The organism is Psychrobacter sp. FME5 (genome assembly GCF_014861375.1).
GTDB lineage: Bacteria > Pseudomonadota > Gammaproteobacteria > Pseudomonadales > Moraxellaceae > Psychrobacter.
In genome coordinates, this window is the sequence record NZ_RRYX01000001.1 from 57,672 (window position 1) to 101,381 (window position 43,710).

A 43,710-nucleotide genomic window follows, 5' to 3' on the forward strand; every position below is an offset into this window, starting at 1 on the left:
TTCGCCTTGTCTATACTGACAAGCCTTTACTCATCGTGTGCCGTGGAGCCATTTGATGCCTGATATTTCTCATTTAGCAATTGACAGTTTGCCCTTAGCATTTGGCATCATCATGGCCATTATTGGCTTGGTCTTTTATACCCAAGGTTTGCCAGGTAAGTTCTGGCGACGTTTTTATGCGGTATTGCCTGGTATCGTGCTGTGTTGTTTTATACCAGCAACGCTGAATAGCTTGGGTGTCTTTGCCGATGGTATTGGCGCACAGATTTATGGCTTTACTGCGACCTATCTATTGCCGGCAAGTTTGCTGCTGATGACCTTATCGATGGATGTCCCTAAAATATTGGGGTTGGGCTGGAAAGCTATTGCCATGTTCTTCGCGGCTAGTGTCGCTATTGTCATCAGTGGCCCTATGAGCTTAGGTATCGCTAAATGGGTATCGCCCGAGATGTTTACCGACGATACTTTATGGCGTGGATTTTCGGCGGTAGCGGGTAGCTGGATTGGCGGCGCGGCCAACCAAGCGGCGATGAAAGAGCTGTTTGGTGTTAGTGATGACTTGTTTGGCATGATGATATTGGTTGACACCACCAACGCTTCATTATGGCTACTGGCTATCTTGGTCATGGCAAAACACAGCGCTAAGATAGATCGCTTCTTAAGAGCAGATAGCAGTAGTATTGATAAAGTAATTAAAGCAGTGGAGAGCTATGAGCGTGATCATGCGCGCCCAGCGACGCTCAATGACTTGATGGTGATGTTCGGCTTATGTTTTGCCATGGTCGGAGTGGCGCATTTTATTGGTGGGCAGATTGCAGGATTCTTTGCACCCTATAGCTGGGCGGTACAATACAGCTTTGCTAGCTCGTTTTTTTGGATGGTGGTGATTATCACATTAATAGGCGTTATCTTTTCTTTTACTAAGATACGCCGTCTTGATCATGTAGGTGCTTCCAAAATTGGTACGGTGTTTATCTTTGTATTGATTGCGGCTATCGGTATGCAAATAAATCTAGCTGGCATTGTCTCACAGTGGCGCTTACTGCTGATTGGTCTGTTATGGATGAGCATCCATGTCGTGATTGTCTTTGCTGTCGCTAGGATGATTCGTGCGCCGTTCTTCTTTTTGGCAGTCGGCTCAAACGCTAATACCGGCGGCGCATCATCAGCACCGATTGTCGCAACGGCTTTTCATCCATCACTTGCGCCAGTCGGAGTATTTTTAGGGATATTGGGTTATGCGGCAGGGACGTTTGGCGGTTATATCAGTACGCAGATGATGCGGCTGGTAGTGGGCTAATCTTAGGGTGTGTCCTCAATCTGAGCATTAAAATTTAAATGGGCTATTGATAATTCATAAAAGAATAGAGGGCTTGATTAACAATTCCTCTGTTCTTTTATCTACAATTTTATTCGTCATATTCGGTTAAAGCGACATCACCACAACCAAACCTTCATCCGGACCAATCTTGCCATCACATATGTCTTGGTAAACGTCTTTTAGGCTATTGAGACCATCCAGCTCTTTAATCTTAAGCCAAGGGGTGGTTTTTGCCGCGCTTTTCATTATATAGCTCAGAGAGCGTTTGTTAAATTCATCATAGCCCCATTCCTTCATACGTTGCTGCATATGGCTGGGTGCAAAAAACTGATGACTACGTTCTTGAATAATACCATCGGCACCTCGAGCTTCATCCCAGTGGGTTAAACCGACATTACTGGTGTAGCGCATGTTATCACCTAGATGCTTATGCAGTCGACTGAGCAGATCCGCATTGGCTGACATGTCAACGATGACAGTTGGCTTACTTGCATCAATCTGCTCAAGGTTGTCGTAGCTTAAAACGCTATCATAGGCATCAATTGAGTTGACAAAGTCTAGATGCTGATCTGATGTAAGGCCGATAATATGTGGTGCGTCTTTATCCTCAGTTAAGCCATAGGCCAATCCCGTACTGGTCTTGCTAGAAGCACTGATAATAATGACTTGTTCAGCGCCAAACCAGTCATTACTTTTTAGCAAGTCATATAAACAAAAGGACGCCATATGCAATGGAAATAACAGCATCCGTTGATTGTCATTAGCCTTATCATAACCCGGTTCATGGTTTACCCGCTGATACATATTATAGGTAGGGGGTAGCTGTACACGTTGCTCACTGCCATCGGTTAATCCCTTGGGCGTAATTTTCGTCGGTTTTAGCACTAAATTATCGGCTGGCGGGAAGTAACCAAAGAGCCGTTCGCCAACTGGCAACTCAGTATTGTTTGATTCGATCACATCAGCAAAACCCCATACGGGGATAATGCCCCATTGTTTAGCATCTTCACCATGTGGCGGGAAGAATTGCCAATACTGTAATTGATCGCCCATTGCCGCATAGGTAATGTTGTTGGCGGTAAAGGCAAAGCGGTCGACTTCGACTAAAACTTCATTATCGCCAACTGTGTTGATCGGTGCTGGTATTAAGCGACTTTGGGTTATGTCTTTTTTGTTGGTTTGAAATTCTTGCACAGCGCGCTCCTTTTCCTTAATATCTGACGACCAAAAAGATAAATTAGCAAAGTTAATGATAGCGCTGTGTAATATGATGTTATGGTTCAGTGATATTAAAAGGAAATAAAATGTTCAGCATAATAAAAGATTGGCGCGAGCAGCGTATTTTGGATAACAGTGAATTTACCAATAGCGACTGGATGCAAGCTGCCAAGCGTATTGTGATATTGGATAGATTAAACGAGGATGAGTTAACACGTTTGTTTGAGTTAGCGACCTTGTTTTTGCATGATAAGTCGATTACCGGTGCGCAAGGCTTTGAGATTACCAATGCGGTCAGACAGTCTATTGCCTTACAAGCTTGTTTGCCTATCCTAAATCTTAGTCTTGAATGGTACGATGGCTGGACATCAATCATCATTTATCCTGGTTCTTATAAAAGCGAAACCACCAGCGTAGATGAGTTCGGCATTGTCCATGAAGGTCACCAACATCGTAGTGGTGAGGCGTGGCAACGTGGTCCTGTTATCTTGTCATGGAAGGACGCCAAGCATGCAGGCGAGCGTGATGGTCATAATGTCGTCATTCATGAGTTTGTACATAAGCTTGATATGCTAAATGGACGTGCCAACGGCTTTCCGCCACTGCAACCTGATATGGATCCTAATAGATGGACAGACACAATGACGCGCGACTTTGAAGACTTTCAAATCCATCGAAAATCAGGACTGGATCGTTATGGTGCCACCAATCCAGCGGAGTTTTTTGCCGTACTCAGTGAAGTGTTTTTTGAGACGCCGCAAAAACTAGTAGACGCTTATCCTGATATTTACGATATTATGGTTAAGTTCTTTCTTCAAGCGCCACTTGAGCCAAAATCGTAAGCGCGGCTGATTCATAAAGGAAGAGTAAAGTAATAGAACAGCGCATATGTGAGGAAAAACAATGGAAGTGAATAATCTCATGAATGATGAAACGGCAAAAGTAGAGATATACGAAAGCGCTGATGGTCAAACTCAGATTGAGATTCGACTAGAACGCGATACCTTATGGCTTTCACAAGCTCAATTGGCAACACTATTTGAGAAAGACTCCGACACCATAGGTTTGCATCTAAAAAATATCTATAAAGAGGGTGAATTAGACCCAGAAGCAACTACCGAGCAATCCTCGGTAGTTCGTCAAGAAGGAAAACGGCAAGTTCGGCGTAATCTTCGTTTTTACAATCTAGATGCTATTATTTCTGTGGGGTATCGTGTTAACTCCAAAAAAGGCACTCAGTTCCGTATATGGGCAACCCAACGTCTACGTGAATACTTGGTACAAGGCTATACACTCAACCAACAACGCTTCGATAAAAATTCTGCTGAATTACAACAGGCGTTAAACTTAATCAAAAAAACGGCGCAAAGTCCTGAGCTCAAGACCGATGAAGGGCGCGGCTTGGTTGAGATTATTAGCCGCTATACACAGACATTTTTATGGCTACAACGCTATGATGAAGGGTTACTCGACGATCCAGCAGGGCAAGAGGGGGGTATATTGCCCAGTCCGACTGAAGCAATGGCAGCGCTTAACAACCTAAAAGCGCAGCTGATAGATAGGGGTGAGGCGACTGAGTTATTTGCCAAGCCTCGCGGTGATGGTTTAGATAGTGTGCTTGGTAATTTACAACAAACCGTATTTGGAGAGCCTGCATACCCAACAATCGAGAGCAAAGCGGCGCATTTACTGTATTTTATGGTGAAAAACCATCCGTTTACCGATGGTAATAAGCGTAGCGGTGCTTTTTTGTTCGTAGATTTTTTACATCGTAATAACCGACTGTTAAACGACCAAGGCGAGATGGTGATTAATAACACGGGTCTTGCAGCGTTAACACTACTGGTCGCTGAATCCGACCCCAATCAAAAAGAAACCTTGATTAAACTGATTATGAACATGCTGTCGTTAGAGGCTTAATAAGCTGATTAGCAATTAACACTAATGACGGTAAAAAAGGCTGGCACGAGTAGCGCATAATAAATAATAATGAGTTTTTCAGTTGAGCTAGGGCATGTCATCAATTAGTACATTTAATCATTTAGTGGTCTTAAAATGGCTAAATTTTGCCAAACATCGTCAAATAACTGGTTAATATCTCGATATTATCTGCGCTATTTTCCTTGTTTGACTGCAATTTTGCTCATTTTAAGCCTCACAATCTAAATGATGACACGGCCTAGCATCATGAAGTTTAGGTATTTATGGCAATATTTGAATATATATAATGTGTACGAACAAAAAGGGCAGTGTATTATTCAATTAATACGCCGCCTTTTATTCATATCTTTCTATAACCATATGTTTTTACTATAAAAAACTAAACCGTCCATTGGTCGTTGATAATAGCGATTAAATAACGTTTGCCTTGATAGTCGTCGAATACCAAGCGCATGGCGCGCCAATCGATTCCTTCATATTCATCCGTACCTTTATAGTAAAAATCAACCACATCTGATGTTGGATAGATGTCTTTGACGTTATTGATCATATTACCTCTAGATTCAGGGTTATTGATTGTGATGCGCGCTTCGTTAAATTTTTTGGCATCCACCCAAGTCTCTAGGTATTCTGGGAGCGGAATCACTAAAGGCTCACCAGAACCATCACGTTCACCCCAAGTAAAGCGAATCCGAGGTTTTTGCAGATATTGAGCGAATTGATCACGACTAAAGACTTTATCGGTCTCAGGGTTCACGTAGGCATACATTGAGACACGAACGCCACGAGTTGGATGGATCTCATTGGTGATTCTTGCAAAGTCATTATTGGCGAGTGCGCGCTGAATACGCAGTGCTTGCTGTCTAAGTGTTTGCTGGCTGTTATCAGAGATGACCGATGCTGAGGTATCATTATTTTGCTGATTGAGTATCTTAACATTGGGTTCAGCAGAAGAGGAACAGCCAGTAGCGATTAATATTGAAACAACGCACGCAGCAGTCGTTAACTTATAAAGATAAGGCGGTAAAATATTAAAACGAGGTGATGGCATCATAAGAATCTCCTTATCGCAGTGGTTATTGTCATAAATAGCATCAAGAAACACCTAAACCTGAATGATACGATAATACAGCAGAGTGACAATATGGTTATGATGTAATGGCTTATAACCCTTATATGATGAGATGTTGTAGAGAGAGCTATGCCAATACCTAAATTACTGACACTACTAGCAATGGGATTTATGACTATCAACGCTGCCACAGCGGATGTAACAAAGCCGTCTCAGACACATCGTGCCATGAAAATTACGACCATTACTAAGATGTACGAGCAAGATGTTAGTAATGAAGGCATGGATTATCCTGTGGTGCTAGAGCAATATAGCAATCAAGATCTACAAACCGCTATGAAACTTGAGCGAGATTATTTTGATAGAGAACAGATGAGCTGTCATATAGGCTATGACGTGCTGTGGAATTCACAAGACCCTGATTACGAACAAGACAAGCAGTTTTCAATGACTGAGCAAGGTTTGGTAAAAGTCAGCTTGGCGCATGACAGCAATGTTTACTATGATGTGGCCTGTGATGGCAATCGCGAAAGTGCTGAATGTAAAGTGGCAGACGTAATATTAGATGAAGATGGCGCGTCTTTAAAAAACTATTTACTAGAAACTTGTCGTTAGCCATTAGGTCAAACAATTATTGTTATGAATGCCATGACAATAATTTGAATAGTAATAAATCTTAGATGAAAATCTCACAGGCATAAAACTATAGATAGATATTATTGATTGGTAGCAGTAATAATATATTGGGCAGGTAATTATTCAGAAGCTAGTTTCTAAGACCGTTGGTTTGTTTTCGCATAATGTATATTATGTTAAACTAAGGGTACCATACAATAAGTTCATATAATTATACTTTTATGGAATTAGGTTTACGGTGTTAAATCACCATTGAAGCTGTACAGCCTCACTTCATAGGTCAAAAACTCCTGCGTGTTATTACTTATATAGCACGCAGGGCTGAGCCTTCAACAGTTATATGATTAATAAAACCCTTGGCTCAAATCAAAAATCCATCGTTGCTGAAAGCATAAATGTACGCGGATCACCTAAGGCAAGATCGTTGTAAGATGCCGTTGTCCAGTATGCCTTATTCATCACGTTATCAACACGTGCTCGAATGGTAAGAGGGGTTTGATTAACAGAAGTTAGATAACGTGCTCCAATATCGTATGTGGTGTGACCTGGTAACGACTGTATATTATCATTTTCAAGATATTGTTTAGATACAGCATTTGCATTCGCTGTTAGCGTTAAATTTTCTATAAAAGGTAAATCCCACTCTGCCCCAATTTTAGATTGCCACTTTGGAACACCTGCAGCTTGATTGCCTTCATTAACACCATTATTTGTTTTAGTTAACTTCGCATCAATATAGGTAATACCACCCATCAAGCGTACACTCTCAGCAGGCGAGCCAAAGAACCCCCACTCTACACCTCGATTACGCTGTTCACCAGCATAAGAGAAAACATTGGTATCTGTATCGGTATAACTATTGGGTTTTTCAATTTCGTAGAGACTAAGGGTATGAGTAAACTCGCCACGATCCATTTTTATTCCTATTTCCTTTTGTTTCGTTTTATAAGGAGCAAATATTTCACCTGAGTTTTCTGCACTTGTTGGTGCTGTAGCGCCTTTGCTTAGTCCTTCTATATAGTTCGCATACAAAGAAGTTTGATCTGTCATTTTTGTAAGAAACGCCACTGACGGCGTTATAGCGCTTTCATCATACTTAGTACCTGAGGATAAGATACCTCCCGTTTGTTCTGTTTCTAGCTGCTGATACCGAGCACCTAAGGTGAGTTGGTATTTATCCTGATCAAACGATAAGGTATCTGCAATTCCGTAGCTAGTTAAACTTGTGTCAGTCGTCAATACCAGCGGTACGTCAAAATTTAGGCTAGGAGTTTCCCATACTGGATTATAAATATTAGTGTCATATGTATAAGTGGCGTCAAAGAACTTAGCATTTAAATTGTGCTCTTCATTGTAACGAGTAACATTCGCCGCAATCTGATGGTCAATCATTCCTGTCGAAAAATTGCTGTTCAGCCCTACTTCCATAGAGACTCTTTCATTATCATCAGCAACGTATCCAATCGTCGTAGTCATATCTCCATCAGAATTATACACCTGCGCTTTTGCTGCACTGAGTCCTTTAAACTCCATTTTATTAGCACCTAGGGCGGCATAGACAGTCGTTTGATCAGTCACATCGAACTCACCGCGTGTGATTGCGCCTTTTGTTTTAGTATCATAAAAAGCCCAGCTTGGGTTCAATAACGTATCTGGATCTGGTGCACTAGGAATATCAACTCCTGATGCTACCGTGATGCCTCGAGTCGGACCATCGACATGTTCTGTCGTAGCATAAAGGTCAGCTGAAATTCGCGTACGTTCGCCTTTCCAGTCTAAGGCAAGAGAGCCTACTTTAGCCTCTTTATCTTGGTCATTAATCGCACTTTCACCATCTCTATAAGCACCGTTTACACGCACACCAAACTGTTTGTCTTCACCGAATCGGCGACCAACATCTACACTCCCACCAAGCTGCGAGTCTGATATATACTTAGTCGTCAATCGAGTGAGTGGCTCATCACCTGCTCGCTTAGTGACTAGATTCACAGAGCCACCTACAGAGCCGTTAGGTGACATACCATTGAGCATTGCTGACGGACCTTTGAGTACCTCAACACGCTCAAACATTTCAGGTGAACTGCGGTAATAAGGCGCCATACCAGACAATCCATTTACTGTCACATCATTACTATTCGAAGCAAAACCACGGATAGAATAACTTTCAAGATTTTCTCCACTTCCTCCACTGGTATAAACAGAAGGATCCGTTGCAGCAATAATCTCACTAATATCTGTGGCTTGCTGATCCTCAATAAATTTATCAGTATAACTAATGGCACTAAATGGTGTTTCTAAAAAGTCTTTGTTTCCCAAAAATCCAACATGATTGGTATAGGTTACTTGCCCTCCAGAATAGGTTTGATTATCGTTGCCTTCAGCCACTACTGTTATCGCTGGTAGTGTGGTAGTTGGTATCTCTTGATTGGCTCCTAAATCTATATTTTGGTTTTGCTGTTCGGTATCCAATTCATTAACTTGCTGACTGCTGGTTAGGTCGCTATCTTCCTGTGCATAAGCTGATGGCACACATATAAATACAGTCCCAGCCGCTATACCTAAAGCCATCGCAAGCTTTGCCGATACAATATAATTAAGGGCGAAAGACGGTTTGGTCTGTGTCGTCCATCGTTTAACATTACTTTTATGATTTAGCTGCTGAAGTTGATACATAAAAACATCCTCTTATTTTTGTAAAAATATAAATACGAATAAAAACACAAATAATAATCATTAATAATTTTAGATAAAAAACTTTCTGCTTCTCATTTAATTATTTACTGGCTCTACGTTCAAAACCTCTTTCGTCTTAGAATATATCTATGAAATTGACGGATAACCTTTGAGGACATCGTCCATGATGATGTTTAATGAGGTTGGACTAGCTGCTGCTATATACCACGCGTCGGCATCAACAAACACAACGTTACCGTTTTTCCACGCTTTGGTTTGACGCAGTAAAGGATTGCTTACATCATTAGAACTGATAGTCGCGCGATGTTCCATAACTGCAGTACGGTCAACGATATAAATAATGTCAGGATCTGCCTGCTGTATAAACTCACTAGAAATCGGCTGACCATGCAGACTGGTATCTTCAAGTGTGCTTGCAGGCTTGACACCTAAGTCATTAAAGATAAAACCATAGCGAGAATGTACGCCAAAATTACTAAAAGCCCCATTATTATGCAGTACTACCAGCGCTTTTTCTGGGCGATTCTTTGTTACTGCTTGTACGTCTTGTACCCTTGCTTCTAGCTGCGCGACCTGCTCTTTTGCCAATGCTTCTTTATCAAAAATCCTACCCAAAGCTAATAAGTGATTTTCGACATTTTCGACATGTCGCGCCTGACTGTCTTTAAAACTCACATCGAAATGTAGCGTTGGTGCAATCTCGGACAACTCTTCATAGTTTGCCGCATGTAGTGGGGTCATCAAAATAAGATCAGGGTGTAGCGCATATATGCGTTCCATATTGGGCTGAACAATTGCACCTAAATCCTCTATGTCAGCATTTTTTTTGTATTGAGCCAAAAAATGCGGCACATAGTCTTTGACCATACCTGCAATCGGTACACCAAGCTGGTCTAGAAAGTCAGCTTCGTTCATATCAAGTACGGCAACCCGCTGCGGACGATGATCGAGCACGGTCGTACCAAGCTCATGCTCGATGGTTATGGGAGTTTTTAGCGCCTGTGACGCTGCAGGCTCATGAGATTTTTGTTCACAGCCTTGTAGAGGAATAGATGCCATGATGGCAAGCATCCATACCCAACCTTGTTTTTTTACATTCATATACTCACTCCTGATAAATTGAAGTAGTTGCATAAACAACCACGTTCACTACGAATAATCTCAAACTCAAGATCATACAATTCACTTAAGTTACTTTCTGTCACCACCTGCTCAGATGAGCCACTAAAACTTAGTGTCCCATTTTTCAATGCTACAATATGATCTGAATAATTGGCCGCAAAATTGATATCGTGAATTACCAAAATCACCGTCCGACCCTGTTCATCACATAACCGCCGTAGCGCTTGCATGATGTGTACTGCATGCTTCATATCCAAATTATTCAAAGGCTCATCCAGTAATAACACATCCGTTTGCTGAGCGATGGTCATTGCCAAAAAAGCCATCTGCCGTTGGCCACCACTCAATTCATCTAAATAAGCGTGACGCAAGGGCGCTAACGCCAAAAACTCAATAGCTTCATCAATGATATGGCGATCTTCTGCCGTCAACGCACCACGGCTATACGGAAAGCGCCCAAAAGAAATCAGCTCCTCCACCGTTAAACGCAGATTAAACCCAGGTGACTGACGTAGGGTGGCGACGTGATGAGCGTACTCAGAAGTACGAATGTCACTGATATCACGACCTTCCAATAAAACCTTACCGCCACTTGGTTCTAGTAGTCTGGCCATTATCATCAATAGCGTAGATTTTCCAGCCCCATTAGGGCCAATTAATGACGTCACCCCGCCTTTAGGAAAAGCCAAACTGATCTGGGACAGAACACTTTTGTTGCCATAGCTTTTATATACATTGTTAATCGTAATCATGTAAACCCTCTGGTACGAACCGTCAGCGCTAGAAAATAGATACCACCCACAAGGTTGACAAGAATACTGACGCTGGTTTTGTAATTAAAGACATGCTCAACAAAAATCTGAGCCACTAAAAAGATAGTAAGCGTAATGGCGCAGGCCATCGGCAAAGTGACCTTATGGCGGTTACTGCCTGCAAGCACATACGCAATATTGGCAACAAATACCCCCATGAACACCGTAGGGCCAATCAAGCTTGTGGACACTGCTACCAAAATAGCAATAAATGCCAAATACCTTTTGACATACTTGGTATGATTCACCCCAAGGGATTGTGCCTGCTCACGACCCAAAGCTAACACATCTAATATAGGCAAGGTTTTGCGGCCAACCCATAGTGCGGTTGCAACCGCAAGTACCCCATAAAACAACGTCTCAGGCTGAGATCGATTAAATGAGGTATAACTCAAACCCTGAAAAACAGAAAACTCGCCAGGGCTGATACGCAATTGAATAAACTGAGTCACCGTGCCAACCACCATGGTCAGTACCAAACCAAATAATAGTAAGGTGTAAACATCGTTTTTACAGCGTGGAAACAGCCCGTGGTGCAGTGCCCATGAATACGCCAGCATCAACGCGATAGAGACTATAAAGTTGCCACTCACTCCCAAAAACAGTAACCCTTGTGTGCCCATCAAAAAGAGCAATAGCACTTGCCATAGCAAATAGACCGCTTCGTAACCCATGATCGAAGGCGCTAAAATCCGATTGCCCACAATCGTCTGAAAAATGATGGCTGAAAAAGCCAAGCAAACACTACCCAAAATAATAGTGGCCAAGCGAATCAAGCGCTTAGGAATCAAATAATCAAAATCCAAACCTGAACCGATGAATAAAAAAATAAGCGCCAAGACGATAATCAATACAAACATCGTCCGAAACTTTATAGTTACCGTCATCTGACACCCCTCATAATCAGCATGAGGAAGACCACGCCACCAAGCCCGCCTGCCGTAAGACCAATGGGCACCTCAAAGGGATAAATGACCAATCTGCCAAACACATCACACAGCAGCAGCAGACAGGCGCCGCCGAGCGCCACAATGGGCAGCGTGCGCGATAGGTTCTCTCCATACTTTAATGCCACCAAATTGGGTACGACCAACCCCACAAAAGGTATCGCACCGATGGTGATGACTGACGCGGCGACGGTCACTGACACCAGTATGAGACCCAAAGCGGCAGTGGTGACATAACTCAGCCCCAAACTGGCCGCCATCTCCTCACCCATACCGACCACCGTAAAGCGATGCGCGTAGACATAAGCGAGAACAATAATGGGCAAGATAATATAAATCAGCTCATAGTGACCTTGAACCACCCGCGAAAAATCCCCCAACAACCAGCCTTGCATGCTTTGCAAAATATTGTGTTGGTAGGCATAAAACTCAGCGATGGCGCTAAGCACACTGCCATACATCAAGCCAAGCACAGGAATCAGCACAGAACGCTTAAGCTGAATGCGGCTGATGATATAAATAAAAATCAGACTCGCAGCAAAACAAAAGACCAGCGCAAACATCATCTTACTGCCCGTACTCGCATTAGGAATCATCGTCAGTGACACTAAAATGCCAAGTTTGGCGGCATCCATTCCCCCTGACGTTGCAGGCTCAACAAATTTGTTACGCACGATATGCTGCAAAATAACGCCACTGACTGACAGCCCTACCCCTGTCAGTATCAGCGCAATCAGCCGTGGTATACGACTGGCCGTGAGCGTCAGCCATGCGTCCGTAGAAAAAGAAAATAATTCCGACCACATTATCTGTTTGGTGCCAATCATAAGAGAGGCCAGACATAACGTGGCAAATAAAACCGATAACCTAAATATCATGAAAAATCTGCTGCGCTTGAGAATAGAGTTTCACTCATAAGCGTCAGTGGTAACAAAGCAGTGTTAGTGATGCGCCAAACGACAGCTATTGTCATCAACGACAAAAATATCGCTGTAAATATAGCCATACTTAGCAGATGTTTGGCACCGTCTAACAAAATTCAGCTGTTTTAACACATCTTATCGGCATCATCAGACCGATACAGACATACCCCACTATACTTATAATAAAAAACAGAAAAAAAACTGTGCTTATCGTCAGTAAGACAGCACCCCCATTGATTCACCACCAAACACATAAGTGGTTTACTTCTTTATCTTGATCAACATACCCTAAGCGTCATCACCGATCTAAGAGCGCATCTTCAGGAATACCATACGTTTGAAAAGCCGTGCCGCTCGCAATGCGATACGCCTCGCGACCCAATAACTGATTGATAATCACTGCATTGCGATTGGCACCAATACCCAAATCTGGAGAACCGACCCCTTGTTGGAATATTTCTGAATTTTGTATAAATATTCGTCCCAAACCTGCATCACACCTAAGTGCCGTAAAGTCTTCTTGCACTATAAAATCCTCATTACTATCCGTTGCCAGTACCGACCCTTTTAATTGCGTCAGCCATTGTGGCCAGTCATGCACATAACCGACAGCAGCAATCACGGCGTCTGTCTCTAGGGCAAAGCGCTGCGCTAGTTGCGTGTGCAAACACTTGATCTCAAGCGCCCCTGATTGGACATTTTTTGCAATAGCTTCTACTTCGCAGTTGGGATGTAGTGATAAACCCGTAGGCTTGCCACCGATGGAACGCTCGTACAGCAGATCATATATATCGGCGATGGTTGAGTAGCTGATTCCTTTATATAACAGCCCTTGATTCCCTGAGATGTCACGGCGTTTTTCTCGAGACAGGCTTTGGAAGTACTGCATATAAGCGGGTGTAAAGCACTCTTGACCAAGCTTTGAGGATTCCATAGGATGAAAGCCTGCTGAGCGGCTGATCCAGCGAACGCCCGCCCCTGCGGCAACTTTCGTAGGCGTCAATGATCTTAGCAGTGCCAGTACACATTCAGCCGCACTTTGTCCTGAACCAACGACGGTCACTTTTTGGCATTGCGCTAAGGCTTGTTGTAAGGAGGCAAACTCTGCCGCATGCTTGACCAAGGGATGATTACTTTCGGACAGCCATTTGGGTATATTTGGTCTTGTACCAATACCAATGGCCAGATTGGTGCTGCGATACTGTTTTTTCTCTCCTTGTGTTTTTCCTCCTGATGCTGATGTACTGTCGACGACAAAGTGATCTTGCTTGGCATCATAAGTGACATTGTCAACATGCTCACCAAAATGGCAGCTGGGTAACTGCGTGGCGGCCCAGCGGCAATAGTGATTGTATTCAACGCGCGGGATTAAAAAGTGCTCATAGTAATAAAACTGGTATAAGCGGTCATGCTGATGCAAATAGTTTAAATAGCTCAGCCTATGACATGGATCTGCCATCGTGACAAGATCGGCAAAAAAAGGAACTTGCAGCGTCGCACCAGACAAAAGCAGTCCTTTATGCCACTGAAACTCGTGCTTACGCTCTAAAAACTTCGCCTGAATAGTACGATGCTCTAAGAGCAATGCCGCCAAGCCCAAATTAAAGGGTCCAATACCAATACCAATAATGTCGGCAATTTTTTTATTCATTGTGCATAAACCCTTAATGTCAAACGATTCCAATATTCAATAGTGCTGATTTTTAAGCAGCGGCATGTCTCTTTTGCAGCGCTTTGTTGCGCGTGCTACCCAGTCTTTAAGAGCCGCTGCACCTCGCTCACATCGCGGCAATGCAGTAGCTGCGCTGGCGAGAGCTGCACGGCATAAGTATCATAAAGGCGCTTTGAGATGGTTTTGAGGTGCTGAGGACGCAGACCAATGGTCATAAAATTCATGGTTTTATCGACAGGGGTATCACTCACCTGACCGATGGTATCCAAGTAAATATCAAATAGGGCTTGCTGACAAAACGTGGTAGTCACATCAGCGTTTTGCTCTGTAGCGACAGGCAGATATGACGAGACATCAAAGTGAAAGGCTTGTGAGGCAACCATTTGATGTATCGCGGTATCGATAGCCTGCAACAAGCAGTCAATGGTCTTGGTGGCAATGGCTTTGGGCACATGATCGATATCAAACACGAGCGCGCCATCACGCTGGGTGGTAAAGCGAATGTCAATCGCGACCTGCGGCGTTTGGGTTAATCCACGCTCTAAACGCATTGGCGTATCTGCTGTAAGAACTGGCCAAGACAAACCATTGGTAATCACGATAGGCAACACAGGTGCGGCATTGAATTTTTCAAAGAGCAATCGCGCCAAATCTACTCCTGAAAATGACAAATGCTGTAAGCTTTCGAGCACATCGACTTGCAAACTTGAAGCTTGCTGAATGAAGTTTTTTGTACCAACTGCCCACTCAACCGCTATAAACGTGGAGTTATTGACTAGCGTCCCTGTGTATAAGGGTAAAACAGGCACCGCAACCACGATGGATTGCTGTACCTGCACTTGTGTCTGCACTTGTGAGAGCAGCTCTAGGATGAGCGCCATAATCACAGAGTTTTTGAACAGCCCTTGTTTTGCCCCAATTTTTCCCAATTGCCGAAACGTATCTGCTGGTACGACCAAACTGCGGCGCACAAAATGGGCAGCGCCCAGCTCATTTAATGGTCTGATCCATGGCAATGCAGGCACATTGGTAACGTTAGACAGCTTTTGTACCCAATAAGCCATATCCACTGCACGAGAAGCCGCTTTAGATTCAGTTTCAGCAGGCGTGTCTATTGTCACAGTGGGCATCGTCATATATGTGGTTGTGGCAGACGGCGCTGCAAACAGCTCAAGCATTAAAGACGCGATCGCACGGCCATCAAGAATGAGTGCATCAAAACGTATAAAGAGGCGCAAAAAGCCATCTGTTAAATGAAAAACCGTGATGTTCCAAGGCGCACCCTGCAAATCAAACATTTGGTGCGTATACGTCTCTCGATAAGACTGTAGATAGGTAGTGGCTTCTTTGGCTGAGAGGTGGTGCAGATCAATCTCTTGTAGATTGATACAGATATCATTACACACATACTGAGTCAATGTGGTCACATTGATATGAGTGCGTAGACTCTCATGCCGCTTAACAATATCCGTCAAGCGCTGCTTGAGCACAGCCATATCCATACGACCATAGTATTCACGGAACTCCTGCATGGCAACGCCGCCAAGCGGTATCTGCGTCGTACGACCAAGCAGATAGGCTTCTTGTATCGCGGATAATGGCTGCTCGTCAGTCATTATGATTTTGTGATTGGCTGGCTGCTCGCTTTGATGACAGGTTTGCAGCTCAGGTTGATAAATAATGCTTTTGGGCAGTTGATTAAATACCATATCAAGAACAGCAGGATTTTGACCGACTTCTCTCAATAAGCCGATAAATGAGTGAAACAGTACGGTGACCCACACCAGTGGTAATGTGTCCAAACGTATGTCCCAATTCACCAGTACGCCATTCTCCACGCGCACCACCTGAGCATCCAATGCAACCTGCGGACCTTGAGATGTTGTCCATATAATGTCACCAAAAGCTTGTTTGACATTTTCAGAAAACAGCACCCCTTGTGGCAAATCCAAAGCGGCAGTAAACACCACGGGCGTCTGCTGGGCAGCACCATGATAGCGAGATAAATCCCTCATGATATTGATACCCGCGTAATGGGCATGGTCTAGCAGCTCAATCATTTGATTAGCCACATCTTGACAAAGCATCCCCAAGGTTTTGGCTGCCGCTATGTCTATATTGACAATGACAAAATTAGAAAAATCGCCAATACACTGGTCAATATGCTCTACCACAGGCGCGCGCCAAAAGGTTGGGACATTGAGTCTAAAGAAAGTATCTTGGGTGGCCTGACTCAAGGCAAAAGCGAACAGACCAAGCATCATGCTAGAAAAAGTGATTTTTCGCTGACGCGCCAGCTGGCGTAACACTTTGTACTCCACACTTGTCAGTCGCTCACTGAGACAATGACTCTGCGCCGTTTTTGCTGCGTTATCACTCACTGGTAATGAGGGCATTGGGGCGATATCTGGAAGACGCGCCCGCCACCATGTTTTGTCTCTATGATGGCGCTGCTTGATGCTTGCATCTGCTTGCATTGCCTCATACCAATCAAAAAAGCAGACAACGGGCTTAGTAGTGGTGACTACACCCTGATAACACGCCGCTAAATCTTCTATCAACTGACAAAAGCTAGAGGGATCGACTGCGATCATATCCGTGTCAATATGCAAACGAAAGTTTGATTGATTGATAAGACTGACTGAGTACCTTGCCGTTTGACCACTGGTCAAATCCAGCTGCTGGTGCGTCCATTGCTCGCGTTTATCTTCCAAATACTGTACTTGATTTTGGGCAGTTAGCACGCTCAAATCATCAATTTCAAGCAGGGTTTTTGGTACAGATTCGGCAATAGTAGGAATGCCATCTGAGCTGAGGCGCATTCTCAAGATGGAGTGCCTCAAATGCATATGCTGTAAGGCCGACTCTAGCTTTTGTAAATCAATTGACTGCCCATCAAATTCTACATAAAGATGGGCGGCCACCCCACCTAAAAACTCAGATTCGCTGATACGGCCAAACCAGCAGGCTGCTTGCATGGGAGTTAATTCACTCATGATGTGCTTACTCAGTTGACAAAATAATATATATGAGGCACTGTATCACAAATAATAATCATTAGCATTAACATTTACAAACAATAATTGATGATTATTTTTTTATTGCTCTAATATCCCTTCTTTTAACATGACATAGCACCGTTCCGCTAAGGTTTTGAGAATATGATTAAACCGCTTATTAAATTTTATCCTTGGCCAAAAAACAGAGCGCAGCACTATATTGCCCAAGGCTACTGGATCAATGAACCACTGACACATATCCTGTCTCAGCGTTGCGCCAGCGACCCTAATGCGACGGCGCTGATTTGCGGTGATCGTCAGATCAGCTATCAAGCGTTAGATGATTTATCTACCCATCTAGCCCGTCGCATCAGCGCTCAAGGTGTTGGCAAAGGAGACACCGCCTTGGTGCAGCTGCCCAACACGGCTGAATTTTATATTGTTTTTTTTGCGCTATTAAAAATAGGCGTCGCTCCCTTAAATGCGCTTTATTCCCATCGGCAGCATGAACTACGAAGTTTTTGTCAGCAAATTAAGCCACAGTTGCTGATCGTGTCAGCGACTCACGAGGTCTTTAAAAACGACGACTTTATTAATGAGCTTCATGCCACTGATCTGAGCCCGCAGCTTGTCTTAACACTGAATGACACCGCACACACTGCCAGTAAATACAGACTGGAGACATGGATAGCAGCCAGCGATATGGTGGATACTGATGATACGCATCCTGTGCTCTACTCGCCTACCCCCGCCGACGAGGTGGCTTTTTTTCAGTTGTCTGGCGGTAGTACGGGTACGCCCAAGCTGATCCCGCGCACACATAACGACTATTATTATAGTGTCAGAGCGAGTGCTGATATTTGCAGACTAGATACTGATACGCGGCTGCTCTGCGCGCTACCGGCACCGCACAATTTTATGATGAGCTCTCCTGGCGCGCTTGGTGTGCTGTATGCAGGAGGCACAGTCGTTATGGCACCTGATCCTGAGCCTTTAAGTTGCTTTTCAATCATTGCGCGTTATGGTGTCACTATGGCGTCACTAGTACCAAGTGCGGTTGTGGCGTGGATAGAGCAAGCGCCTAAACACGCAGCACAGCTGCAAACCTTGCAGCTGATACAGGTTGGTGGGGCAAATTTTCCTGAGACACTCGCACGAAAAGTGCCCACGGTATTTGGCTGTGCTTTACAGCAGGTCTTTGGTATGGCTGAGGGGCTGGTGAATTACACTCGCTTGGATGATGATGCTGAGCAAATATTCACCAGCCAAGGGCGACCGATAAGTCCAGATGATGAGGTGATGATTGTTGATGAGCAAGGCAACCCTGTCCCAGAGGGTGAGGTGGGCATGTTGACTACCTGCGGGCCTTACACTTTTTGCGGATATTACCAAAGCCCTGAGCACAATGTTAACGCATTTGATAAGAATGGCTACTATACCTCTGGTGACTTGGTACAGCGCACCCCTGAGGGGAATTTGCGCGTTGTGGGGCGCGTCAAAGACCAAATCAATCGTGGCGGCGAGAAGATCGCTTCAGAGGAAATTGAAAACCTCATTCTTACACATCCTGATGTGTTAAACGCCGCGCTCATCGCCATCACCGACCCGCGACTTGGTGAAAAAAGTTGCCTCTATATCATTTCTCGTGATCCTAATATCAAAGCCTCGACGTTACGGCGTTATTTACTAAACACAGGTATTGCTCAGTATAAGATTCCTGATCGTTTCAAGTTTATTGAGTCCATGCCCTTAACCGCCGTGGGCAAAACCGACAAAAAAGCCCTGCGTACCTTTCAATTACTGTAATAGTTTTATGACCATTCCAACACTTTCAAACTCAATAGCGAGCCTTGTATGACCATCAAAACCCTCTCCGATTACCCCATGCCGCAGCCTGAAAGCTATCCTACCAATAAAGTAAATTGGCAACTCGATGCCAAACGAGCCGTACTTCTAATCCATGATATGCAGCGTTACTTTATCAGTTTTTATGAGACGGACAGCACACTTATCAATACCTTGATCCATCATTTGACCCGCCTGCGCCAATGGGCTTATAACAATGACGTCCCTGTGGTATATACCGCCCAGCCTTATGAGCAGCCAGAGGAGGACCGCGCCCTACTCAATGCCATGTGGGGCGCAGGCTTGCCAGCAGCGACAGCCGATCAGCAATCTATCGTCGATCCGCTCACGCCAGCTGACACAGATATTGTCTTGACCAAGTGGCGCTACAGCGCGTTTGCCCGCTCAGACTTGCAGGCGCGTATGCAAGGCTGGAACCGTGACCAGCTAATTGTAGGCGGGGTTTATGCCCATATTGGCTGTATGGTGACCGCTATAGATGCGTTTATGAGTGACATTCAATGCTTCTTAGTCGGTGATGCGGTTGCTGACTTCTCAGAAGCGGAGCATCGCATGGCACTACAGTATGTGTCTTCGCGTTGTGGTCACGTGCTAAATACCGAGGCGATCGTCGGGGAAAAAACAGACAAGATTACCAAACAGTGGCTTCATACCCGAGTTGAGCAGCTCATTGAGGAAAAAGAAGAGATAGACCCTGAGGAGAATTTAATTGTCTACGGGTTAGACTCGCTTAGAATCATGCAGCTTGCCGCCGAGTTTAAAGGATATGGCGTTGATATCGGTTTTGAAGAGATTGCACGCAATCCAACCTTGTCTAACTGGTGGGATTTGATACAACAGCAGCAAAAATCAGCCTAAATAATCCCCCTAGGTAAAAGGATATGAAGAACGTGAGTGATGACCATTTAGAGGGTGTTTGTATTCCCAACTATACTCCCAACCAAGACGCTGCATTTGCAAACGTCATATTGCATGACTATCTTGATGCGATTAGGACCAATGTATTGGTCACACCGCCAAATAAGACCGCGCTTATTTTTGCCGACCAATCGATCAGCTATCATGAGGTGGGGCATCATGTGGCAGTAATAATGGCCATATTTAGGCAGCAAGGCATTCGTGCTGGGTCTGTTGTGGCCATTTGCTTGCACAAAAGCCCTGAACATATCTATACCACGATTGCATGTGCCTTAATGGGTATCGTTTGGCTGCCTATTGATATCCAAGCACCGCGATCAAGGATTGACTACTTACTGACCAACAGTCGCGCCGACTTTGCCGTCAGTCAGGGACCACTATCGCCGCTATCTGGTATTCAAATAACGACCATTGATATTGATGCCGCGCGTGGTCATAACGACCCGATAAATCTGCTTGACTGGTCTTGTACCTATGATTTAAGCCGTCGACCTGCTTACTATCTCTATACTTCGGGTAGCACAGGAAAGCCAAAATGTGTGGTCTTAAACAATCAGGCAACTGCCAATGTCTTGCAACAAACCATAGCACACTGGGATATCACTCATAACGATGTCTTTATGGCTATCACGCCTTTTCATCATGACATGTCTGTATTCGATATTTTTGCGCCCCTATCAGTGGCAGCAACGCTGGTCATCCCAACTACCGAGCAGCAAAAAGATGCGGGTGCATGGGCAACATTGATCGCCAAACATCACATCACACTGTGGTGTAGCGTGCCTGCCATTGTTGATATGTTACTGACGGTGAGTGGTCATGATCAAATCAAGACCCTGCGCTTCATTGCCCAAGGTGGTGACTATATCAATCCATCTATGGTTACCCTGCTCAAACAGACCTTGCCTCAAGCGCGGCTGTTTTCTTTAGGCGGGCCGACAGAAACCACCATTTGGAGTATTTGGCATGAAATCCTTGACGACGATCAACACACCATTCCATACGGGAAGGCCTTAGCACACAACCAGTATCACATTCTAAATGAGCAGCACGCGCCTTGTGAGGCTGGTACTATCGGCACCATGTATATGTCTGGCATCAATTTATCAAATGGCTACTTATTGGATGGAGAGACACATCACAATGACTTTGTGCCCATTAAAACGATAAATGGCGGTGTGGTCATGGCCTTTAAGATGAGTGATTTGGGTTATTATCGAGATGATGGCGCAATTATATTCTCAGGACGCAAGGCAGGCTATCTCAAGGTCAAAGGCGTACGCATTGCAGCATCTGAAGTTGAAAATGCATTATCTAGCCATCCTGCCATTTATCATGCCGTGGTGATCAGCTGCACAAACCCTACCACCGATATCAATGAGCTGGTGGCGCTTTACACCATCGACAATACGCATGACATAAGCAATACCAACTGCGTGTCCAAGCAACAGCTGAGCGCTGTTGATCTAAGAGTCTATCTAAAAGATCAGCTACCAAGCTCTCACATTCCCTCTAAGTTTTTATTAATAGGTGACATACCGCTGACAGCGAACAGTAAAGTCGATCGCAACAAACTACTAAGCCTAGCACAGGAACGATTATCTATAGCGCCAACGCCTGTCATAGCGGGCATACCCACTGATCCCAACCTGTCAGCAGAAGTGATTGATGCCATTTTGACCTTATTTAAAAGCCATCTATCCGAGCACCAAACGCAAATGCTGAGGGGCGATACGCAACTGTTTGCTTTAAACCTAAAACCCAAACAGTTGATGACCATTGCCACACAGCTGTCACAGCAGCTGAATGTCTCGCTTGATTTTTATTCACTGGTGGCCTGTAAAACACTGGGTGAGGTAATGACAAAAGCACAGCTTGCTTTAGACCGTCCATAAAGCTACGCTACATAAAGAGGATCTAAAAAGGGTTTACCGCAGTAAACCCTTTTTAGATCCTCTTTATCTTTTTTATGTTCTTTTTAAGTGCTCATAGCACCGTGCTAGCACCCTAATGTCGCACCACCATCCACCACTAGATCCTGCATGGTGATGTGTGACGATTGATCGCTTATAAAAAACATGATCGCGTTGGTGATGTCTTTAACCTGCGCTATTTTTTGTAGCGGTATGCCAAGTTTATACTGTTGAAGACTGCCCGTAATGGTGGTTTGCTCGCCATTGTCATCTGTCCATAGCTGCGTTTGCATCGCCGTTCCCGTTGATCCTGGTGACACCACATTGGCTCTGACACCATATTCAGCCAGCTCTAATGCCACTGTCTTTGTGAAGTAAGTCAGTGCCGATTTTGATGCTCCGTAGGCGGACATATTGATACGCGGCATCGTGGCGGCATTGGATGACACCACAACGATACTGCCACTGCGTTTTTCTTTAAAATAAGGCGTCAATTTTTGGCAGAAGTGAAAAAAAGAAAACACATTTACCGCAAAGGTATCCAGCCAATCTGTCGATGATATATCATCGTGCTGTCCCAAATGTAGGACACCTGCAACATGAATAAAATAGTCAGGAGGACTGACCGTTAACAGTGTCTTGCATAAGTGCATAATCTGCTGTTCATCTCGAATATCGCAAATGTGTACCTGCTGTTGTAGTGCAGCGGGCAGCTTGTCTTTGGTCTTATCGATACCGATGACCTCAACATCCTCGTCCAACAGGCGCTGCATCACATCTGCGCCAATGCCTTGATTGACGCCCACCAGCCACGCGTTTTTTTTTGTCACAGTGTGGTTTGTCATCATGCTAATCCTTAAGTGGGTTTGAGTGGGTTACGCACTGGTGTCACAGAGGCGTAGTATGGTTTTCATTTTATCTTCTGTCTCACGCCACTCCGACTCTGGGTCAGACCCTTCGACGATACCAGCACCCGCATATAACCGTAATTTTTTATCATTCAGTAGCCCGCAACGAATTGTGACGACCCACTCGCCATTGCCTTCTGCATCCATCCAGCCCACCAAGCCTGTGTAATAGCCGCGCTCATAACCTTCATGCTGCAATATAAAATCTTTGGCCAATTGCGTTGGTGTACCACACACTGCGGGGGTTGGGTGTAGTTTTAATGCCAAACTCAAAGCGTTGGGCGCAGCTTTTTTTAGTGTGCCTTGTAATGTTGAGGACAAATGAAACATGGTCGAGGTTTCAATCACTTCTGGAAACTCAGACATACTCAGCGTCACACAGTCTGCCACCAGGTTGCGCGATATATTTTCGACAACGATTTTATGCTCGTGCTGATCCTTAATCGACTCATGCAAGGCTCGTTGGTTTCTTTGATTGTGCTCTAAGCTATCACGCTTGGGTCTAGAGCCCGCTAAAGGATTGCTCTTAACGAGTCGATCATTTTTAGATAATAGTAACTCTGGGCTCGCCCCTAGTAGGTACTGTTGATTGTCTACGGGGATCACAAAGTTATAAGCGGTTGGGTTCTTATCTAGCAAGGCGTCTAAATAAAAGGCTAGGTTCTGCGACTCATCAAAACTAACATCCACCGCTTGTGACAGTACTATTTTTGTTAGCTCTGTATTTTTGAAAGTCTCTAACGCATAGTTGACGGTTTTTTTAAACTTGTCTTGATCCACCAGTAATGTCTTATTCTTGATGTGCGTCTCGTCTTTTATCAGATCAGATTTTTTGGTTTTTTTGTCCGACTTATCGTAGTCACTATAAAAATTTAATACCGCGTCATTTCTGATATCAAAAGGAATAGCAGCAATTAAGATTGGATTTTTATCGCCATTATTTTTCATCTCTTTAAAACGATCAGCGATACGCTGATTAAAATGTACCGTATCTGCTGCAGGTGTCATTAGCGTCTGCGAAAAATGCTTGCCGATCAGGTGATACTCCTTTGTGGAAAAGCAGGCAGAATATGATTCATGATTCGTCGGTGTTTCTAAATAGTGTTGTAAAGACATAATTGATATCTCACTGTGGTTATTGATGCATCGATCATTATTGCTACTTATTTTTATTAAATATAAATATTAATGATAGTAATTTTGATAATTATTATCATTTGTAAATTGTAGGCGGTACTTGTTTTGATATCTTTACGATAGAGAGCAGATGGTGATGATATGCTGCCCTGTCATCCTCCAATGCACTTGCATCACCGTTTGGGTCAGTCCGTTTGCTTGTACCTTCTGCGTGCCATCGATGATGGTAAAAGTCATAACCTCACCAGACACGCCTATATACTCAAACGCTAAAAAACTCAGTAATATATTGTATTTGGCGTATATCGCCTTAATGAGGCTCTCTTTAGCAGAAAATATCGTTAAATAGATATAATGCTTTGGATGTATGCCACACGAATATTCTAGCAGTGTCATGGCTTCTTGATGATTTAAAAAAGCATGATGATTTAAAGAAGCATAGTGCTGAAGTTCATCACGATCAAAGCAAATATTATGCTCAAAACAGACATTATTTATTTTGGCCTCAATATCCACCCCTATAGCACTACAATTCTGTATAGATGACTGACGATAAGCGCAGCAGACCGCCGTACACCATGTTTTGCCACCTGTGTGGCTAATGCTTCCCGTCATGCCATCTGGCCATAGCGGCTCGCCATACCTCCCTTTTAATACGGTAAAATGAGCCAAGCCCACCGCCTGTAAGGCAAGCTTTGCCGCCAAGCGCCCTGTCAGAAAATCCAGCTTTCGCTTTGTGGATACGCGGGTTAATGCCTCTGGTAAGTCAATATCAAAACAAGCATACGCCGCCTCTATCGCAAAATTGGCGGTCAATACACTCACAGACAGCTGATGTATCTGGTGATGCGCGAGCACTATGGTGTGATACGTCAGCCGAATATGCTGTTGTATATCACTCAGCGCCCGCGCATCTTGTGCCAATAAAGCATTGGTGTCCGATACCTCACGCTTTATGGTGTGGTAACGCATACAGCAAACCCTCCTCTATTTTTTTTAGCATTTGCGCAAGCGATGACGGGTTTAAAAAATAAAAATGATCACCTGCCAGTTCATGACACCCCAAAAAAACCTCAGAATGTGCCTGCCACGCTTGCATCGTCGCCTCGTCTTCGATATCTGGATCATCAATACCATAAAATACAATTAAAGGTGCGGTTAAGGACACAGGTGTATTGGTTATCTGCTGACAGATAAGCTGGTCACTGACAGAAAAATCATTACGAATAATGGTCAAGAAGTAGTTCAGCGCTGCTGTGTTTTGTAAAATCTCAGGCGGAAAATTATTGTAATGCGCCAGTTTTTCGATAATCTCATCATCTGTTAAGTGCTGCCTGCCACAGATATGTTGCAAATATTGCGGCGTTGGGCGACTGCTGACCACCACCAATGCCAACAATTCAAGCGCATCCTGTGCGCGCAGATGATCAATTACCGTCCACAGCAAAGCGGCACCGACACTATGTCCAAATAAAATATAAGGCATGTCTTTATAGGACATAATCGTCTGGGCAATGTCTGCCGCCAATAAATTTGGATCATTAACCAAGGGTTGTCCCGACCTGCTGCCATGCCCCGAATACTCTATCGGTATGACTTTTATATGGCTATGTTCACAGGTCTCGGCCATTACCGGCTGCCATGCGCGATAGATCGCAGAGCTGCTGCCGGCTGGTGGTAGACAAAACAGGTGATAACAGTTATTCATTGACATCATATTTACCCAGCTTTATATCTCTATGTTTCACCATCTATAGTGTCTGTCTTCAAATACAGGAGCGAACTGTACACAGGAAAAATAACTTTTAATCAAGCGGTTTTACAGCAGCGTCTCTTTTTATTTAGATTCGACTGTATCAACCCTATAACGCGATAGATTGTGTCGGCTGCCAGATCGTCGCATCACGATGCGTCACAAAAACCACCGTAGCAGACAAGGCGCGAATGCTATCGGCAATGACCTTTTCGATTTGTTCATCTAAAGCCGATGTCGCTTCATCTAATACCAAAATGGGCGCTTTTTTGAGTAATGCGCGTGCCAGTGCGACGCGTTGACGCTCTCCTCCTGATAAAGCTGCGCCTTGCTGACCCACGGACTGATGTATCCCCTCAGGGGTACGATCAATCACAGACTCCAGCCTCATTTTTCGGGCAATGCTGTCAATCTCAACGTCTGATGCTTGCGGATTGCCAATACGGATATTCTCAGCCAGAGTGCCTGTAAATACGATGGGATCTTGAGGGACATAGGCGATATGCGCCGCCAGATCTTCATATGCCATGTCACTGATCTTTACGCCGCCGAGCAAAATATGACCGTGTTCAGGGTCATCAAAGCGCATCAATAACTCAAGCAAGGTGCTCTTACCGCTGCCGCTCACACCCGTGACCCACACTCGATTGCCTTCTGGAATGTCAATATTGATGTCTTTTAAGACGGGTGCATGACTTACCTGACGTATACTTAGCTGATAGTCAGCAGTAGCAGATTTGAAAAGGGCAGGCTCAGGCAGCGTTGGTGTATTGATCGCCTGCTGATAATTCTGTAAAGAGGCTTTTAAATCATTAATACCCAAACCTGCCACAGCCAGTTCATCAAGTGGGGCGGCTGCACGACCGACCAAAACCAGTACCGCCAAGATCATTACCGCACTACTGCCACCTGTGATAATGAGGTAAGCGGCCATACCAGCTATAGGTAACACGGTAGCTAGGTTTGAGACAAACACAGCCATGGCGGCAGCGTGGTTGGTGCTTTTTAAGGTATCTTCTTGAATACACCAGCGCTGCTCAATACGGGCGATGGCGCGTTTGGGCCCTGCCGCTGTTCTTAATAACTCCATATGATCTACCAATTCAAGCGTGGCTTCTGCGGTGCTGGCTTCTGCCTTATGCCGATTGTTATCAGCACGACTTAGCGCCCGCTGTGATAAAAATTGGACGATCAGAGACAATATCAATAGCGCTGCCGCCACTAATGCCAGCGTCAACCCTGCAACCATGCCAATCCCAAAGATTAAAAATAAGGGGATACAGGGCGCATGCAAGAACTTTTGCAGCTGATGCGCGGGGATACTCATAAATCCTGGTATACCTTGACCAGCAATGGTTGCAACCTGAGCACGATGCTCATTGGTAAACCAAGACAGCTTGGTACGCGAGAGAGCTTGACCCAGCGCCGCGTACAAGTCGCCCGCCAGTCGCACACCAGTTAAGTAACCTGAACGATTGACCAATACGGTAGCAAAAATGGCGGCACAAGCGGTGACTAAGACCCATTTGGGTGACCATTGATTGACAATACCTAGTGCCAGCGCGGTATAAGCAATGGCTTCTAAGACAGCAACCGCTATCCAGCCTACCCCTACTGTCATCAATCGTCTACGCGCAATCGCTGGCAATGACGGTGTCGGCTTTTTGTGTGGTGTGTCTAGGGTAATACTCATGACAAGCGCTCCAGATCAGTATTGGGTATCAGCTCTAGTCGAGCATCTGTTTGATCGGCCAATGCCTTATCATGCGTCACCATAATGATGGTCTTTTCTTGATTGTGTGCTTCATCTAGCAAGGCTGTTAGCACTTTTGTAATCCTCGCGTGATCCAAAGCGCTGGTGGGTTCATCAAGTAGAATGATAGGTGCTGATGATAAAAATACGCTGGCAAGACCGATACGCTGACGTTCGCCGCCTGAGAGCGACTGAGCATCGGCGCTCAGATCCACGCTCAGCTGAGCGCACTCTAGTGCCGCGTTAAGCGCGTGATCTGTAGCATTCGGGGCAAATAGTAGTAGGTTGTCTTTGACGGTTGCAGGCAGCACATCACCCCCTTGCGGTACGAACAATACGGCATTATGTCTGGTGTGTTCATCCAGCTTGGCTATGTTTATGTTTGCCAGCTGCACCTGTCCGGCGTGCAATGGCTCAAAGCCTGCCAATATGCGCAGCAGCGTCGTTTTACCCGCGCCGCTGGGCCCTGTGATGGCAGTGACGGCATTTGTCTTAAACGTATGCGTCAGCCCGTCAATAATCTGGACATTATTGATCACCATCTCAGCGTCTGTAATTTTTAGCGTGAACGGCGCTGATAGCTGCGTTATTTGACCCTTGGGTAATATGGGTTGTTGTAATAATGCAATCAGCCGACTTGCCGCGGCTTTACCAGCACCAACATAATCCAGCCCATGCCCCAGACGTAACGCGGGACTGACCACGGCGAGACTGAAAAACAAGATCGTGGCTAGCACTGAGGTGTCGTAGTCATAAGCAATCAGATAAGCAATCGCAAATGTCGCTACCGCTTGTAGTAGTGCCACGGCCATACCTGCGAGCGTCGCCACTTTACTCACCCACATGACCAAGCTGTCTGTAAAGCGCTTGGTGGCATCATGATAAGCAGCCAGCGCCCCCGACTGTTGACCGTAGATACGATTGACGCGGATACCACGTGCATAGTCATCTACAGCGGAGATAACCTCGCCCACCACCTGCATGCGCGCAGCACCATCACGCGCTGTCACGCGCGGCACAATGACTAGATAATATAAAGACGCGATCACACCTGGCAGTAAGACCCACAGCGCCACAGCGCCTGCCACACTCACCAATATAACAATAGATACCAGCGGTAAAATCGCAAAGCTTGTCACCTCTGAGGGCAGATGCGCCACCATATGATGCAGCGTCGCAATATCTTCTGACACCAAGCGCCGCAAGGACTGATCGCCTTGCTTGGATAATGTGCTGGCAGGCAATCGGGTCACGTGATTGGCCACTTGCCGCCGCAATCTTGCAGAAAACGCCGCTTCTGCATCATGAGCCAGCGCCGAGGCGGCGGCGGCAAACAAAGCACCTAGCAACCACAGCCCCACAGCCGCAATCACCCACGGTAATGCGATATCATCGATTAATTTGACCAAGCACCACAGCGCCCCAAGCATGGCCAGACCAGATAAGGACGAGGACAGAACGCCAATAGAGAGCTTGGGGAGTGCAGGACGTAAAGCAGGCATGATTACAGGGTCAGTCATCAAGCTGCGCAATGTTAACTTGCTCATTGATTTCTCCGATGACCGCGGTTGGTTTGTTCCATAAATTAAATCCAGCGCGCTTATTTACCAATATGATTGGTTGTCAGCATGATTAGAAAAAGGTAGCGGTCAATAGGTTTGATCGCTTTGCACTCAAGGTTAGGTAGAGCAGTGATATTAAGATTAAGTGGTACTAAGACCGCATTAGCTGAGCTGTAAACGCTCTTGTAAGCTTGCGACCACATCTTTAATCAAAGCATCAATCTTATGACTGTCTTTATGATGTGCGGTCGCAATCAGATGGGCATGACCCTCAGAAACAGCAAGGCTATGCTTTTTCCACACTGCCTCAGCGGGGCACGGAAACACCACAGTGATAGAGTTGGGGTTGCGCCATGCATCAACCCCGGCTGCTTGGAATTGATCAACCGCGTATTGAGCCATTTTCAGACAGCGTTGAATACGTTGCTGCCACTGCTGTGCTGAACGATTATGAATAGCCGCCCACATAAATAGTACGGAGTGACCATTTCGAGAGCCACTAATGGTTTGATCGCGGGCGCAGATATAGTCGATATCCACGGCGATACGATCAACGTTTTTACGCTTTGCCACCACAATACCGCATGGCACAGGCGAGCCAATCATTTTATGTCCAGACACACTGATAGAGTCGATACCATCGCCAAATGAAAATGGCTGCGGACAGTCCACAAAAGGCAAAATCATACCGCTGAGCGCCGCATCTGCATGCAAATAGTAGTCCTGACGACGGATGCCAACGTGCTCTAATTGCTGTTGAATGATTTTTATATTGTCTACCGCCCCTGACATGGTCGTACCAATATTGGCGAAGATGATAGGGTTTTTGTCCCCATTGCGCTGCACCTGATGAATCAAATCATCGTAATCGATTTCACCATTTTCTAAAGACGCAATAACACACGACTTCATACGCAGCAGTTTGGCAATCTTTAAGACTGAATAATGCGTCTCTTTGGAGTAGTACAACGTGGCATGGGGAAACAGCTCTCTTGCTAAATAGCAGCAGAACATGTTCCCTTCTGTCCCACCATTAGTGACATAGCCCCAGCTGTCCTTAAAAGGTATTTGAAACAAATCGGCATAGTAATTCATCACCTCTTTTTCAAATGCAAATGAGTTCAGCGCATAGTTACTGGGTGCGTCCCAGTCGCCGCAGTTATTGAGGGAAAAATTAAAAAATCGATACAAAGCAGAATAGTCGAAGTCTGCAGATTCAGGATAGCCAACATTAAAATACTGATTTTTTAGGCAATAATGCCAAAAATCATTAAGACGTTCTTGACAAGTAACAGATAGCATCACATTCATTCCCACCAAAGATTGGGTTACATATGGGTGTTTTTTACGATTAAAAATTAAACTAAAGTAAGTTTAATTTTATTAGATACGTACTTACAGACCATTAGTCACCGCTGCATTTTTTTGTCAGTCAATTATAAGTAAAGGCTTTGGAGCCTTGTCATGAATAGGCTATTTGGGTATGGCTGAATTCACAATCTTGACAAGAGTTCTGATTATAATGATAATGATAGTGATAATCAACCTCATTTAAGAATTAAGATTCTGATTGACCTATCAGCGCTTAGCACGCTGGTATATTTTGGTAGGTTTTATTTGTGCATACCCTCTTTACATATATACCTCTTAACACAAATGAGGTTTTTATTAATTTTTATTCAATAGGACAAATCATGTTGGCACAGAATTCTACAGCACACGTACAGCCGCCTATGCCAGTCAGCGACTACGAAGAACATATTTGGATGCTACAATTACAACAACCTGAACAGGTTATTCGACATAGTGAGGCTTGGCGGCTGAGTAGTGATATCGATGAGGGAATATTACGCCAAGCGATTAAAGACACTATCGAAGAGATACCTGATTTAAATGTCAGATATCGTTTTAGTGATGATGGAGACTTGTATAAATACCAATATGAACAATCTGAGTGCTGCTTACAGACGGCTAGCATGGCTATTACCGATATCCCTACCTATATATCCAAGCTCAAGGATATGCCATGGAATGCGGCGCTTAACCCACCTTTTGATTCATTTATTGTACATACTGAGTGCGATACTGTTCTTATATTGGCGCTGCATCCCATACTTGATGAGACCCATCAACTGGCAAATATTACTGGTATCATACAAAACCGCTATCATCAGCGGATGCCGCAGGATGCTACTCTGAGCTGGACAGCCATTGAAGCGCCAGTATCAACTCCCAACACACAAAAAAGCGCCTCAGAGCAGGCGCAAAATCAAGAAGTGCGTACTGCCATTATCCTTGGCGAATTTCGCGCTGCGCTGGCAGAGCCTGAGATGACGGCAACAGATGATTTCTTTGATTATGGCGGTCACTCCTTATTGGCCACTCGTATTATTGGCAAGCTTGCCCAGTCTCATGGTATTGACATTGGTTTTAACGATTTTTTTAAATCACCCTCAGCTGCCGCTCTTTCCAAGCATGTGAGCGTCAATACAACGGATCACACGACCGAAACACCAACAGCAGCGACTGACGCTACCGTCTTTCAAGAACAAGCTCCGCTGACATTGGCGCAGCAGTTTTTGTGGCATGCTTATACGGCCTATGAGTTTAGTCCGATATACAATCTACCCTTTGCTGTCGCTTTTTCTGAGGCGGTCGATGAACAGATTCTCTATCAAGCTTTTAGCGACATCATCAAACGTCATGCCAGTTTGCGTACGACCTTTCACACACAGAACGATGTAACGATACAGCGCATTGTGCCTGTCTCAGAGCTGGATAAATATCAATGGTTTTGGTTTAGTGAAGACAGTCAAGGCGTCACCCTAACTGATGAAGCCGATTATCAATTTGACCTCGCCTCTGAGTTGCCATTAAGAATTCGCTTTTTGCAAAGCCCAGCATCTGAACCACAAGTATTGTCCTTACTGATACATCATATGATTATTGATGAGTGGTCATTAAATACCATCATGGCAGACCTCTCTCAGGCTTATCTGTCTCGATCGCTGCATCAAGAGCCGCAGTGGAATACAAGCGCAGGCAATATCAATGATTTTTCCCTATTGCAACAGCTGCAAGGTATAAACCAACAACATGTCAATTATTGGACAGACAAGTTACGTGACGCTCCTAAGGGCTTTACGCCGCCTGACCCAGGTGCCACTATCACGTCAAATGAAGTATCAACCAACGCGCAATGCATAGAGCTGGATCTGGGTACAGCGGCCTATCAGACAATATCCGCCTTTGCTCGGCAACATGGTTCGTCCTTATTTGCGACTATATATACAGCGATTGCCTTGTCTTTACACAAGCAAAGTGGGTTAGATGATATCGTTATTGGTACGTCTGCCTCTGGCAGAACCGATGCCGAATTCTTCGATACGGTTGGTTATTTTACAACGATGGTCGCACATCGCATCCAATTCGATACTGAGCAATCAATTGAATCGCTACTCAACGATATTACGTTTACCATCAATGACTCTATGCGCTATGCAGACATTCCGATTGATATTATTCAAAAATCACTGGGAATGTCCCCTACCGATGGCTTACTCTTTGATGTCTATATACACATTCATTCAAATAATGCCTTAAATGGCGCGTTAACTGCTCCTAATAATAAAGCGATAAACTATCAACAAATACCACCGAAAAAAGATATCTCGATGTTTGGGTTACATTTTGAGATTATGGATGACGTATTTGAAGAAGATCAGCATGCTTTGCGCATAGTGACCACCTATCAACAAGACCGCTATTCTACGGCGCTGGTAGAGAGTATTTGTGATAAGGTCAGTCAGATATTAGAGATACTAAATACGACCAACGGCAGTGATTGTAAGCTCGGTCAAGTGCTACTCTGATGCGATTTAAGAGCGCAAATTTACACGCGATTTTTGATATATTGGTATATGCAAACTTCTTCATAATGGTGCTGTATTTTTCAATGCGATTGGCGATAAATTATATCAATCGCCCAGCTAAGGTCATTTGATTCTTTCTCGTTCGTTAAAGACGCAATACTCACTGTCCTTACAAGATCACTCCAAAATTTCTGAATTTAGAAGAACAGTGGCTAATATCGTAGAAGGCAAGGATTCTCGCTTGTTTGTGATATATAGCCTCTGCTCTATTTATCACTGTGATGCGGCCATTGAGTATACACAGCGCCTAAAATAGCTATCTGATAAAGTAAAACAAAAAATACTCATAGTCATGAGAAGCTACTTTGAAAAGCCGCGTACGATTCTTGGCTGGTTCATGAACTAATTTGCAATATACCTGTGCTATTCTTTTATTTTAATATGCCTCCTCGTGAACCTCATTTTAGGTAGCCATAAGTTAAATTGACGGTGCCCGATGATAAGTTCATGGGATTATAATTATATGATAAACCCTTATTAAGGTTGGTTGATGATCGATTAATTCTCATACATACTACCTATTCATAAAGTCATCTTCATCACCACTAATACAGTTACTAGCTGAGCTGTCTTAAGGAATTAATATAAAGAACTATCATTGATTCTATTGTATTTGTAATCAAGCTTAACGTATTAAACCATGTAGCTAGTTAACCCGTTTGATGAACTTGTTCTGCTCATCGTTGCTAAGCTTATTACCTTCATAATGCACATTAGGTGCAGAAGTATTCGCCACCAAGTGACAATCAGCTCAAAGTCAAAGCAATAACCCTTCTGGATGCCTATTACTCTATATCATTGATAAGAACCTATACAAGTTCTGACAATGCTCCTACTTGGCACCTCAGTAAGTCCAATTCTATATACACCTTATAGATGCTAATATTATAGCTAACTACGTTGTAATACGTTTTTGTTTAGAGTCACCAAAATAGCCCTCCAGATTAGTGAAACATTCATTGGTCTTTTCTCACATCTCTCGCTCTTCCTGAGATACCTTAATCTAAAGCATTGAGTTGATACCTTCCAAATTTGTTCGACCTTTATCCATTAGCTACATTGATAGAATGACTGACTCTAATATTACTGCTGACTTGAGTAAATCTAGCTAGCTCCGACATAGTCGGAGCGCTTCACCAACGATTATCCAGTATTACGCAGACCTGCTGCCAAGGCATTGATACTACGTATTAATGGGTCTTCAACGGCAAGGTTGCCATGGTTAACATCACCTGTCGCCTCTTTTTGTCTGGCACGCTTTAACAGCTCGATTTGGATATAGTTAGTTGGATCTAAATACGCATTTCGCCATTCAAGGGAAGCCGAAAGACTCTGCTGATGCGCCAATAACGATGTCTGATTAAGCAAAGCGTTTAAACCTGAATAGGTCAGCTCGTGCTCGTCAGTCACCGCTTTCATAATCTGTTCACGTAAAACCTCATCGTCACATAACTGGCTATAAGCCTGAGCAATACTCATATCAGATTTGGTAAACGCCATTTCAATATTGCTAATAAACACGTTAAAGAATGGCCAGCAGTCATTCATCTCCTTCATCAAATCTTCATCATCGATGACGCTATGTAAAGCACTGCCGACACCATACCAAGCAGGCAGTGTAAAGCGTGCTAATGACCAACCAAATACCCAAGGAATCGCGCGCAAGGTAGTCTTACTTGGCAGACCTTTGTTACGGTGCGCTGGACGTGAGCCGATATTTAATAAAGAGATTTCTGCTACTGGCGTTACTTGGGAGTAGAACTGATAAAACCCTTCAGTATGATCAGTCAGCTGACGATAACGCTGTTCCCCCGCATCGGCTAAACGTGCAAAGAGCGCTTCATAATTTGGCAATTCAGGCGGTTGCACCACAAACCTTGATGAGCAAGCTTTAAGCGTACCAGTGATGCCCATGGTGAGCTCAAATACCGCCGTATCAGTGTTGGCATATTTGGCATAAAGAACTTCGCCCTGCTCGGTTACTTTAATTTGTCCGTGCAGTGTCCCCGCAGGTTGCGCGGCAATCGCTTTATGTGTTGAGCCACCACCACGACTGACAGAGCCACCGCGACCATGAAACAAGCGGGTTTTGATACCATATTCATCAGCGATACGGTTAATGGTTTGCTGCGCGCTATAAAGCTGCCACGCAGAAGTAATAATGCCGCCATCTTTTGAAGAGTCTGAATAACCTAACATGATTTCTTGGGTGTTATCTGAGTGTTGTAGCAGCACTCGATATAGCGGGTTATCTAAAACGGCAGGTAGAATCTGATCGATATTTTTAAGGTCTTCGATGGTCTCAAACAACGGCGCAACGGGTAAGTCAGCAGATAACTGCCCCTTATCATCAATCTTACATAAGCCTGCAAAGCGCATCAGTAGTAAAACTTCTAATAATTGGCTGGCATTATTGGTCATCGAGATAACATAACTGCCAAAAGTGTCTTGTCCAACCAGTTTGCGTAATGTGGCCACCGAGTTCATCAAGGCCAATTGTTCGCGTGTTTTATCACTCAAGTTATCGGTGTAAATAAGCGGTGTGCCCGGCTTTTCAAGTAAGCGCGTGAGCCACTCTTGGCGCTCGGTTTCACTAAGGGTTTGATAGTCTGGCAAATTAGAGGCATTGGCAAAAATATCAGCTATCACCTCACTATGATAAGAGGACTCTTGACGAATATCGAGCGCTGCTAGATGAAAACCACAGGTTTTGACCAGACGAATCATATCTAGCAATAAGCCTTCGCCATGTGCCTTGTCGTGAGTATTGACACTTTTTCGGATGATGCGTAAATCTTCTAACAACTCTTGTGGGTTGGCGTAAGCATCATGGGCAGCTTCAGGATCTGTACCTTTGCTTTGAATGTGGCGATTGGTCGCTTTTATTTTGGCAAGGATAATCGATAACAATCTTCGGTACGGCTCATTACCGTAATCATCAAGATTATAATCAAAGACTCGTCTGTCGAGCTCAACGTAACTTTCAATCTTTGCATACACTTCAGGTTCGATAGTAACAATCGTATCGCTATGAATAAGCTGGCGACGTAGTTTCTTGAGCAGCACTTGATAATGGCGCAAAACAGCATTGGCATGCATCAATACGGCCATTTCTGTGGTGTCATGAGTGACAAAGGGATTACCGTCTCTATCGCCACCTATCCAAGAGCCAAAGCTCATGAACGCCGGTAATGGATAATCTGTTAGCTCAGGATAGATATCAACAATAGCGTCTTTAATATTGCGATAAACCTTAGGAATGGCGTTGAATAAACTGGCATTGAAATAGTGTAAACCATTATTTATCTCGTCATAGACCAAAGGCTTACGCGTCCGTACCTCATCCGATGACCATAACAAATCGATCGTTTGCGCCGTTTGTTCTTTTGCTTGCTGGTAGGCAAAACTGTTTTCAGGAAGATTGTTTAAAGCATCGCTATGCGTAAAGAGACTTTGTAATAGATTCATGGTCGTACGGCGGCGTGCTTCAGTCGGATGGGCGGTAAATACTGGGATGAACTTTAGTTGCTCAATGAGCTCTTGCATTTGGGCGGGTTCAATATTGCGTTCACGACACTCAAGGAGCGTACGACGAAACGATCCTTCCCAGCTGTGCTCTGATTGCATACGTAAGGCTTGACGCTGCTCGCGTAAGTAGTTTTCTTCACTTAGATTGGCTAAGAAGAAATAGATAGAAAAGCTGCGTATGACATTTTTTAAGGTTTGATTGTCTAACGAGGCGATGAAGTCGATGAGTTGTTGCTGGTTCGCGTCGTTAGGCGCGCGTCGTTGTTGAATAAAACCTTGGCGTAGGGTTTCAATCGTATGGAGCGTTTGTTCGCCGCTCTGGCGAGAAATCGCATCCCCTAGAAATGATCCTAATAAGCTAATGCGCTCACGTAATACGTCGTTATCTATAGTCATCCTTGATCTCCTGATCAAATTCATTAAAAATAGTCGTGCCGTCTTAAATGTAGGTTCTCTATGGTGTAAGCCACTTAACCTATTTATGTGGATCTTGAAGCTCTCCCTGCTCATCAGCCTATACGTTGCCAGCTCTATGTATTAATCATTTATTTTTTGGTGATACTGGGTCAGCCAATTCTCTAAGGTATATACGTCTATCCCTGGTAAGTCAAAAATATTATGAGTTTCACTCTTATGCTTGATGACTAAACTAACGGCTTTAAATTTAACTATCCAGTTTTGCCAAACAGTCAGAATTAATATCAGCAATTGTTTTGGCACCAGTCAAGGTCATCGCGACGCGCATCTCTTTATCTAGCAGTTCTAGCAAATTACTTACCCCTGCACTGCCATCCGCCGCTAAAGCATAGATAAAGGCGCGCCCTAGCATGCAAATATCGGCTCCCAAAGCCAACATACGCACAATATCTAAGCCATTGCGTATGCCAGAGTCGGCTAAGATTTTAATCTCTCCTTTAACCGTATCAGCAATAGGAGGCAGCGCCCGTGCACTGGATAAAACACCGTCCAGTTGTCGTCCACCATGATTGGATACGACTATACCGTCTGCCCCAAAACGCACCGCATCTTTGGCATCTTCTGGGTCCAAAATACCTTTGATGACCATAGGTCCATCCCAGTATTCCCGAATCCAATCTAAATCTTTCCAAGAAATGGAAGGATCAAAATTATTACCTAGCCAGCCTATATAATCTTCTAACCCTGTTGGCTTACCTAAATAAGTAGAGATATTGCCCAGATCGTGCGGACGGCCATTTAGCCCTACATCCCATGCCCATTGCGGATGCGTCACAGACTGGAAGTAACGGCGCATAGCGGCATTTTTACCGCTCATGCCAGAGTGCATATCTCGGTAGCGTGCCCCTGGTACCGGCATATCCACCGTAAAGACTAGAGTCGAACACCCCGCCGCTTTGGCACGTTCCAAGGCGTTTTTCATAAAGCCTCGGTCTTTTAATACATAAAGCTGAAACCACATTGGACGGATGATTTTAGGCGCCACTTCTTCAATCGGACAAACCGAAACCGTCGACATGGTAAACGGAATGCCTTTTTGATCGGCTGCCATAGCAGCTTGCACCTCCCCGCGACGTGCATACATACCTGTCAGACCCACGGGTGACAAAGCTACAGGCATAGATAGGGTTTCATTAAATAACTGCGTCTCTAAGCTCAGTTGTGACATATCATTCAGTACACGCTGCCTAAGGGCAATTTGTGATAAATCTTCAACATTACGTTTTAAGGTATATTCCTCATAAGCACCGCCATCTATGTAATGAAATAGAAAGGGTGGCAGTCGGCGCTTGGCAGCAGCCCTGTAGTCGTTTGGAGATGAAATAATCATATGCTTACCTTTTTTATCCTAAATTTGTACTCATGCTTCAGCATAAAGCTCAGCCCACACTAACTATTACACACAGCACGAGCAGTTGCGTTTATTTTTTGATGTTTTACCAATGCCAGGATTAAAGGTATTGGTTGGGTCTAAGCTTTTATAGAAGTTCCGCAAATCAGGTTCTGCTTCATATAAGTGCCCGACATTATGTTCAGCAGGATATTTTGCGCCACGTTGATTCAACAGCTCTAGCATCATCGTTTTCACATATTGAGCGTCACTACCCTTTTTCAAAATATAGTCTTGATGAAACACATAACAAAAGAAGTGTCCGTAATATAACTTCATTTCTAAATGCTGTGTAATTGCTTCAGGTAGGGTTTCAAGCCACTCTAATTCATTACGGGGTATAGCAATATCGAGCGCTAATATCTCGCCTACTTCTTTTTCATGGATGACCTCATATCTTAATGCTGCACCGGCGGCTGCGAAACGGTTCAAAAAGGCACTTTCTGACTCTTCTTTACTACATTCAAAATAGCTACCGCTTTTTGATGCCGCAAAAAATGACTGCAAAAATTCTTGTGCTTCCACTATCCCATCATCGCTCATTTTTATTATGAGGTGATGCTCGTACTTATCACGGTACGCCAGCATGCGCTCAGGTAAATGTTTTGGAAATAAGTTAGCTATAAACTGCATGACTTTATCGGTGAAATGCTTTGGCATCCACGACCACTTATGAAATTTAGCGTCAATAGCGCCTTTAATAGAGAATAATCTTGGTAAGGCATCTGTACCAAGATGCTTGATACTTAAAAAAGTGTCTTTACCGTATTTAGCGGATACATCAAATATATCGCGATGCATATATTCGCCAACTTCAGGAGTATTTTTGAAAGTTGATAGTATCTGCCTTCTTAACTGGGCAAGCTCGCTGACACTATTACTGCCTATATAGAAAGCTTTCTCTTTTGTAGCGGTTGGATAAGTATCTAGGCGTACTGCAAATACCGCCAACTTGCCCGCACAGCCACTGGCTTCATACAGTCGGCGCTTATCAGCATTAAAACGGCTTGGCGTACTTGCATCAATATCTTTTACTCTGGCGATATATTCTTTGTCTGATGCCATCTTGCCACTGTCAGGTAGCTTTCTCTTATCAAAATTACCATTTTGCAATCTCGTCAGTATTTCTTCCGGGGTATCCCCTAGCACCATATCTAGGTGGTTGACCAACACCAATTGACCTTGTTCGTTAATCTGCGCAAACAAAGCCAGCTCAGTGTAAGCAGGGCCTCTTTTCACCAAGGACCCTCCCGAGTTATTAGAAATACCACCAATAATAGACGCCCCTAAAGTCGAGGAACCAATGACCGAATGCGGCGCTCTATTCACCGCATTCAGCTGACTTTGTAATTGGTGTAGCGTCACCCCAGCCAAACTGATTACTTGCTCATTATCATTTATCAAATATAATTGATCTATTGCCAGCGTATTAATGACCACCACAGGTCTATCATAGTCATTACCGCTTGGCGTTGAGCCTTCGGTTAGGCCTGTTTTTGCCGCTTGCATGATAATAATGCAGTTACCTTCAACGCATACTTCTAGGCAACGCCAAATCTCCAGCAAGGTTTGTGGAAACAAAACCGCTAAAGCGTTACCACCACCAGAGCGCCATCCCATTCTATAGTATTCGTTTTTCTCTAGATCAGCTTGAATATTGCGAGCGCTTAGTACGTCTGTGAGCTTATTAAGGACTTGATCAGGGCTGAGTATATCCTGAGAAGACATGTCTGCTGAAGAGATGCGACCCTCCTTATCTAGTGATGGTGTGTCATTCATGATGTTAGAGGACCTTGGTAACTAAAAATATAAATGGCGGCCATGACGATGATGCCACAGAACAACACATAATATAGAGTAGGTAAAATAGTACGCCGAAGCGTCGCGCCCTCCATTCCAAGTAAACCCACCGTTGCGGATGCAGCCACTACGTTGTGTATGGCAATCATATTACCCGCTGCCGCACCAACGGCTTGAGAGGCTATGATTAAAGAAGGTGAAATACGTAGGCTCATCGCCGCTTCATACTGAAATTGACTAAACATCATGTTAGAGACGGTATTAGAACCCGCGATAAAGGCTCCTAGTGCACCAATCGTAGAACTAATTAATGGAAAAGCGTTGCCAAAAGTACCCGCAAACAACTCAGCACTTGCGACTGGCATACTCGCCACATCGGATAAGTTGACCCCTGAATTGATAAAGATTCTGACCATCGGAATCGTAAAGACCAGTACAAACCCAGCCGCTAAGACCGTTTTGGTTGATTCTTTAAAGGCATTATTTAGTGCACTACCTGGTTGTTTGGTTTGCAGAGCAGCGGCAACCAAGGCGCTTATTATTAACAAGCCTCCAGGTAAGTACAGAGGACTAAAGCTAGCGCTTATATCTACCTCACCTAAAACAGACGTAAAATCTAACGTCGCAGTGGTTAGTAAGGATTCAAATCTAGCAAACACTCTTGAACAAACCAACAAAAGCGCAACGAGCAAATAAGGGAACCATGCCATAACCGCAGACATCTTTTTACTGGTTAAATCCAGCGTCACATCTTCCTTACTGACCACCAACTTACCCATCCATTCGCTTGGCCAGTTTTTTTGAGGTTCAAAGTCCCATGTCGTTTTTGGCACTAAGAACCCTCTTTTGGCAGCGTTTACAACAATGGCGATGCTCACTAAACCCCCAACCAGTGAGGGAAACTCAGGCCCTAAAAAGACACCCGTTAAAATATAAGGAATCGTAAAGGCCAAACCGGCAAATATAGCAAATGGCCAAATAGCGAAGCCTTCTTTCCAGCTTTTATTTTTGCCAAAAAAACGTGTGAGCATCATCACCATAAAAAGGGGCATAAACGTCCCAATGACACCGTGAATCATAGCGACCTGACTGGTTATAAGCTGCAAAAAGCTATCCCACTGTAGCCCTTCTTGTGCAAGCCGAGCGCTAATGGCTGCGGTATCTAAGCCCTTACTTACCCCTATCACAATAGGCGTGCCGACTGCCCCAAAGGATACCGGTGTACTTTGTATCATCATTCCCATTAATACTGCACCCAGCGCCGGAAAGCCTATCGCCACCAGTAAAGGAGCGGCAATAGCGGCAGGTGTACCAAAACCAGAGGCGCCTTCAAGAAAGGTGCCAAAACACCAGGCAATAATAATGGCCTGAACCCGTCTATCTGGCGATACGTTGGTAAATCCAGCACGAATAACGGCAATGGCACCCGTATGCTTTAAGGTATTCAATAAAAAAATAGCCCCAAAGACTATCCACAATACCGAAACCGTAATGACCAAACCTTGAATGATGGATGAGGACACTCTAGTGAGCGTCATATCCCATATAAAAATAGCGAGCGCCGCGGTAACGGCTAAAACTATCGGCATTGTTTTTTTGGCTGACCATTGCAAGCCTATCAAAAAAATACCAGAGAGAACGATTGGCAGTAATGCCAGTAGGCCATATATTGTTTGATTCAAAATCATAACATCCTTTTTTATTGTTTAATCTTCCTTGAACCAAGTCATCAAAGCCTTATTTGGACAGCTATATGATGACTAAGTTGTATTAAATATTCACAAACAGGGACTGTTAATTTGCTAAAGCTGTCTTGCAGAAAAAACCGAGCACGACTTGCGACAGTTTTTGGCGCAATGTTCAAAACGTCCTAAAACAGTCTACGCCTTGTTAATTAATTGATATATTGCATCAATGGACAATGTCATTTTCTTTTTTTGCTATAATCTAACCCGTATTACACCAATTGGAGCACAAGTATGGTCAAAGCTGACGATATGGTTTTATTCGTCCAAGTTGTTGATGAAGGGTCGTTTTCTAAGGTCGCTGAAAAGATGTCATTAACCAATTCAGTAGTGAGCAAGCGCATTGCAAAACTAGAAAAAAACTTAAATACTCAGCTACTTTATAGAAGCACTAGAAAGTTGAGCTTAACCGATGCAGGGAGGACGCTGTATGACAAAGCTAAAATTGCTAAACTTGCCTTTCAAGAAGCAGAAGATGCGGTGACGGGTTACGGTGAGGATATGAGAGGCACTATACGTATAACCATGCCTGTGGTCTCTGCGAATTTGATATTGAGCGAATCGATTGCCGAATTCTGTGAACAGCATCCTGAAATCTCAGTAGATTTACAAATTACCAATCGCTTGGTTGACTTGATAGAAGAAGGCTTTGATTTGGCAATAAGGACCGCTGAGCTTGAAGACTCATCGCTCATTGCAAGGCGCCTGATAGATAGCCAATGGGTGATATGTGCGACGCCAGATTATTTAAAGCAATATGGCATCCCTCAAACCCCTGAAGAATTACAGTATCATGAGTGTTTGGTCTATAAGTTTGATAATACCTCGAATAACATATGGCCCTTATATATAGATGGTACAGAGCAATTAATGCCTGTCCAAGGCCGGTTTTATAGCAATCATTTGAGTGCGATTAAACAAGCCACGCTTAGCGATTTAGGTGTCGCTTTTTTGCCCCAAGCGCTGGTCTATGAGGAAATACAGCAAAATACACTTACGCAGATTTTGCAACGGTTTACCCGAAAAAAACTGGGCATGTATGCGGTTTATCCTAAAGCTAGACAACCAGATCAAAAGTTAAAACTGCTCGTTGCACATTTGCGAGACTCATTACATCGGAAACAGGCTTACTATTGCTAAGTAATAGTAAGCCTGTTTCCGATGTACATAAGAGAATGAGTGAAATCAAAAAGCTAATAAGAGGCTGTTATTACTCGCGATATAGCTTGAGTAATTTAGGGGATCACGGTGTATTTGATACTGTACATTGAGAAAATTTTTATAAGAGATTGACTCGATATTAGATTTTGCTATACCAACCGAAATACTGATTCACTTATCAGCCGTATTAATAGTCTTAGGACTAAGAGAGTTACGCTGTAAAAAAAGAATACTTACTAAACTTAGCTTTTTTCTTCTCACCGGCGAAGAATCGCACTTCTTCTGCACTTAACAGCTCATTGGCTGAGTCTTCGTTGAATAACCGCAATAATCTCCGCATAATATGCATTGAATAGTATGGTTAATCACCGCATTAAATTTAGACATTACGAGCCTTTCCTAAAAAGTGTGTAACTGCTTATAATCCACTAACAGGAGAATAAGCAATGACTAACCAATCTGACATCAAGAAACTGGCTGAGCAAATGGCCAGCAGCATGAAAAGCTTCG

Annotated in this window: 28 protein-coding genes and 1 pseudogene; 9 read left to right on the forward strand and 20 right to left on the reverse strand. The window is 44.2% G+C overall.

Annotation, left to right across the window (positions count from 1 at the left end; all coding sequences use genetic code 11):
* Nucleotides 1-55: 55 nt before the first annotated feature.
* The gene (locus EI161_RS00235; RefSeq protein WP_192524005.1) at nt 56-1,300 is read left to right on the forward strand and encodes a DUF819 domain-containing protein; all 1,245 of its coding nucleotides are present in this window, start codon (nt 56-58) and stop codon (nt 1,298-1,300) included.
* 126 nt (nt 1,301-1,426) lie between these two features.
* Here EI161_RS00235 and EI161_RS00240 read toward each other — a convergent pair whose 3' ends face one another.
* Nucleotides 1,427-2,515 carry a DUF2855 family protein gene (locus EI161_RS00240; RefSeq protein WP_192528720.1) on the reverse strand — a complete coding sequence of 363 codons (1,089 nt, stop codon included), beginning with the start codon at nt 2,513-2,515 and terminating at the stop codon, nt 1,427-1,429.
* Between the two features lie 110 nt (nt 2,516-2,625).
* Between EI161_RS00240 and EI161_RS00245 the strand changes: the two genes are divergently transcribed.
* A complete protein-coding gene (locus EI161_RS00245; RefSeq protein ID WP_192528721.1) occupies nt 2,626-3,381 on the forward strand; it encodes a zinc-dependent peptidase in 756 nt (251 codons plus the stop codon).
* Between the two features lie 61 nt (nt 3,382-3,442).
* Nucleotides 3,443-4,459 (forward strand): RhuM family protein, encoded by a 1,017-nt coding sequence (rhuM, locus tag EI161_RS00250; protein ID WP_225735150.1) that lies wholly within the window; start codon nt 3,443-3,445, stop codon nt 4,457-4,459.
* A gap of 400 nt (nt 4,460-4,859) precedes the next feature.
* On the opposite strand, the gene EI161_RS00255 is transcribed toward rhuM, so the two are convergent.
* The gene (locus tag EI161_RS00255; RefSeq protein ID WP_192528722.1) at nt 4,860-5,534 is read right to left on the reverse strand and encodes a hypothetical protein; all 675 of its coding nucleotides are present in this window, start codon (nt 5,532-5,534) and stop codon (nt 4,860-4,862) included.
* 147 nt (nt 5,535-5,681) lie between these two features.
* On the opposite strand from EI161_RS00255, the gene EI161_RS00260 reads away from it, so the two are divergent.
* Entirely contained in the window at nt 5,682-6,167 is a 486-nt protein-coding gene (locus tag EI161_RS00260) for a hypothetical protein (RefSeq protein ID WP_225735151.1), read from the forward strand.
* Nucleotides 6,168-6,554: 387 nt separating this feature from the next.
* Here the strand turns inward: EI161_RS00260 and EI161_RS00265 are convergent, their stop codons facing one another.
* The 7 genes and pseudogenes from EI161_RS00265 to EI161_RS00295 all read right to left on the reverse strand — a co-directional run bounded on the left by EI161_RS00265 (nt 6,555) and on the right by EI161_RS00295 (nt 17,428).
* The gene (locus EI161_RS00265; protein ID WP_192528723.1) at nt 6,555-8,861 is read right to left on the reverse strand and encodes a TonB-dependent receptor; all 2,307 of its coding nucleotides are present in this window, start codon (nt 8,859-8,861) and stop codon (nt 6,555-6,557) included.
* Between the two features lie 147 nt (nt 8,862-9,008).
* Nucleotides 9,009-9,983: a siderophore ABC transporter substrate-binding protein gene (locus EI161_RS00270; RefSeq protein ID WP_192523327.1), complete on the reverse strand. Its 975-nt coding sequence runs from the start codon at nt 9,981-9,983 to the stop codon at nt 9,009-9,011.
* Nucleotides 9,980-10,756, reverse strand: a complete 777-nt coding sequence (locus tag EI161_RS00275) for an ABC transporter ATP-binding protein (RefSeq protein WP_192523326.1) — start codon at nt 10,754-10,756, stop codon at nt 9,980-9,982. Before EI161_RS00275 ends, EI161_RS00270 begins: the two co-directional genes overlap by 4 nt.
* Nucleotides 10,753-11,703, reverse strand: a complete 951-nt coding sequence (locus EI161_RS00280) for an iron chelate uptake ABC transporter family permease subunit (protein WP_192523325.1) — start codon at nt 11,701-11,703, stop codon at nt 10,753-10,755. The genes EI161_RS00275 and EI161_RS00280 overlap by 4 nt, the downstream gene beginning before the upstream one ends.
* Nucleotides 11,700-12,641, reverse strand: a complete 942-nt coding sequence (locus tag EI161_RS00285; protein ID WP_192523324.1) for an ABC transporter permease — start codon at nt 12,639-12,641, stop codon at nt 11,700-11,702. Before EI161_RS00285 ends, EI161_RS00280 begins: the two co-directional genes overlap by 4 nt.
* 343 nt (nt 12,642-12,984) lie before the next feature.
* The gene (gene basC / locus EI161_RS00290) at nt 12,985-14,337 is read right to left on the reverse strand and encodes a putative histamine N-monooxygenase (RefSeq protein ID WP_192523323.1); all 1,353 of its coding nucleotides are present in this window, start codon (nt 14,335-14,337) and stop codon (nt 12,985-12,987) included.
* 95 nt (nt 14,338-14,432) lie between these two features.
* Nucleotides 14,433-17,428, reverse strand: a pseudogene (locus EI161_RS00295) (condensation domain-containing protein).
* Nucleotides 17,429-17,519: 91 nt separating this feature from the next.
* Between EI161_RS00295 and EI161_RS00300 the strand changes: the two are divergent.
* Genes EI161_RS00300 through EI161_RS00310 form a run of 3 tightly spaced genes read left to right on the forward strand, consistent with a single transcriptional unit; the run spans nt 17,520 to nt 22,036 of the window.
* Complete coding sequence (locus EI161_RS00300; RefSeq protein WP_192523321.1) at nt 17,520-19,163, forward strand: (2,3-dihydroxybenzoyl)adenylate synthase; 1,644 nt, start codon at nt 17,520-17,522, stop codon at nt 19,161-19,163.
* Between the two features lie 48 nt (nt 19,164-19,211).
* Nucleotides 19,212-20,081: an isochorismatase family protein gene (locus tag EI161_RS00305; protein WP_192523320.1), complete on the forward strand. Its 870-nt coding sequence runs from the start codon at nt 19,212-19,214 to the stop codon at nt 20,079-20,081.
* A gap of 23 nt (nt 20,082-20,104) precedes the next feature.
* Complete coding sequence (locus EI161_RS00310) at nt 20,105-22,036, forward strand: AMP-binding protein (RefSeq protein WP_192523319.1); 1,932 nt, start codon at nt 20,105-20,107, stop codon at nt 22,034-22,036.
* A gap of 104 nt (nt 22,037-22,140) precedes the next feature.
* Here the strand turns inward: EI161_RS00310 and dhbA are convergent, their stop codons facing one another.
* The 7 genes from dhbA to EI161_RS00345 all read right to left on the reverse strand — a co-directional run bounded on the left by dhbA (nt 22,141) and on the right by EI161_RS00345 (nt 30,469).
* Nucleotides 22,141-22,899, reverse strand: a complete 759-nt coding sequence (dhbA, locus tag EI161_RS00315) for a 2,3-dihydro-2,3-dihydroxybenzoate dehydrogenase (RefSeq protein WP_192523331.1) — start codon at nt 22,897-22,899, stop codon at nt 22,141-22,143.
* A 30-nt stretch (nt 22,900-22,929) separates the two neighbouring features.
* Nucleotides 22,930-24,081: an isochorismate synthase gene (locus EI161_RS00320; RefSeq protein WP_413038378.1), complete on the reverse strand. Its 1,152-nt coding sequence runs from the start codon at nt 24,079-24,081 to the stop codon at nt 22,930-22,932.
* A gap of 132 nt (nt 24,082-24,213) precedes the next feature.
* Nucleotides 24,214-25,071 (reverse strand): 4'-phosphopantetheinyl transferase family protein, encoded by an 858-nt coding sequence (locus EI161_RS00325; RefSeq protein ID WP_192523317.1) that lies wholly within the window; start codon nt 25,069-25,071, stop codon nt 24,214-24,216.
* The gene (locus tag EI161_RS00330; RefSeq protein WP_413038377.1) at nt 25,046-25,816 is read right to left on the reverse strand and encodes a thioesterase II family protein; all 771 of its coding nucleotides are present in this window, start codon (nt 25,814-25,816) and stop codon (nt 25,046-25,048) included. The genes EI161_RS00325 and EI161_RS00330 overlap by 26 nt, the downstream gene beginning before the upstream one ends.
* 145 nt (nt 25,817-25,961) lie before the next feature.
* Entirely contained in the window at nt 25,962-27,545 is a 1,584-nt protein-coding gene (locus tag EI161_RS00335; RefSeq protein WP_192523316.1) for an ATP-binding cassette domain-containing protein, read from the reverse strand.
* Nucleotides 27,542-29,152, reverse strand: a complete 1,611-nt coding sequence (locus EI161_RS00340; protein ID WP_192523315.1) for an ATP-binding cassette domain-containing protein — start codon at nt 29,150-29,152, stop codon at nt 27,542-27,544. The genes EI161_RS00335 and EI161_RS00340 overlap by 4 nt, the downstream gene beginning before the upstream one ends.
* A gap of 177 nt (nt 29,153-29,329) precedes the next feature.
* Nucleotides 29,330-30,469, reverse strand: a complete 1,140-nt coding sequence (locus tag EI161_RS00345) for a histidine decarboxylase (RefSeq protein ID WP_225735153.1) — start codon at nt 30,467-30,469, stop codon at nt 29,330-29,332.
* A gap of 464 nt (nt 30,470-30,933) precedes the next feature.
* Between EI161_RS00345 and EI161_RS00350 the strand changes: the two genes are divergently transcribed.
* A complete protein-coding gene (locus EI161_RS00350) occupies nt 30,934-33,039 on the forward strand; it encodes a condensation domain-containing protein (protein ID WP_318779289.1) in 2,106 nt (701 codons plus the stop codon).
* A 1,203-nt stretch (nt 33,040-34,242) separates the two neighbouring features.
* Here the strand turns inward: EI161_RS00350 and ppc are convergent.
* The 4 genes from ppc to EI161_RS00370 form a co-directional block, all read right to left on the reverse strand.
* Nucleotides 34,243-37,023: a phosphoenolpyruvate carboxylase gene (ppc, locus tag EI161_RS00355; RefSeq protein WP_192523312.1), complete on the reverse strand. Its 2,781-nt coding sequence runs from the start codon at nt 37,021-37,023 to the stop codon at nt 34,243-34,245.
* A 268-nt stretch (nt 37,024-37,291) separates the two neighbouring features.
* A complete protein-coding gene (lldD, locus tag EI161_RS00360) occupies nt 37,292-38,434 on the reverse strand; it encodes an FMN-dependent L-lactate dehydrogenase LldD (protein ID WP_192523311.1) in 1,143 nt (380 codons plus the stop codon).
* A 66-nt stretch (nt 38,435-38,500) separates the two neighbouring features.
* A complete protein-coding gene (gene dld, locus EI161_RS00365) occupies nt 38,501-40,222 on the reverse strand; it encodes a D-lactate dehydrogenase (protein ID WP_192528725.1) in 1,722 nt (573 codons plus the stop codon).
* Between the two features lie 47 nt (nt 40,223-40,269).
* Entirely contained in the window at nt 40,270-41,976 is a 1,707-nt protein-coding gene (locus EI161_RS00370) for an L-lactate permease (protein ID WP_192523310.1), read from the reverse strand.
* A 297-nt stretch (nt 41,977-42,273) separates the two neighbouring features.
* On the opposite strand from EI161_RS00370, the gene EI161_RS00375 reads away from it, so the two are divergent.
* Nucleotides 42,274-43,179, forward strand: a complete 906-nt coding sequence (locus EI161_RS00375) for a LysR family transcriptional regulator (RefSeq protein WP_192523309.1) — start codon at nt 42,274-42,276, stop codon at nt 43,177-43,179.
* The last annotated feature ends 531 nt before the right edge of the window (nt 43,180-43,710 follow it).

Coding starts and splice junctions, on each gene's coding strand:
- EI161_RS00300 (WP_192523321.1), top strand. CDS start 17,520: ATGATTAAACCGCTTATTAAATTTTATCCTTGGCCAAAAAACAGAGCG.
- EI161_RS00280 (WP_192523325.1), bottom strand. CDS start 11,703: ATGACGGTAACTATAAAGTTTCGGACGATGTTTGTATTGATTATCGTC.
- EI161_RS00375 (WP_192523309.1), top strand. CDS start 42,274: ATGGTCAAAGCTGACGATATGGTTTTATTCGTCCAAGTTGTTGATGAA.
- EI161_RS00345 (WP_225735153.1), bottom strand. CDS start 30,469: ATGCTATCTGTTACTTGTCAAGAACGTCTTAATGATTTTTGGCATTAT.
- EI161_RS00285 (WP_192523324.1), bottom strand. CDS start 12,641: ATGATATTTAGGTTATCGGTTTTATTTGCCACGTTATGTCTGGCCTCT.
- EI161_RS00310 (WP_192523319.1), top strand. CDS start 20,105: ATGAAGAACGTGAGTGATGACCATTTAGAGGGTGTTTGTATTCCCAAC.
- EI161_RS00245 (WP_192528721.1), top strand. CDS start 2,626: ATGTTCAGCATAATAAAAGATTGGCGCGAGCAGCGTATTTTGGATAAC.
- EI161_RS00260 (WP_225735151.1), top strand. CDS start 5,682: ATGCCAATACCTAAATTACTGACACTACTAGCAATGGGATTTATGACT.
- EI161_RS00340 (WP_192523315.1), bottom strand. CDS start 29,152: ATGAGCAAGTTAACATTGCGCAGCTTGATGACTGACCCTGTAATCATG.
- EI161_RS00235 (WP_192524005.1), top strand. CDS start 56: ATGCCTGATATTTCTCATTTAGCAATTGACAGTTTGCCCTTAGCATTT.
- EI161_RS00270 (WP_192523327.1), bottom strand. CDS start 9,983: ATGAATGTAAAAAAACAAGGTTGGGTATGGATGCTTGCCATCATGGCA.
- EI161_RS00335 (WP_192523316.1), bottom strand. CDS start 27,545: ATGAGTATTACCCTAGACACACCACACAAAAAGCCGACACCGTCATTG.
- rhuM (WP_225735150.1), top strand. CDS start 3,443: ATGGAAGTGAATAATCTCATGAATGATGAAACGGCAAAAGTAGAGATA.
- ppc (WP_192523312.1), bottom strand. CDS start 37,023: ATGACTATAGATAACGACGTATTACGTGAGCGCATTAGCTTATTAGGA.
- EI161_RS00265 (WP_192528723.1), bottom strand. CDS start 8,861: ATGTATCAACTTCAGCAGCTAAATCATAAAAGTAATGTTAAACGATGG.
- EI161_RS00330 (WP_413038377.1), bottom strand. CDS start 25,816: ATGATGTCAATGAATAACTGTTATCACCTGTTTTGTCTACCACCAGCC.
- lldD (WP_192523311.1), bottom strand. CDS start 38,434: ATGATTATTTCATCTCCAAACGACTACAGGGCTGCTGCCAAGCGCCGA.
- dhbA (WP_192523331.1), bottom strand. CDS start 22,899: ATGACAAACCACACTGTGACAAAAAAAAACGCGTGGCTGGTGGGCGTC.
- EI161_RS00350 (WP_318779289.1), top strand. CDS start 30,934: ATGCTACAATTACAACAACCTGAACAGGTTATTCGACATAGTGAGGCT.
- EI161_RS00305 (WP_192523320.1), top strand. CDS start 19,212: ATGACCATCAAAACCCTCTCCGATTACCCCATGCCGCAGCCTGAAAGC.
- EI161_RS00325 (WP_192523317.1), bottom strand. CDS start 25,071: ATGCGTTACCACACCATAAAGCGTGAGGTATCGGACACCAATGCTTTA.
- EI161_RS00255 (WP_192528722.1), bottom strand. CDS start 5,534: ATGATGCCATCACCTCGTTTTAATATTTTACCGCCTTATCTTTATAAG.
- dld (WP_192528725.1), bottom strand. CDS start 40,222: ATGTCTTCTCAGGATATACTCAGCCCTGATCAAGTCCTTAATAAGCTC.
- basC (WP_192523323.1), bottom strand. CDS start 14,337: ATGAATAAAAAAATTGCCGACATTATTGGTATTGGTATTGGACCCTTT.
- EI161_RS00275 (WP_192523326.1), bottom strand. CDS start 10,756: ATGATTACGATTAACAATGTATATAAAAGCTATGGCAACAAAAGTGTT.